63 protein-coding genes and 2 tRNA genes (2 of these 65 only partly in view) are annotated in these 56,490 nt (G+C 45.8%); 10 read left to right on the top strand and 55 right to left on the bottom strand.

Annotation, left to right across the window (positions count from 1 at the left end; all coding sequences use genetic code 11):
• Together odhB and ICW03_RS04470 are read right to left on the bottom strand one after the other, a co-directional pair.
• Positions 1–949 carry the 5' portion of a 2-oxoglutarate dehydrogenase complex dihydrolipoyllysine-residue succinyltransferase gene (gene odhB / locus ICW03_RS04475; RefSeq protein WP_215349488.1) on the bottom strand. The gene continues 266 nt to the left of window position 1, outside the view, so only the first 949 of its 1,215 coding nucleotides appear in the window; it begins with the start codon at positions 947–949; its stop codon lies beyond the left edge, outside the window.
• A gap of 48 nt (positions 950–997) precedes the next feature.
• Positions 998–3,853, bottom strand: a complete 2,856-nt coding sequence (locus tag ICW03_RS04470) for a 2-oxoglutarate dehydrogenase E1 component (RefSeq protein WP_215349485.1) — start codon at positions 3,851–3,853, stop codon at positions 998–1,000.
• 299 nt (positions 3,854–4,152) lie between these two features.
• Here ICW03_RS04470 and ICW03_RS04465 point away from each other — a divergent pair, with 299 nt between their 5' ends.
• Positions 4,153–4,851, top strand: coding sequence for a helix-turn-helix domain-containing protein (locus ICW03_RS04465; protein WP_215349483.1), 699 nt, complete (start codon positions 4,153–4,155; stop codon positions 4,849–4,851).
• Positions 4,852–4,929: 78 nt separating this feature from the next.
• Here ICW03_RS04465 and ICW03_RS04460 read toward each other — a convergent pair whose 3' ends face one another.
• From ICW03_RS04460 to ICW03_RS04385, 16 genes are all read right to left on the bottom strand, one after another.
• Positions 4,930–5,214, bottom strand: a complete 285-nt coding sequence (locus ICW03_RS04460) for an H-NS family nucleoid-associated regulatory protein (RefSeq protein ID WP_215349481.1) — start codon at positions 5,212–5,214, stop codon at positions 4,930–4,932.
• A gap of 182 nt (positions 5,215–5,396) precedes the next feature.
• Entirely contained in the window at positions 5,397–5,810 is a 414-nt protein-coding gene (locus ICW03_RS04455) for a PaaI family thioesterase (RefSeq protein WP_215349478.1), read from the bottom strand.
• Between the two features lie 32 nt (positions 5,811–5,842).
• A tRNA-Pro gene (locus tag ICW03_RS04450) sits at positions 5,843–5,919 on the bottom strand.
• Between the two features lie 25 nt (positions 5,920–5,944).
• A complete protein-coding gene (locus ICW03_RS04445; protein WP_215349475.1) occupies positions 5,945–6,295 on the bottom strand; it encodes a MerR family transcriptional regulator in 351 nt (116 codons plus the stop codon).
• Positions 6,273–6,596, bottom strand: a complete 324-nt coding sequence (locus tag ICW03_RS04440; RefSeq protein ID WP_068321512.1) for an integration host factor subunit alpha — start codon at positions 6,594–6,596, stop codon at positions 6,273–6,275. Before ICW03_RS04440 ends, ICW03_RS04445 begins: the two co-directional genes overlap by 23 nt.
• A 49-nt stretch (positions 6,597–6,645) precedes the next feature.
• Positions 6,646–9,102 carry a phenylalanine--tRNA ligase subunit beta gene (gene pheT, locus ICW03_RS04435; protein WP_215349472.1) on the bottom strand — a complete coding sequence of 819 codons (2,457 nt, stop codon included), beginning with the start codon at positions 9,100–9,102 and terminating at the stop codon, positions 6,646–6,648.
• Between the two features lie 33 nt (positions 9,103–9,135).
• On the bottom strand, positions 9,136–10,182 hold the full coding sequence (gene pheS, locus ICW03_RS04430; protein WP_215349470.1) for a phenylalanine--tRNA ligase subunit alpha: 1,047 nt from the start codon (positions 10,180–10,182) through the stop codon (positions 9,136–9,138).
• A 25-nt stretch (positions 10,183–10,207) separates the two neighbouring features.
• Entirely contained in the window at positions 10,208–10,573 is a 366-nt protein-coding gene (gene rplT, locus ICW03_RS04425) for a 50S ribosomal protein L20 (protein ID WP_011902675.1), read from the bottom strand.
• Between the two features lie 25 nt (positions 10,574–10,598).
• Positions 10,599–10,796, bottom strand: coding sequence for a 50S ribosomal protein L35 (gene rpmI / locus ICW03_RS04420; protein WP_011902674.1), 198 nt, complete (start codon positions 10,794–10,796; stop codon positions 10,599–10,601).
• A gap of 128 nt (positions 10,797–10,924) precedes the next feature.
• Positions 10,925–11,449 carry a translation initiation factor IF-3 gene (gene infC / locus ICW03_RS04415; RefSeq protein WP_205627502.1) on the bottom strand — a complete coding sequence of 175 codons (525 nt, stop codon included), beginning with the start codon at positions 11,447–11,449 and terminating at the stop codon, positions 10,925–10,927.
• Positions 11,450–11,491: 42 nt separating this feature from the next.
• Positions 11,492–13,414 (bottom strand): threonine--tRNA ligase, encoded by a 1,923-nt coding sequence (gene thrS / locus ICW03_RS04410; RefSeq protein WP_215349467.1) that lies wholly within the window; start codon positions 13,412–13,414, stop codon positions 11,492–11,494.
• A gap of 98 nt (positions 13,415–13,512) precedes the next feature.
• A tRNA-Val gene (locus ICW03_RS04405) sits at positions 13,513–13,589 on the bottom strand.
• Between the two features lie 18 nt (positions 13,590–13,607).
• Complete coding sequence (locus ICW03_RS04400; protein ID WP_215349465.1) at positions 13,608–15,641, bottom strand: bifunctional (p)ppGpp synthetase/guanosine-3',5'-bis(diphosphate) 3'-pyrophosphohydrolase; 2,034 nt, start codon at positions 15,639–15,641, stop codon at positions 13,608–13,610.
• A gap of 27 nt (positions 15,642–15,668) precedes the next feature.
• Positions 15,669–17,492: an alpha/beta fold hydrolase gene (locus ICW03_RS11670; protein ID WP_215349463.1), complete on the bottom strand. Its 1,824-nt coding sequence runs from the start codon at positions 17,490–17,492 to the stop codon at positions 15,669–15,671.
• Between the two features lie 81 nt (positions 17,493–17,573).
• The gene (locus ICW03_RS04390; protein ID WP_068321494.1) at positions 17,574–18,224 is read right to left on the bottom strand and encodes a CoA transferase subunit B; all 651 of its coding nucleotides are present in this window, start codon (positions 18,222–18,224) and stop codon (positions 17,574–17,576) included.
• A 42-nt stretch (positions 18,225–18,266) separates the two neighbouring features.
• Entirely contained in the window at positions 18,267–18,968 is a 702-nt protein-coding gene (locus ICW03_RS04385) for a CoA transferase subunit A (protein WP_215349461.1), read from the bottom strand.
• Between the two features lie 157 nt (positions 18,969–19,125).
• On the opposite strand from ICW03_RS04385, the gene ICW03_RS04380 reads away from it, so the two are divergent.
• The 4 genes from ICW03_RS04380 (at position 19,126) to ICW03_RS04365 (ending at position 22,707) form a co-directional block, all read left to right on the top strand.
• Positions 19,126–20,796, top strand: a complete 1,671-nt coding sequence (locus tag ICW03_RS04380) for an electron transfer flavoprotein-ubiquinone oxidoreductase (protein ID WP_215349458.1) — start codon at positions 19,126–19,128, stop codon at positions 20,794–20,796.
• An 83-nt stretch (positions 20,797–20,879) separates the two neighbouring features.
• The gene (gene gloA / locus ICW03_RS04375; protein ID WP_215349455.1) at positions 20,880–21,266 is read left to right on the top strand and encodes a lactoylglutathione lyase; all 387 of its coding nucleotides are present in this window, start codon (positions 20,880–20,882) and stop codon (positions 21,264–21,266) included.
• A gap of 2 nt (positions 21,267–21,268) precedes the next feature.
• The gene (locus ICW03_RS04370) at positions 21,269–22,441 is read left to right on the top strand and encodes a GNAT family N-acetyltransferase (protein ID WP_215349453.1); all 1,173 of its coding nucleotides are present in this window, start codon (positions 21,269–21,271) and stop codon (positions 22,439–22,441) included.
• Positions 22,438–22,707 carry a DUF1289 domain-containing protein gene (locus tag ICW03_RS04365; RefSeq protein ID WP_215349451.1) on the top strand — a complete coding sequence of 90 codons (270 nt, stop codon included), beginning with the start codon at positions 22,438–22,440 and terminating at the stop codon, positions 22,705–22,707. The genes ICW03_RS04370 and ICW03_RS04365 overlap by 4 nt, the downstream gene beginning before the upstream one ends.
• 51 nt (positions 22,708–22,758) lie before the next feature.
• Here ICW03_RS04365 and ICW03_RS04360 read toward each other — a convergent pair whose 3' ends face one another.
• Entirely contained in the window at positions 22,759–24,366 is a 1,608-nt protein-coding gene (locus ICW03_RS04360) for an ABC-F family ATPase (RefSeq protein WP_215349448.1), read from the bottom strand.
• A gap of 103 nt (positions 24,367–24,469) precedes the next feature.
• Positions 24,470–25,180, bottom strand: coding sequence for a queuosine precursor transporter (locus ICW03_RS04355; protein ID WP_215349445.1), 711 nt, complete (start codon positions 25,178–25,180; stop codon positions 24,470–24,472).
• Between the two features lie 105 nt (positions 25,181–25,285).
• Here ICW03_RS04355 and ICW03_RS04350 point away from each other — a divergent pair, with 105 nt between their 5' ends.
• Positions 25,286–26,464, top strand: a complete 1,179-nt coding sequence (locus tag ICW03_RS04350; protein WP_215349442.1) for an acyl-CoA dehydrogenase — start codon at positions 25,286–25,288, stop codon at positions 26,462–26,464.
• Here ICW03_RS04350 and mnmH read toward each other — a convergent pair.
• The 17 genes from mnmH to ICW03_RS04265 all read right to left on the bottom strand — a co-directional run bounded on the left by mnmH (position 26,461) and on the right by ICW03_RS04265 (position 39,285).
• Entirely contained in the window at positions 26,461–27,534 is a 1,074-nt protein-coding gene (gene mnmH, locus ICW03_RS04345; protein ID WP_215349439.1) for a tRNA 2-selenouridine(34) synthase MnmH, read from the bottom strand. The genes ICW03_RS04350 and mnmH overlap by 4 nt on opposite strands.
• 6 nt (positions 27,535–27,540) lie before the next feature.
• Positions 27,541–27,960, bottom strand: coding sequence for a thioesterase family protein (locus tag ICW03_RS04340; RefSeq protein ID WP_215349437.1), 420 nt, complete (start codon positions 27,958–27,960; stop codon positions 27,541–27,543).
• A 21-nt stretch (positions 27,961–27,981) separates the two neighbouring features.
• On the bottom strand, positions 27,982–28,326 hold the full coding sequence (locus ICW03_RS04335; RefSeq protein ID WP_215349434.1) for a TIGR01244 family sulfur transferase: 345 nt from the start codon (positions 28,324–28,326) through the stop codon (positions 27,982–27,984).
• A gap of 56 nt (positions 28,327–28,382) precedes the next feature.
• On the bottom strand, positions 28,383–28,826 hold the full coding sequence (locus ICW03_RS04330) for a YeeE/YedE family protein (protein WP_215349431.1): 444 nt from the start codon (positions 28,824–28,826) through the stop codon (positions 28,383–28,385).
• A gap of 1 nt (position 28,827) precedes the next feature.
• Positions 28,828–29,265 (bottom strand): YeeE/YedE family protein, encoded by a 438-nt coding sequence (locus ICW03_RS04325; RefSeq protein ID WP_215349428.1) that lies wholly within the window; start codon positions 29,263–29,265, stop codon positions 28,828–28,830.
• Between the two features lie 19 nt (positions 29,266–29,284).
• A complete protein-coding gene (locus ICW03_RS04320; RefSeq protein ID WP_215349426.1) occupies positions 29,285–30,406 on the bottom strand; it encodes a YeeE/YedE family protein in 1,122 nt (373 codons plus the stop codon).
• Positions 30,407–30,427: 21 nt separating this feature from the next.
• Positions 30,428–30,739 carry a hypothetical protein gene (locus tag ICW03_RS04315; protein WP_215349423.1) on the bottom strand — a complete coding sequence of 104 codons (312 nt, stop codon included), beginning with the start codon at positions 30,737–30,739 and terminating at the stop codon, positions 30,428–30,430.
• Between the two features lie 77 nt (positions 30,740–30,816).
• Positions 30,817–31,770 (bottom strand): MBL fold metallo-hydrolase, encoded by a 954-nt coding sequence (locus tag ICW03_RS04310; RefSeq protein WP_215349420.1) that lies wholly within the window; start codon positions 31,768–31,770, stop codon positions 30,817–30,819.
• Between the two features lie 10 nt (positions 31,771–31,780).
• Positions 31,781–32,218: a DsrE family protein gene (locus ICW03_RS04305; protein WP_215349418.1), complete on the bottom strand. Its 438-nt coding sequence runs from the start codon at positions 32,216–32,218 to the stop codon at positions 31,781–31,783.
• Positions 32,219–32,239: 21 nt separating this feature from the next.
• Complete coding sequence (soxB, locus tag ICW03_RS04300) at positions 32,240–33,970, bottom strand: thiosulfohydrolase SoxB (RefSeq protein ID WP_215349414.1); 1,731 nt, start codon at positions 33,968–33,970, stop codon at positions 32,240–32,242.
• A 49-nt stretch (positions 33,971–34,019) separates the two neighbouring features.
• A complete protein-coding gene (soxX, locus tag ICW03_RS04295) occupies positions 34,020–34,658 on the bottom strand; it encodes a sulfur oxidation c-type cytochrome SoxX (RefSeq protein ID WP_215349411.1) in 639 nt (212 codons plus the stop codon).
• A 19-nt stretch (positions 34,659–34,677) separates the two neighbouring features.
• Positions 34,678–35,493, bottom strand: a complete 816-nt coding sequence (gene soxA, locus ICW03_RS04290; RefSeq protein ID WP_068321437.1) for a sulfur oxidation c-type cytochrome SoxA — start codon at positions 35,491–35,493, stop codon at positions 34,678–34,680.
• A 52-nt stretch (positions 35,494–35,545) separates the two neighbouring features.
• Positions 35,546–35,854 (bottom strand): thiosulfate oxidation carrier complex protein SoxZ, encoded by a 309-nt coding sequence (gene soxZ, locus ICW03_RS04285; protein ID WP_068321433.1) that lies wholly within the window; start codon positions 35,852–35,854, stop codon positions 35,546–35,548.
• A gap of 54 nt (positions 35,855–35,908) precedes the next feature.
• On the bottom strand, positions 35,909–36,361 hold the full coding sequence (gene soxY / locus ICW03_RS04280; protein WP_215349408.1) for a thiosulfate oxidation carrier protein SoxY: 453 nt from the start codon (positions 36,359–36,361) through the stop codon (positions 35,909–35,911).
• A gap of 67 nt (positions 36,362–36,428) precedes the next feature.
• Positions 36,429–37,517: a c-type cytochrome gene (locus tag ICW03_RS04275; RefSeq protein WP_215349405.1), complete on the bottom strand. Its 1,089-nt coding sequence runs from the start codon at positions 37,515–37,517 to the stop codon at positions 36,429–36,431.
• Entirely contained in the window at positions 37,501–38,901 is a 1,401-nt protein-coding gene (soxC, locus tag ICW03_RS04270) for a sulfite dehydrogenase (protein WP_215349403.1), read from the bottom strand. Before soxC ends, ICW03_RS04275 begins: the two co-directional genes overlap by 17 nt.
• Positions 38,902–38,949: 48 nt before the next feature.
• On the bottom strand, positions 38,950–39,285 hold the full coding sequence (locus ICW03_RS04265) for a metalloregulator ArsR/SmtB family transcription factor (RefSeq protein ID WP_215349400.1): 336 nt from the start codon (positions 39,283–39,285) through the stop codon (positions 38,950–38,952).
• A 113-nt stretch (positions 39,286–39,398) separates the two neighbouring features.
• Here ICW03_RS04265 and modB point away from each other — a divergent pair, with 113 nt between their 5' ends.
• The 3 genes from modB to ICW03_RS04250 are packed head-to-tail and all read left to right on the top strand — an operon-like array spanning position 39,399 to position 42,076.
• A complete protein-coding gene (modB, locus tag ICW03_RS04260) occupies positions 39,399–40,046 on the top strand; it encodes a molybdate ABC transporter permease subunit (protein ID WP_371819911.1) in 648 nt (215 codons plus the stop codon).
• Positions 40,046–41,155 carry an ABC transporter ATP-binding protein gene (locus tag ICW03_RS04255; protein ID WP_215349394.1) on the top strand — a complete coding sequence of 370 codons (1,110 nt, stop codon included), beginning with the start codon at positions 40,046–40,048 and terminating at the stop codon, positions 41,153–41,155. Before modB ends, ICW03_RS04255 begins: the two co-directional genes overlap by 1 nt.
• Before the next feature lie 21 nt (positions 41,156–41,176).
• Positions 41,177–42,076 (top strand): prenyltransferase, encoded by a 900-nt coding sequence (locus tag ICW03_RS04250; protein ID WP_215349391.1) that lies wholly within the window; start codon positions 41,177–41,179, stop codon positions 42,074–42,076.
• A 55-nt stretch (positions 42,077–42,131) separates the two neighbouring features.
• Here ICW03_RS04250 and ICW03_RS04245 read toward each other — a convergent pair whose 3' ends face one another.
• From ICW03_RS04245 to ICW03_RS04210, 8 genes are all read right to left on the bottom strand, one after another.
• Positions 42,132–42,350, bottom strand: coding sequence for a DUF2892 domain-containing protein (locus tag ICW03_RS04245; protein WP_215349389.1), 219 nt, complete (start codon positions 42,348–42,350; stop codon positions 42,132–42,134).
• Positions 42,351–42,367: 17 nt separating this feature from the next.
• Positions 42,368–42,685 carry a metalloregulator ArsR/SmtB family transcription factor gene (locus tag ICW03_RS04240; protein WP_215349386.1) on the bottom strand — a complete coding sequence of 106 codons (318 nt, stop codon included), beginning with the start codon at positions 42,683–42,685 and terminating at the stop codon, positions 42,368–42,370.
• 11 nt (positions 42,686–42,696) lie between these two features.
• Positions 42,697–43,674: a sulfurtransferase gene (locus ICW03_RS04235; RefSeq protein ID WP_215349383.1), complete on the bottom strand. Its 978-nt coding sequence runs from the start codon at positions 43,672–43,674 to the stop codon at positions 42,697–42,699.
• 10 nt (positions 43,675–43,684) lie between these two features.
• A complete protein-coding gene (locus ICW03_RS04230; RefSeq protein ID WP_215349380.1) occupies positions 43,685–44,311 on the bottom strand; it encodes a hypothetical protein in 627 nt (208 codons plus the stop codon).
• A 10-nt stretch (positions 44,312–44,321) separates the two neighbouring features.
• Entirely contained in the window at positions 44,322–44,555 is a 234-nt protein-coding gene (locus ICW03_RS04225; RefSeq protein ID WP_215321932.1) for a hypothetical protein, read from the bottom strand.
• Positions 44,556–44,573: 18 nt separating this feature from the next.
• Positions 44,574–45,140 carry a YeeE/YedE thiosulfate transporter family protein gene (locus ICW03_RS04220; RefSeq protein ID WP_215349378.1) on the bottom strand — a complete coding sequence of 189 codons (567 nt, stop codon included), beginning with the start codon at positions 45,138–45,140 and terminating at the stop codon, positions 44,574–44,576.
• A gap of 1 nt (position 45,141) precedes the next feature.
• Entirely contained in the window at positions 45,142–45,669 is a 528-nt protein-coding gene (locus tag ICW03_RS04215) for a YeeE/YedE thiosulfate transporter family protein (RefSeq protein WP_215349375.1), read from the bottom strand.
• Between the two features lie 185 nt (positions 45,670–45,854).
• A complete protein-coding gene (locus ICW03_RS04210) occupies positions 45,855–46,439 on the bottom strand; it encodes a rhodanese-like domain-containing protein (RefSeq protein WP_215349373.1) in 585 nt (194 codons plus the stop codon).
• Positions 46,440–46,630: 191 nt separating this feature from the next.
• Here ICW03_RS04210 and ICW03_RS04205 point away from each other — a divergent pair, with 191 nt between their 5' ends.
• The gene (locus tag ICW03_RS04205; protein WP_215349370.1) at positions 46,631–46,939 is read left to right on the top strand and encodes a high-potential iron-sulfur protein; all 309 of its coding nucleotides are present in this window, start codon (positions 46,631–46,633) and stop codon (positions 46,937–46,939) included.
• Positions 46,940–47,009: 70 nt separating this feature from the next.
• On the opposite strand, the gene ICW03_RS04200 is transcribed toward ICW03_RS04205, so the two are convergent.
• The 10 genes in view from ICW03_RS04200 to trpB are tightly spaced (at most 60 nt apart) and all read right to left on the bottom strand, a layout consistent with a single transcriptional unit that may run on beyond the window.
• A complete protein-coding gene (locus ICW03_RS04200) occupies positions 47,010–47,726 on the bottom strand; it encodes a Crp/Fnr family transcriptional regulator (RefSeq protein ID WP_215349368.1) in 717 nt (238 codons plus the stop codon).
• A gap of 25 nt (positions 47,727–47,751) precedes the next feature.
• Positions 47,752–48,369, bottom strand: a complete 618-nt coding sequence (locus ICW03_RS04195) for a bifunctional 2-polyprenyl-6-hydroxyphenol methylase/3-demethylubiquinol 3-O-methyltransferase UbiG (RefSeq protein WP_215349365.1) — start codon at positions 48,367–48,369, stop codon at positions 47,752–47,754.
• A gap of 22 nt (positions 48,370–48,391) precedes the next feature.
• Entirely contained in the window at positions 48,392–49,600 is a 1,209-nt protein-coding gene (locus tag ICW03_RS04190; RefSeq protein WP_215349362.1) for an O-succinylhomoserine sulfhydrylase, read from the bottom strand.
• Positions 49,601–49,660: 60 nt separating this feature from the next.
• The gene (gene purF / locus ICW03_RS04185) at positions 49,661–51,199 is read right to left on the bottom strand and encodes an amidophosphoribosyltransferase (protein WP_215349359.1); all 1,539 of its coding nucleotides are present in this window, start codon (positions 51,197–51,199) and stop codon (positions 49,661–49,663) included.
• Positions 51,200–51,203: 4 nt separating this feature from the next.
• Entirely contained in the window at positions 51,204–51,770 is a 567-nt protein-coding gene (locus ICW03_RS04180; protein ID WP_215349356.1) for a CvpA family protein, read from the bottom strand.
• The gene (locus ICW03_RS04175) at positions 51,770–52,597 is read right to left on the bottom strand and encodes an SPOR domain-containing protein (protein ID WP_215349353.1); all 828 of its coding nucleotides are present in this window, start codon (positions 52,595–52,597) and stop codon (positions 51,770–51,772) included. The genes ICW03_RS04180 and ICW03_RS04175 overlap by 1 nt, the downstream gene beginning before the upstream one ends.
• Before the next feature lie 3 nt (positions 52,598–52,600).
• Complete coding sequence (gene folC, locus ICW03_RS04170) at positions 52,601–53,926, bottom strand: bifunctional tetrahydrofolate synthase/dihydrofolate synthase (RefSeq protein WP_215349350.1); 1,326 nt, start codon at positions 53,924–53,926, stop codon at positions 52,601–52,603.
• 4 nt (positions 53,927–53,930) lie between these two features.
• Positions 53,931–54,818, bottom strand: coding sequence for an acetyl-CoA carboxylase, carboxyltransferase subunit beta (gene accD, locus ICW03_RS04165; RefSeq protein ID WP_068321394.1), 888 nt, complete (start codon positions 54,816–54,818; stop codon positions 53,931–53,933).
• A gap of 6 nt (positions 54,819–54,824) precedes the next feature.
• Positions 54,825–55,622, bottom strand: a complete 798-nt coding sequence (gene trpA, locus ICW03_RS04160; RefSeq protein ID WP_215349347.1) for a tryptophan synthase subunit alpha — start codon at positions 55,620–55,622, stop codon at positions 54,825–54,827.
• Positions 55,623–55,656: 34 nt separating this feature from the next.
• Positions 55,657–56,490, bottom strand: the 3' portion of a protein-coding gene (gene trpB / locus ICW03_RS04155; protein WP_068321388.1) for a tryptophan synthase subunit beta. Its footprint extends 360 nt past the window's final position; the window shows 834 of its 1,194 coding nt (coding positions 361–1,194); the start codon falls outside the window, past its right edge — the gene reads right to left on this strand; it ends in the stop codon at positions 55,657–55,659.

Below are 56,490 nucleotides of genomic sequence, written 5' to 3'. Positions count from 1 at the left end.
CAGTCAACTCTTCAATAGACAACTTACCTTCGCGAGCTTTAGTGCCAAACTCAGCAATCTTCTTCTCGATGTCAGCCAAGTTCATTTGGTCGACGTCACGCAGAATTGGAACTACCAAGCCACGTGGTGAGCTCACAGCGATACCGATATCAAAGTAACCGTGGTAAACGATGTCATTGCCATCAACAGAAGCATTCAAGAGTGGGAATTTCTTCAAGGCGTGTGTTGCTGCCTTAACAAAGAAGGACATGAAGCCTAACTTCACACCATGAGTCTTCTCAAACTGATCTTTGTATTTATTGCGCAGTGCAATCACTGGGCCCATGTTGACTTCATTGAATGTAGTCAAGATAGCGTTGTTTGCTTGGGACTCAAGCAAACGCTCAGCAATACGGGCTCGCAAGCGGCTCATTGGAACGCGCTCTTCTGGGCGATCGCCAGTTGGAATTGGTGCGCTTGGCAATGCAGCAGACTTAGCGCCACCTGCAGAAGCATTCAATGCATCACCTTTGGTGATACGGCCATCACGTCCTGAACCAGCAACTTGTCCAGCGTCAACACCCTTCTCCGCCAAAATTTTGGCAGCTGAAGGAGCTGCGGCTGCGCCAGCTTTGGCTGCAGGAGCGGCTGCTTTAGCAGGCGCTGGAGCTGCAGCAGGAGCTGCGGCTGGTGCAGGTGCGGCAGCGGCAGGAGCTGCGGCTGCAACGGCAGTGCTGTCGATCTTCGCGATCAATTGCTCGGCAACAACAGTGCCGCCATCAGCAACAACGATTTCTGTCAAAACACCGGCAGATGGAGCTGGGACTTCGAGAACTACTTTATCTGTTTCGATTTCGATCAAGATCTCGTCTTGACCAACAGCGTCGCCAACCTTCTTTTTCCATTGCAATAAAGTTGCTTCAGCAACTGACTCGGAGAGTTGTGGAACTTTAACTTCGAAAATAGCCATGATTAATCCTGTTTATATGTATGTGTGTATGTTGAGTTATGAAGACGATTATTTCGTAATCACGTAACCTTTTAATTTGGCAAATGCCGCATTTAATAATGACTTCTGCTGTTCTTGGTGGAGGTGGGCATAACCACAAGCTGGTGATGCTGATGCAGGACGGCCTGCATAACCCAACTTCATGCCATCAGACATGTTTTCCAAGATATTGTGTTGCACGAAGAACCAAGCGCCTTGGTTTTGTGGCTCATCTTGACACCACACAACCTCTTCTAGCTTTGGATATTTCTTCAATTCAGCAGTCAATGCTTTATGCGGGAATGGATACATTTGCTCCAAGCGAATGATGGCTACATCACCCAGCTTCTTTTCGGCGCGTTGCTTAACCAAGTCGTAATAGACCTTGCCGGAACACATTACCAAACGAGTCACCTGCTTAGCATCGATAGAATCATCGCGTTCACCGATTACAGTTTGGAAGCCACCCTTCGTAAATTCAGACAATGGGGATGCAGCTTCTTTATTACGGAGCAATGATTTTGGTGTCATCAAGATCAGCGGTTTGCGGAACTGACGAATCATCTGACGACGCAATACGTGGAAGATTTGCGCTGCAGTCGTTGGCTGAATCACCTGCATATTCGTATCAGCGCACAATTGCATGTAACGCTCTAAACGCGCTGATGAATGCTCTGGGCCTTGGCCTTCATAGCCGTGCGGCAACATCATAACCAAGCCATTTGCACGACCCCACTTCACTTCACCAGAGGCGATGAACTGGTCAATCACCACTTGAGCGCCGTTAGCAAAGTCACCAAACTGAGCTTCCCAGATAGTCAAAGTATTTGGCTCAGCGGCAGCATAGCCATACTCAAAACCAAGTACAGCCTCTTCGGAAAGAATGGAGTCAATTACCACAAATGGTGCTTGGTCCTTAGTAACATGCTGAAGCGCGATGTAAGTACCGGTATCCCACTTCTCACGGTTTTGCTCATGCAACACCGCATGACGGTGAGTAAAGGTGCCGCGCCCGCTATCTTCACCAGACAAACGTACAGGGTAGCCACTAGCAACCAGCGATGCGAAAGCCATGTGCTCGCCCATACCCCAGTCAACATTAGCCTCACCACGACCCATTGCAGCGCGGTCGTTATAAACCTTGGCAACCAATGGATGTGCTTTAAAACCTTCAGGAATAGTAGAGATCTTCTCAGCCAAACGCTTCCACTCAGTTAATGGAATTGCCGTATCGGCTTCGTCAGTCCACTTCTTATTCAAGAATGGAGACCAATCTACTGCAAACTTACCCTTGAAGTTACTCAACACTGGGTCAGATGTCTGCCTACCCTCATCCATCGCAGCACGGTATTCTTTAACCATCAAGTCGCCAGTACCAGCAGGCAATACGCCTTGAGTTTCTAGCTTGTCAGCATAGAGCTTGCGTGTGCCAGGGTGCGCAGCAATGATTTTGTACATCAAAGGCTGAGTCATTGCAGGCGTATCTTGCTCGTTGTGACCCAATTTACGGAAGCAGATGATGTCAACCGCAACGTCCTTGTGGAACTTCATGCGGAACTCTACAGCCAACTTAGTCGCCAACACTACTGCTTCAGGATCATCACCGTTTACGTGCAAAACCGGTGCATCTACAATTTTCATGATGTCCGTGCAATACAAGCTTGAACGCAAGTCGCGTGGATCTGAAGTTGTGAAACCAATTTGGTTATTAATTACGATATGCATCGTGCCGCCCGTGGAATAGCCACGTACCTCAGACATTGCCAATGTTTCTTGCATCACGCCCTGACCCGCAATCGCAGCATCACCGTGAACCAAGACCGGCATTACCTGCTCACCCAACATATCGCCACGACGCTCCATACGGGCACGTGCCGAACCTTCAACAACTGGGTTGACGATTTCTAAATGGGATGGGTTAAATGCCAATGACAAGTGAACCGGACCGCCTGGAGTTGAAATATCGCTTGAGAAACCTTGGTGATACTTCACGTCACCTGCTGGCAATGTTTCTGGACCCTTGTGCTCAAACTCAGCAAATAGATCTGTTGGCATTTTGCCCAAAGTATTGACCAGTACATTCAGACGACCGCGGTGGGCCATTCCAATCACAATCTCTTGAATGCCTTTATTGCCAGCATCACGAATCAACTCATCCATACAGGCAATAAAGCTCTCTCCACCCTCTAGGGAGAAGCGCTTTTGACCAACGTACTTAGCCTGGAGATAACGCTCAAGGCCTTCAGCAGCGGTAACGCGGTCCAGGATTTGGCGCTTTTCATCGACATTGAAGCTTGGAGTAGAGCGAATGGATTCGAGCTTTTCCTGCCACCACTTCTTAATCTTTTGGTCGGCAATAAACATGAACTCAACACCAATCGTGCCGCAGTAAGTCTCACGTAATGCTTGCAGCAAATCGCGCAAAGACATTTCGTTCTTGCCGAAGAATGTATTACTAGTATTGAAGACGATATCCATATCGCCATCAGTGAAACCATAGAAAGCGGGGTCTAACTCAGGAATATCCTGGCGCTCTGTCCGCTTTAATGGATCTAAGTTTGCCCAGCGATTGCCAACGTTACGATACGCGGCAATTAACTGCTGAACAGCAACGCGCTTGCGGCCCATTTCTGAGTCAGCCGAATCAGAAATTGTTCTGATAGGACCTTGCTTAGCGCGCTCAGCAAATGAAGCAACAATCGGTCCATGTGCAATGTCAGTTCGAGATGAACCGTCAACCGCTGGAACCTGTTTCACGTTATCGAAATAATCTCGCCAATGATCAGCTACAGAAGCTGGATCGTGCAAGTAGGATTCGTAGAGTTCTTCTACATAGGGTGCGTTTCCGCCGAAGAGATAGGAGTTATCTCTTTGATCCTGCATCATGATGCTCACCTTTCATCGGGTTTCCCGATTAAAAACTGTGGTTAAAACCATCCGCTCTACGGCTATACCGCTTCACGAATTGATCTGTGCAAATACCTTTACTACACCAGTAATTTAACACGAATGACCATTGATACATAAAGGGCTTTCCCTGATTTAAGGGGTTTTGGGGTTATCCCCGTATTTAAGGTCATTAATAAGAAGATTCCTACCTCGCTTTAAAGGATTACCGACAGATTCAAATGATTTTGATTTTTATTCTCTAAATCTTCAAACAATTAAATGAAATTAAGGGAAATATGAAATCACTTACCCCAGAAACGGAATATCTCAGCACCCGCCAAAGCGCCAAGGTTTTACAAGTTTCCTTGGGCACTGTTCAGAAAATGGTGGAATTGGGTGAATTAGTTGCCTGGAAAACTCGGGGAGGACACCGCCGGATATTGGCTAGCTCATTAGAGCAACAGTTACAACGTCGAAAGAGGGCTATGCGCCAAAAGACAACCCAAAACTGCGTTGCTATGGGGATATTTAGAAGATCTGAAAATGGGCAGGAATTAATAGAGGCTATTGCTGATTGGCAGCTCAAAGTGGATATGGAAATGGCGGTCGATAGTCTAGAGGGCCTCATGAAAGCCGTTTCCATAGCCCCAGATTTGATCTTTTTGGACGCACTTATTCCACCGGTAGAACAAGTTCATTTAATCCATTATTTGAGCAAAAACAAGGACACACAGCGTATACCTATACTAGTGGATGAAGGTTTTATTAAGCTGCATCCTGGTGTAGTCACTCTTGCGGATGAAAATTCAGGGGGTAAGCCCTCATTTAGCGAAAGTATCAAAAAGGAGCTCGAAAACGGCTTAATAGACCACAATCCCCTCATCATTGGCTACCCTGCAACCAATCCGGAGACTGAAGGACATTGGACTCATGGCAGCAGGCACGATCTATTGGAACCCCTATTTGTGGAGGCCCTTGCCAGAAAATGCGCCTAGTATTGCCCAGGAACTGGATACTCAATAAAAAAGGCCGCTTTTAGCGGCCTTTTGTACTAAATCTTAAACAACATGGGGTTAGATCAAATATCCGCTACGATCTCTTCCCTCAATCCATTTAGGCGCTTTGCCGCGACCAGTCCAGGTTTCACCTGTAGAGGGATTTCGATACTTTGGAGCAACCTTACCGCCAGCGCTCTTAAGCCCAGCCTTACGACTAAATAAATCTGCAGCCGTTAGGTTGTATTGCTCAATAATTAGCTTTGCCTTGGCAATGCCATCTGCCTTTTCTAGGGCTATTGCTTCTTTAATCTGTTTATCCAACTGTTCGCGTTGGGCTAAAAGCTCTTTATAAGAAGGCATATTTTTTCACTCTCCGAATAATAAGTAGTTATATGCAGTGTAAATAAACTGCATTAGAGAGTAATTATATATAAATTAATCCCCCACGACTATATATATTAATGGATTATTAACCTAAATATATTAGTACTTTATTTATAAAATTAAATAAAAGACATAATTATTATAAATACTATGCTTAATTAAGGCGCACTCGATTTTCTGAGCATAAAAGTACCGCTAGATTTAGCTGTTATCTCACCTGCCTCATTCAAAACAACGGCCTCACAATAATTAATTGTTTTACCCGGCTTGAGGATGGTGCCCTCCACTACGATTTTGCCGGTACTGGGGCGTAGAAAACTGACCGACATATCAATTGTCATGGCACCCAAAGGAATGTCCGTAGTACTTCTTGCTGCTGCACCCATCGCAAAATCCAAGAGGGTCATGATGACACCGCCATGAGCAATACCAAAACTATTCTCATATTCGGGCTTTAAGTCCAAACTAATCCGAGACTTGCCATCTTTTGCAAACTCAGGCACAACGCCTAAATGTGCCAAGAAAGGTATCTTGAGACCAAAATATTCAATAGGTTTTTCAGTGCTTGTCATGGAAGGTGTTTTTGGTGAAAGAAGCAATTAGATGGTCGGGGCGAGAGGATTTGAACCTCCGACCACATGCACCCCATGCATGTACGCTACCAGGCTGCGCTACGCCCCGACGAAAGACGAAATTGTAGCAGTAACTATTTAGAGAGAATCTGCAGAACTGCTTGCAATTCTTCGCGTAAACGTAGGTCTCCGCGAGCTTCTTCTAGGCGATTACGTGCGCCACTAATCGTAAAACCCTCTTCATAGAGAAGTGAGCGAATTTTTCTAATGAGAACTACCTCGTGATGCTGGTAGTAGCGACGGTTACCACGTCGTTTTTGCGGACTTAACTGGGAAAACTCTTGTTCCCAATAGCGTAGAACATGTGAACGGACACCGCAAAGATCGGCCACTTCACCAATAGTGAAATAGCGTTTAGCTGGTATAGGGGGAAGTTGAGAGCTCAGCAGTACTGAGCTAGCATCAAACTCGGTTTTCTCGAGCATGTGACTCCACTACATCTTTAAGCTTTTGACTGGCGTGAAAAGTAACGACACGTCTAGCAGCAATCGGAATCATTTGACCTGTCTTTGGATTTCGGCCAGGACGAGCCGATTTATTGCGCAACTGGAAATTACCAAAACCGGAGATCTTCACTTCCACACCCGTCTCAAGTGATTGGCCAATACGATCAAAGAAAGCATCAATCATGTCTTTCGCTTCACGCTTGTTCAATCCAACCTGATCAAAGAGAGCCTCTGAAAGCTCATTCTTAGTAACGGTATCGTTAGAAATCAATTCGGTCATTGCTAGTCTCTTTGGTAACTAATTATTTGATTTATATCTAATATTAAACCTAGCGCAAACGGGCTGCGCACTTTTTCTCAACGGCACCCAATAAAGCAGCCATTACTGCATCAATTTGGGGATCTTGCAATGTTTCATTAGGGTTTAACAGGGTGACACGGAAAGCCAAACTCTTTTCATCGTCTGCCATACTGCTCGAACCCGCCTTTGGCTTGAACTCATCGAAGAGCTCAATATTGCGAACAAAATTCTGTTTGCTTGCAGCCATTACATCTAATAATGATTGCGCAGAAACACTTTGTTTCACTACCAATGCCAAATCACGTTGTACTGCCGGGAATTTACTTAACTCTTCAGGCACAGGTAAGCCGAGTTCACGAATAGGCTCTAAATCTAATTCAAACAACACTGGTGCTTGCGGTAATTCATAAGCTTGTTGTAGACCAGGATGTAATTCACCAATCCAACCAATGGCAATATTGCTTTTGCCAGCCTTCAAAATCACCTGAGCTGAACGACCAGGATGCAATGCTGGATGCTGCGCAGCTTCAGTGATGAAATGTAGCGGATCTAAAACACGTTCAAGGTCACCCTTCACGTCAAAGAAATCAACTGCACGTGTTGCATTGGCCCATTGCTCAGGAACAAATGATCCATAAGCTAAGCCACCAATTTTTTGAGGCTGATGAAAGCCAGCCACTTTGCCGGCCTCTTCTTGAACGCTAGCGTCACGCTTGAATACACGACCAGCCTCAAACAGGCGCACACGCCCTGCTCCGCGGTTTAAATTGGCCTTGAGGTTGCCCAACAAGCCACCCCAGAGTGTGCTACGCATGACGCCATACTGATTGGCAATCTGATTAAGCACCTTAATCAGATCCTGCTCTTTTGCACCAGCAAGGCGCTGTTCACTTTCAAGATCTGTGAATCCGAAGTTCACTGCCTCTTGATAACCTTGAAGAGCTAAACGCTGGCGCAACAAATGAATACCACGCTTAGCTTCTGCTTTAGCACTCATCTTTAATGACGCTACTGGTGGTTGATCTGGGATATTTTCGAAGCCGTACATGCGTGCGACTTCTTCAATCAAATCTTCTTCGATTTCGATGTCAAAGCGATAGCTTGGAGGTGTAACAACAAAAGCATCCCCTTCTTGCTTGAATTCAAAACCAAGACGCTTAAATACATCAGCAACCACTTCACTAGCAAGTGGAATGCCGATGACTTTTTCAGCTCTAGCCAAGCGCATTTTGACTGGCTTACGCTCTGGAACATTTAATACTTGATCATCTACTGGACCCGCTTGACCACCGCAAACCTCAATAATTAAGGCGCTGAGATACTCCAAGCAATTAACCGTATTTTGTGGATCTACTCCACGCTCAAAACGATGTGCTGCATCTGTACTGAAATTGAAACGACGTGCACGGCCCTGTATGGCTGAAGGCAACCAATATGCAGACTCAACATAGATGTTCTTCGTGTCATCAGATACAGCGCAGTGATTGCCACCCATGATGCCGGCAAGTGCTACTGGACCATTTTGATCCGCCACCACACCTGCATCTTGCAACTTACCTGCAGAATCCGGCCCCTGCAAAATCACTGTTTGACCATTTAATAATTCAAGCGTTTCACCCGCTTTAGCCCAGCGTACATTGATATCACCATTTAACTTGTCTATATCAAATACATGGGTTGGTTGACCCATTTCTAACATCACATAGTTAGATAGATCTACTAATGCAGAAATACTTCTTTGACCAGCGCGGGATAGGCGTTTCACAATCCAATCAGGTGTTTTAGCCTGAGGATTCACGCCACGAATGACGCGACCAGCAAAACGTCCGCAGAGCTCTTTCTTTTCTACTGTGACTTTGCGCTTATCTTCGATTGTTACTGCAGGCGGAGTCCACTTTGGCGTACAAAGTGCAGCACCAGTGATCGCTGAGACTTCTCTTGCCATCCCCATTAATGAGAGGCAATCAGCTTTATTTGGAGTTAACTTAATAACAAAGATTTGATCATCGAGGTCAAGGTATTCGCGGATATCTTTTCCGACTGGTGCATCTGCAGGTAACTCTAAGATGCCTTCATGATCATCACCTAAACCAAGCTCACGACCAGAGCACAACATGCCTTGGCTCTCTACGCCACGCAGCTTGCCAACCTTAATCATGAAGGGCTTGCCGCCTGCTTCTGCTGGAGGCAATTCAGCACCAACCATGGCGCAAGGAATCTTGATACCAGCGCGCGCATTAGGTGCGCCACAAACGATTTGTAACTCTTGACCAGTACCTGCATCTACTTTACAAACACGCAAACGGTCTGCATCAGGATGTTGCTCAGCAGACAAAATTTGTGCAATCACAATCTTGGTAAATGCTGGCGCTACTGAATGCTGCTCTTCAACTTCTAAACCCGCCATAGTCATTGCATGACCAAGCGCATCACTATCAAGTGATGGGTTTACATACTGACGGAGCCAAGATTCAGAAAATTGCATAGCGCGATCTAAGATTTAGTAATGCTGATTTAGTTATGCGGGGAACTGCGCTAAGAAACGCAGATCGTTTTCGAAGAAGAGACGTAAATCGTCAACGCCATAACGTAACATCGTCAAGCGTTCTAAGCCAGATCCAAAAGCAAAGCCGGTATAGCGCTCTGGGTCGATCCCCATATTGCGTAATACATTTGGATGAACCTGTCCCGCTCCAGAGATTTCCAACCAACGGCCAGCAAGCTTGCCGCTTCCAAAAGCCATATCAATCTCAGCCGATGGCTCAGTGAATGGGAAATAAGATGGGCGGAAACGCACTTGCAGCTCATTTGTTTCAAAGAAGGTTCTCAAGAAGTCTGTATAGACGCCTTTGAGATCTGCAAAGGAGACGCTTTCGGCAATCCATAAGCCTTCGACCTGATGGAACATCGGCGAATGCGTTGCATCGCTATCAACGCGATAAGTTCTGCCTGGTGCAATCACTTTGATTGGCGGCATCACATCTGCATTAGCGTATTTCTTAACGTGCTCGCTCGCATAGCGAACCTGAATTGGGCTGGTATGCGTGCGCAATAACAAAGGTTTCTCATTAGAATCTTTGCCATCGATATAAAACGTATCCTGCATTGAGCGCGCAGGATGATTCTCGGGACTATTTAAGGCAGTGAAATTAAACCAATCGGTTTCAATCTCGGGGCCATCTGCTACATCAAAACCAATCGAACGGAAGATCTCTTCAACACGCTCCCAGGTGCGCATCACAGGATGCAAGCTACCTACTGCTTGGCCACGACCAGGCAAGGAAACGTCAATAGACTCCGCAGCGAGACGTTGCATCAACACAGCATCAGCCAAAGCTTGGCGACGCTCTTGTAATGCAGTTTCTACTTGGGTTTTGATTTGATTAATTTGGGCGCCAGCACTCTTGCGCTCCTCAGGCGACATTCCACCAAGCGCTTTTAAACGCTCAGTGAGAACACCTGACTTACCGAGATACTTGGCTTTCGCGTCCTCTAGAGCTGCCGCATCGGCAGCTCCGAGGAAATCACGTTTAGCATCCTCGACAATGTGGTCGAGAGAAACCATTGCAGCTTAGTTTAGAAAACTAAGATTAAGCTGCAGCGTTTACTACGGATTTAATCCGAGTAACCAAAGCAGCGAAAGCCGCTTTGTCAGCAATGGCCATATCAGAAAGTACTTTGCGGTCAAGTTCGATCGCAGCTTTCTTCATACCATTCATGAATACGCTATACGTCATGTCATGCTGGCGAACTGCCGCGTTGATACGAGCAATCCACAAAGCGCGGAATACACGTTTCTTATTGCGACGGTCACGATATGCATATTGACCAGCACGCATAACCGCTTGCTTAGCAATACGGAATACGTTCTTACGACGGCCACGGTAACCTGTAGCAGCATCGGTGATTTTTTTATGACGGGCTCTTGCTGTAACCCCACGTTTGACTCTTGGCATTTAATTCTCCTAATCTAGTCTGAGGTTAAGCGTATGGAAGCATAGAGCGAATTGACTTAACGTCAGCTTTCGCAACTTCTGTGGAACCACGGAGGTGACGCTTATTCTTTGTGGTCTTCTTGGTGAGGATGTGACGTTTGAAAGCCTGACCTCGTTTAATCGTTCCGCCTGCGCGAACCGTGAAGCGCTTTTTAGCGCTACTCTTGCTCTTCATCTTGGGCATAAAGCACCCCTTCAATTACTTGTGCAACATAGGTGGTAACCGACGGTTACTCTTCCTGTACCCAGAAGCACTTCAAACTACCGGCGCCTTTCAGCGCCTCCCTACATAAGAACCAGGTAGAAACCTGATTACTTAGCCTTACGAATGGGGGCCAACACCATCACCATCTGGCGGCCTTCCATCTTTGGAAACTGTTCGACTTGGCCGTATTCAACGAGATCCAACTTCAAACGCTCCAACATTCTGACTCCGATTTCTTGGTGGGCCATTTCACGACCCCGAAACCGCAGCGTAATCTTTGTCTTATCGCCATCTTCCAAAAAGCGGATTAGATTGCGTAGCTTCACACCGTAGTCACCATCATCAGTACCAGGGCGGAATTTAACTTCCTTCACCTGAATTACCTTTTGCTTCAGCTTTGCTTCATGCATCCGCTTGGCTTCTTGGTATTTGAATTTGCCGAAGTCCATAATGCGGACTACAGGTGGAACAGCCGTCGGAGCAATTTCAACCAAATCGGTTTCTTTCTCTTCTGCTGCAGCCAAGGCTTCACTCAACTTAACTACACCGATGGGCTCTCCATCGATTCCAATCAAACGCACTTCAGGAGCAGTAATTTCCCGGTTAATGCGTTGCAATTTTTCAGTAGCGATCTTCTTAATTCCTATAAAAAAACAATAAAGACTGTTCTAACCCTAGCTAGGCTCGGGTCCGACTTTCTGGGATATATCCTGCTGGAGTCGGGCAACGAAAGCATCAAGAGGCATTACACCTAGATCCACTCCGCCACGGGCACGAACGGCCACCGTATTACTTTCAGATTCTTTATCCCCTACAACGAGCAAAAACGGGATCTTCTGTAATGCGTGCTCGCGTATTTTATACGTAATTTTCTCGTTCCGCAAATCAGATTCGACTCTAAACCCTTGTTTTTTCAGCAATTGCTGCACTTTTTGTGCATATGCAGCAGAATTCCCTGAAATATTGAGGACTACAGCCTGGGTCGGAGCAAGCCAAACCGGCATGTTTCCAGCGTGATTTTCGATCAAAATACCGATAAAACGCTCTAAAGAGCCCACTATTGCCCTATGGAGCATGACTGGGGTCTTGCGGCTATTGTCTTCGGCCACGTATTCAGCCCCCAAACGCGCTGGCATGGAGAAGTCCACCTGAATCGTGCCGCACTGCCATGTACGCCCGATTGAGTCTTTGAGGTGATATTCGATCTTTGGACCGTAAAAAGCACCCTCGCCTAGCAATTCTTCCCATTCTTGACCAGAGGCCTTCAAGGCGCCACGCAGTGCATCTTCAGCTTTATCCCAAATGGCGTCATCGCCTACACGTTTAGCTGGACGTAAAGCGAGTTTTACGGCGACCTCAGTAAAGCCAAAATCTTGATAAACAGCACGAACAGCTTTATCAAATGCGGCCACTTCAGTTTGGATTTGATCTTCGGTACAGAAAATATGACCATCGTCTTGTGTGAAACCACGTACGCGCATCAATCCATGTAAGGCGCCTGATGGCTCATTGCGGTGGCATTGACCAAATTCACCAAAACGTAATGGCAACTCACGATAGCTATGCAAGCCAGAGTTATAAATTTGTACGTGACCAGGGCAGTTCATCGGCTTTAATGCATACGCACGATTCTCCGACTCTGTCGTAAACATATTCTCTTTGTAGTTTTCCCAGTGACCCGATTTTTCCCAAAGCCCGCGATCCAAAATTTGCGGTGCTTTGACTTCTTGGTAGCCTTCTTGCTGATACACGCGACGCATGTATTGCTCAACTTCTTGCCAAATTGACCAACCCTTTGGATGCCAGAAAATTAAACCTGGAGCTTCTTCTTGGAAATGAAATAAATCGAGTTGCTTTCCAAGACGGCGATGATCACGCTTCTCAGACTCTTCAAGCATATGCAAGTAAGCATCTTGATCTTCTTTACGTAACCAGGCCGTACCGTAGATACGCTGCAACATCTCATTCTTGCTATCGCCACGCCAGTAAGCACCCGCAAGCTTCATCAGCTTAAATACTTTGAGCTTTCCAGTAGAAGGCACGTGTGGGCCACGGCACAAGTCCGTGAACTTACCTTCGGCGTATAAGGAAACATCCTCACCTTGTGGAATGCTCGCAATCAATTCTGCTTTGTAGTTTTCACCCTGCTTTTTGAAAAACTCAACAGCTTCATCGCGTGGCATGACAGTACGAAGTACTGGCTCGTCTTTTTTAGCGAGCTCAGTCATTTTCTTTTCTAAAGCAACCAAGTCATCCGGTGTAAATGGACGGTGATAAGAGAAGTCATAGTAAAAGCCATTCTCGATCACAGGACCAATAGTCACTTGCGCTTCTGGGAATAATTCTTTGACGGCGTAAGCCAATAAGTGCGCTGTGGAGTGACGAACAATCTCTAAAGCTTCTGGACTCTTGTCGGTAATGATGGCCAGCTGACTATCTTTGTCGATTACAAAACTGGTATCAACCATCTTGCCATCCACGATGCCGCCTAAAGCAGCTTTTGCAAGACCGCTGCCAATACTTTGCGCAACATCTGCGACGCGAACTGGGGCCTCAAACTCACGTTTTGATCCATCGGGTAGAGTAACTACAAGCATGACGACTCCATCTTATTTACTGAACTTCCGTTTTACTTCGATGACCTAAAAATAAAGCGCGGCAGCTTTTGGGCAACCGCGCTTTGGGTCCTATTCGTTGGTAGGCTCGATTGGACTCGAACCAACGACCCCCACCATGTCAAGGTGGTGCTCTAACCAGCTGAGCTACGAGCCTATACAGCCATAGAGTTTATCACCGGCGGCGCACTTGGGTGACCCCTTTGACCTCTTCCAGGCTGTTTTGAACCAGGCGCAAGACCTCAGAATCCTTTACTTCAATCGTTAAAAGGATCTGGGCTAGTCCCTTTTTGGCCGATTTACGTAGGTCGATAACATGCACGCCTTGTCTTGTGAGAATCTCAAAGAGCTCGCGCATGAGTTCAGGGCGATCCAAACCTGTAACGACCAAATCTGCTGGAAAGACCCGTTTTTGGTCTTGATTGACCACTGGATCGACCGCGGAAGCAGTCCAAGCAGTCTGAATCACACGCTCGGGCGCCCTTTCCAGAAGACCTCTAAACGTTTTGCAAGAACGGCGATGAATCGATACGCCTCTGCCTTGCGTCACAAATCCCGCAATGGCGTCTGGAGGTACAGGCCGGCAGCAACGCGCTAATTGCGTCAACAAAGAGTCAACGCCAACTACTAAAACATCACCACCGCGTCCTGTCTTATGGCTACTGCTGCGTAGGATAATTTCAGGCGTAGCTGGCGTTGCTTTTATCTCTGTAGTTGTTTCATTCTTAAGATCAACTGTCTTAGCGGATTGACCAGCCTCTTCATCGTCAAGTGCATTAAACCAAGCGCGCACTCGTTGACGCGCTCTTTGCGAGCGCACGTAATTTTTATCTGGGCTAATCCAGTCTCTTGATGGACCGCCGTGTTTAACAGCAATAATCTCAATCGTTTGACCATTCTTTAATGCAGTCTCGAGCGGAACCATCGCGCCATCAACACGCGCACCCCTACAGCGATGACCTAGATTGGTATGAACGGCATATGCAAAATCAATTGGTGTCGAACCCTTCTCCAAGGAGATCACTTTTCCTAAAGGAGTAAGAACATAAATATGATCATCAATCTCATGATGCTTCAATTGCTCCCAAGCATCTTCTTTCCAGGAAATGAGCTGACGGGCCCAAGCGATCTGCCTCTCATATGCCACCTCAGCACTATGAGTGCCCTGCTGATGATTAACGCTGGGTTTATTGGTTTTAACTGGATTGGGCGGCGTAGCCATGCCCACATAGGCGCCTTCTTTATAGCGCCAGTGAGCGGCTAAACCGTATTCAGCTTGTTGATGCATTTCTTGTGTACGCACCTGAATTTCAAATGCAGTACCGTCATCATTCATGACTACCGTATGCAAGGATTGATAGCCGTTTGGCTTCGGTCTTGCAATGTAATCATCAAACTCACGTGGTACTGGTTGCCATACGTTATGAACAATACCCAGCACGGCATAGCAAGACTTCACATCTTCTACCGAAACTCGAAATGCTCTGACGTCATACAGATTGGCAAAGTCTAGGGATTTACCTTCCATCTTTTTCCAGATGCTATAGATATGCTTTGGTCTACCGAGCACTTCACCTTTGATCTGCGCAGTTTTTAATTCTTCTTGTAATTGCAATACGATTTGATCAATAAAAGATTGGCGCTCTATCCGCTTAGCATCGAGCATCTTAGCAATCTCACGATACGTTTCGGGAGATAGCGTACGAAATGCTAAGTCCTCCATCTCCCACTTCATTTGCCAAATACCCAGACGATTAGCCAATGAGGCATCGATATTCAGAATCTCCTGGGCCCATGCTGCAGGCATTACTATCTTTTCCTGTGTGATCCAGCGAAGTGTTTGTAGGCGGGAGGCAAGATAAATAAGCACTACACGTAGATCATCACCAAATGCCAACAGCATTTTGCGCAGCATCTCTTCTTGACCAGCAACACTTAGACCACCATCGTCACGCACCAACTTTGCTTGCGCTTGACGTAAACCTCTGTAACCGATCAATAGCTTTGCAGACTCCTCGCCAATAAGCTTAACAAGAGCTTCTTTACCATGTGTGCGGGCGACATTACTTGCCGCAGTTAAGGTGGCTTCATCTAGATTGAGGGATTGCAAAACCTGTAATACGCCGGCCGCGTGTAATTCTGCTGGCTCACCATACCAAGCGTCTTGAAATGGCGCTACTTTTTCTGGTTGAGGAGAGGCGTTTGCCATTGGCAACTAGGGGTGATTAAGAAATAATTAACTGAAGAACTCTTTTGCTAAAGCAATTTGCTCAGGCTTCACAAATGCAGGTGCATGACCTACATTCGGAATCTCAATACTGCGCGCATAAGGATTTACTTTGCACATTTCTGCTACCGTTGCTGCAGATAGCAGATCCGAATTACCGCCGCGCACAATCAACATCGGAATATGAATTTGCTTGAAGGCATGCCACATCGCCATTTCACCTGCCTTGGCCATGATTGGATTCACTGAAGCAAAAGGTACCGAGATATCTGGGTCGTAATGCATGATCCATTTGCCTTCCTTCTGAATCAACATAGGTCCGTTATAGATTTCCCACTCTTGCGGAGTATGTTCACCAAAACTAGCGCAGATTTCATTCAAGCGAGAAAGAGCATCTTCACGATTGGCAAACGCAAAGGGCTGGCCTACGTAAGAACCCAAACGTTTGATTGCCTCAGGCTCAATTCTTGGACCTACATCATTAATCAGCATGCGGCGTATTGGCGAATTTGGCATTGCCGCATAAACCATTCCAATGAGACCACCCATAGATGTACCGAACCAGTTCACTTGTGGAACACCGAGCTTTTTAACTAGCGTAGCAATGTCAGAAACATACTGTGGCACGGCATAAAGCATTGGATTACTAAGTCGACCTGAATCACCTCTGCCAACAACATCTGGACAGACAACGTAATAGTCTTTGCACATCGCTAGTGCGAGAGTCTTAAAGTCACTGCCCCGTCTTGTCAGACCATGAACACACATCAACACTGGATTGCTTGGATTACCCCATGCGTGGTATGCCATGCGGTGTTTTTCATCGCCGCTAGAGCAGTCCACATAAAAGATTTCGCCGTCATGAAATACATTTACTGCCTGCGCTTCATTGTGAACTTCATGACTGGCGTGATCATGCTCATGATCCTCACCAATCACCTCAGGCTGCAAGGTCACATGATCAATACCATGCTTATCTAACAGCATTTCATTAATTCTTGCCATGATCTGAGGCCATTCTTGAATATCGGCAATTTCAATATGGCCAATCAATGCTGGAAAGCTAGGGGTCATTTCCCAGACATGAAGATCATGAACAGCCAATACGCCGGGGACATTTTTTAAATCAGTGCCTACCTGCAAGTAATCAATGTGGAGCGGTACGCCCTCCATAAGGAAGTGATATGACTCATGGAGAATGGAGATAGTCGATTTCAGAATCAAGAGTGAAACCAATATAGACAAAATGGCATCGATTGGCATCCAACCCGTTAACTGAATTACAACGCCAGCAATCAATGCGGCGATTGATCCCAGTAAATCGCCCATGACATGAACTAAGGCTGCGCGGGTATTCACACTTTTCTTATCGCGTGATAACACCCATGCAACCACGATGTTCATCAGCAAGCCAATGGCAGCAACAACTGTTACGGTAAGACCGTCTACCTTATGTGGTTCGTAGAATCGGCTGATTGCCTCAACCATAATCCACACGACCAAGGCCAGCATCACAATACTATTAACAAAAGCAGCTAAGGCCTCCGCCCTTCCAAAGCCAAATGAATGTTTTGGAGAGGGTGGACGACGGGAAATAATTTGCGCCAACAAAGCCAATCCGAGAGCTGCCGCATCGGTCACCATGTGACCCGCATCTGAAATCAACGCCAATGAATTAGCGAAGTACGCTGCCGCGCCTTCGACACCTGAAAAGCCTAAAGTAAGTACTAAGGCAATTAACAGTAAATTTTGATTGGAGACTTGCTTGCTATGGGTGTGTTTTGCATCACCCTTTTTATGAGCATGCAGAGAGGGATCAACACCAGAATTCATCTTTGGTGTCGCGGGCTTTGAATGAGGAAAATGGAATCCCGACATAGTGATTCCATTATTTCATTCATCTGGATAAATTGCTCAGAAACCCGTTGTATCAACAGGGGCACCTGTCTTGGCAATAACCTCTTCTTTGGTTACACCAGGTGCGAGCTCAGTCAACTTTAAGCCCTTAGGAGTAATGTCAAGAACACATAGATCTGTAATGATCTGACTAATCACACCCACACCAGTCAAGGGCAATGTGCACTTAGGCAAAATTTTGAGCTCTTCTGTGCCATCTTTTTTCTTAGCAACGTGCTCCATCAGTACAACAACGTGTTTTACGCCTGCCACCAAGTCCATCGCGCCACCCATGCCCTTGACCATTTTTCCTGGAATCATCCAGTTGGCCAAATCGCCGTGTTCGCTTACTTGCATTGCACCCAAAATCGCAATATTGATTTTGCCGCCACGAATCATTCCAAAAGAATCTGCAGAAGAAAAAATGGATGAGCCAGGCAAAGTCGTAATAGTTTGCTTGCCTGCATTTATTAGGTCTGCGTCAATCGTTTCTTCGGTTGGAAACGGTCCAATACCCAATAAGCCGTTTTCAGACTGGAGCCACACTTCCATATCTTTAGGTACATGGTTCGCAACCAATGTAGGCATACCAATACCTAAGTTCACGTAGTAACCGTCTTTTAACTCTTTAGCAGCACGTGCCGCCATCTCATCTCTTGTCCAAGGCATTTCGATCTTCCTAAATATTCTGTTCTATTGCTATTCGTGAAATTACGCTTTTGCAGTCATCGTGCGCTGCTCAATGCGCTTCTCCGGTGTTGTATGGAGCACCAAGCGGTGCACATAGATACCAGGCGTGTGAATCTCATCAGGGTGAAGTTGGCCGTTCTCAACAATCTCTTCCACTTCAGCCACAGTAATCTTGCCAGCCATTGCCACAACTGGATTAAAGTTGCGTGCGGTATAGCGATAAACCAAGTTTCCTGACTTGTCTGCTTTCCAAGCTTTTACAAGAGAGATGTCAGAAACGATTGAACGCTCCATGATGTATTTCTCACCATCAAATGTTTTCTCTTCTTTACCATCCGCAACCAATGTACCAACACCAGTCTTGGTATAGAAAGCAGGAATACCGCAACCACCTGCGCGTAATTTTTCAGCCAAAGTTCCTTGTGGCGTAAATTCCAACTCTAACTCGCCTGCTAAGTATTGACGTTCGAATTCTTTGTTCTCACCCACGTAGGAGGCAACCATCTTTTTTACTTGACGGGAATTGAGCAATAGACCCAAACCAAAACCATCAACGCCAGCATTATTAGCAATAGCAGTTAAATTTTGAGCACCCAAATCCTTCACTGCCTGTATTAAAGCCTCAGGAATGCCACAAAGACCAAAGCCGCCAACAGCCAATTTCTGTCCGTCTTTTAAGATATCCCTCAGGGCATCGACTGCCGATGGGTAGGTTTTATTCATAACTTTGTCCTAATATTGCCAAAAAGGGTAAAAAAGTAATCATAACGCCTCAAGTCCCATGATCCGAGCGGTCTTAGCACTAAATTGGTTTTTGACAGTTGGAACTAAACTATTAGGGCTGAAAAGCCCTATTTTTGAGAAATTTCGGAGAAATTGAATGAATGCTGCTGAACTGGTAGAGCAATTTGGTCCCAGAGACTCCATGGACTATGACTTAGTCATCGTTGGAGGCGGGCCTGCAGGCTTATCAGCCGCTATTAAAGCTAAGCAACTGGCCAATGCTTCTGGCAAAGAAATTAGCGTTTGTGTTCTGGAAAAAGGTTCCGAAATCGGCGCTCACATTCTTTCGGGTGCCGTCATGGACCCAAAAGCACTTACCGAATTATTTCCAGATTGGAAAGAGCTGGGTGCCCCACTAGAAACCGAAGTCACTCAAGATCAGTTCCTGTTCTTAACGAGCGACAACTCCTATCAAGTTCCTAACTGGATGTTGCCGCATTGCTTTAAGAATGAAGGTAACTATATTGTGAGTCTAGCTAACGTGACACGCTGGCTTGGTCAACAAGCAGAAAATCTCGGTGTTGAAATCTTTCCCGGCTTTCCTGCAGCAGAAATTCTCTATAACGAGCAAGGTGCAGTTTGTGGAGTGATTACTGGCTCAATGGGTTTGGATAAAGAAGGCAACCCAACAGATCAATTCCAACTTGGTATGGAATTGCGTGGCAAGTACACCCTCTTTGCTGAAGGTTCACGCGGCCATCTCGGCAAACAGCTCATCTCCAAATTTGCATTAGATAAAGATGCCGATCCACAAAGCTACGGCATTGGCATCAAGGAGCTATGGGAAGTGGAGCCCTCCAAGAGCAAGCCTGGGCTGGTTGTCCACACAGCAGGCTGGCCATTGGAGAGTGATACCTATGGCGGCTCATTCCTTTATCACCTAGGTGATAACAAGGTTGCAGTTGGCTTGGTGGTGGGCCTCTCATATAAGAACCCTTACCTTTCTCCTTTTGAAGAATTCCAACGCTATAAGTTGCACCCAAAAATTCGCGAAACTTTTGAAGGCGGCAAACGCATTGCATACGGTGCACGCGCACTTACTGCTGGTGGTTTAAATAGTCTTCCTAAAACCGTATTCCCAGGTGGCGCACTGATTGGTTGCGATGCTGGTTATTTAAATGCCTCTCGCATCAAAGGAAGCCATGCCGCAATTAAGACCGGCATGCTTGCAGCAGAAGCGGCAGTTGCAGCGATTAATGAAAACCGTTCTGAAGATGTTTTATCTGCTTACCCAACTGCATTCCAAAATAGTTGGTTACATACAGAACTCAATCAAGCGCGTAACTTCAAGCCATGGATGTCAAAAGGTCTCTATCTCGGCACACTCATGGTTGGTTTAGAACAGAAGTTATTGGGCGGCAATATGCCTTGGACTGTCCATCTAAAACATGCTGACCACGAATGCCTAGAGCCCGCTGCTCAACACAAGCCAATTGATTATCCGAAGCCAGATGGGAAGATTACGTTTGATCGCCTCTCATCCGTATTTATTTCCAATACGAATCATGCAGAGAATCAACCCAGTCACTTAACTTTGAAAAATGATTCGGCGCCCGTAGATGTGAATCTCAAAACCTATGCAGGCCCTGAGCAACGCTACTGCCCTGCTGGCGTGTATGAGTACGTAGAAACTGACGGCAAGCCACGCTTGCAAATCAATTCTCAAAACTGCGTACATTGCAAGACTTGCGATATCAAAGATCCAACTCAAAATATCGTCTGGGTTACGCCCGAAGGTGGAGGCGGACCAAACTACGCATCCATGTAAAGATATTCAATACAACAAACCCCGGTTAGATGCCGGGGTTTTTCATCTCAACACGATTAAATAAATAGCGTTATATTTAACCCATGATGATCCTACACACCATGCTTCGCGTCGGCGACTTGAATCGCTCGATTGATTTCTACACCAAAGTATTGGGTATGAATTTACTCCGCACGACAGAGCGTCCTGAGCAGAAATATTCACTGGCTTTTGTGGGATACGGCAAAGGTAATGGCGATGGACAAGCTGAGATTGAGTTGACCTATAACCATGGAGTTTCTAGCTACGAGATGGGAGCAGCATATGGTCATATCGCCATTGGTGTTCCTGATGCATATGCTGCATGCGCCAAGATTAAGGCGGCTGGCGGCAATGTCACTCGTGAAGCTGGACCCGTAGCTGGCGGCGATACCATCATTGCGTTTGTGACCGATCCAGATGGCTACAAAATAGAGCTTATTCAGCGCTAATCGTGGCCCAGCCCGATTCATATCAATTAGAAATACTTGATCGCTTAAGCGATATCACTTGCCAGGACTGGAATGCCCTGCTCCCTTCTGATGCAGGACCTTTTCTGCGCCATGAATTTCTCAGCGCGCTAGAAGAGACTGGTTGCGTTGGTGGCAACACAGGTTGGCAAGTTGCTCACCTAGCCTTGAAAAACGGTGATCAACCCATTGGCGCAATGCCTTTATATCTAAAGCAGCACTCCTATGGAGAGTTTGTCTTCGATTGGTCATGGGCCCAGGCTTATGAGCAACAAGGCATGCAGTATTTTCCAAAAGCACTCTGCGCAATCCCTTTCACGCCAGTTCAAGGCTCAAGGATTTTGAGCGCAGATGGAGCGAATGCGGACTTAGTGAGGCAACAATTAATTGAGGGCTTAAAAACTGTTGTTATACAAAATAATCTGTCATCAGCACATGTCTTATTTCCATATGCCTCAGAAGTAAAGAGTCTTCAGGAGCAAGGCTTCATGCTGCGCGACTCAGTGCAATTTCATTGGCATAACCAGGGCTTTGAGAATTTCGAGCATTTCTTATCTGCGCTAACAATGAAACGACGTAAAAATATACGTCGTGAGCGCGAGCAAGTAGCCAGAGAGTCAATTAACTTTAGACATGTGCCTGGCAGTACATCGACAGATGCGGACTGGGAATTCTTTTATCGCTGTTATGAAAATACCTACCTAGAGCATGGCTCTAGCCCTTACCTCAGCGAGGTATTCTTTAAGTTATGGGCACAACGAATGCCAGAGAATCTTCATTTAATCATTGCTGAACGTGCTGGTAATCCTATTGCCGCATCATTACTAGTAGTAGACCCCCAAACCTCAAAGGCTTATGGCAGATATTGGGGTGCGGTAGAACATATTCCCTGCCTGCACTTTGAAACTGCCTATTACCAAGCCATTGAATACTGTATTTCCAATAAGATACAGACCTTTGAAGGTGGCGCACAAGGTGAACACAAGATGGCGCGCGGCTTCTTACCCACCACGATTCAATCAGCCCATTTCATTGCCGATCCCCGCTTTGCTAAAGCAGTGCAGCACTTCTTAGATCGTGAGCATCAAGGGATTGGGGCTTATGTCGATGAGCTTGCCGAGCACAGTCCATTGAAATCGTCTAAAGTACAGCCATGAATTCTGGAAGCAACGACACCAAATCAGCCTCGCAAGATGGCTCTCATTCCCTATCGACTGGGGATAATGAGTCCGACTCCCCTTGCATTGGTGTGTGCACCACTCTTTACGATGAAATCTGCCAAGGATGCGGTCGCACTCTCGGAGAAGTAAGTAATTGGGTGTTCTTTTCTCAGGAAGAAAAAGATTCGGTGTGGAAGCGCATCCGAGCAGAAGGTACTGCGACCCGCTTTCAACGACAAGCAAAAGAAAATAAGCCCGCTTAGGGGCTTATTCAGTGACTTACTTTTACCAACAGGTTTACTGTTGAACTTAAATTAGCCAGCTAATGCTTGGCTACGCAAATACTCTTCGTAAGTTCCGGAGTAATCCACTACAGTGCCATCCATCTTCACTTCTAAGATGCGATTAGCCAAAGCAGATACAAACTCACGGTCGTGAGAAACAAATATCAAAGTACCGTCAAATTTCTCAAGTGCAATTTGCAAGCTCTCAATGGATTCCATATCCATATGGTTCGTAGGTTCATCCATTGCTAGCACGTTATATTTTTGGAGCATCAATTTACCCCAAATCATTCTGCCCTTTTCACCACCAGAGAGCACCTTAACGGACTTGCCAATATCGTCACCAGAGAACAAGAGGCGGCCTAATGTGCCACGAATCACTTGATCATCGTCACCAGTATTGCGCCACCAATTCATCCAATCCATGAGTAATTCATCTTTTGCGAACATCTCAGTATTGTCTTGAGGCATCACACCAACGTTAGCGTTCTCAGCCCACTTCACATCACCGCTATCAGCAGCAATACCTTCAAAGCGCTTGCTTAGAATAGTCTTGAGTAGTGTCGTCTTACCTGCGCCGTTTTGTCCAATGATGGCAATCTTCTCGCCAGCACGAACACCTAATTTGAAGTTCTTGAAGATAACGCGATCATAAGCCTTAGTTAGCGCATTGCACTCTACCGCCATGTTATGCAACTTCTTCTCAGTATCAAAACGAATAAATGGGTTTTGACGTGAAGATGGTTTTACTTCAACAATCTCGATTTTCTCTAACTGTCTCTGACGTGAAGTCGCTTGGCGTGCTTTAGATGCGTTTGCTGAGAAGCGCGCTACGAAAGCTGCCAATTCAGCGATTTTTTCTTTGGCTTTAACGTTATTGCTCAGTTGTTGTGTACGTGCCTGTACAGATGCCAGCATGTAGGAGTCGTAGTTTCCTGGGTAGACCTTGAGCGTTCCATAGTCCATGTCGGCCATGTGCGTGCAGACTTCATTGAGGAAGTGACGATCATGGGAAATGATGACGATGGTGCTCTTAATTTGATTGAGGATGTCCTCAAGCCAATGAATGGAGTGAATATCCAAGTTATTGGTTGGCTCATCAAGCAAAAGAACGTCTGGATCAGAGAACAATGCTTGCGCTAGCAATACACGCAATTTCCAACCTGGCGCAACATTGCTCATTGGGCCGTTGTGTTGCTCAATAGGAATACCAATTCCTAACAACAACTCGCCTGCCTTTGCTTCAGCAGTATATCCACCGTACTCAGCGTACTTACCTTCAAGCTCAGCAGCCTTCATGTAATCTTCATCAGTAGCATCAGGATTAGCATAGATCGCGTCGCGTTCTGCAGCAGCCTTCCACATCTCTTCGTGACCCATCATCACTACATCAAGAACGCGCACATCTTCATATGCAAATTGATCTTGACGCAATTTACCCAAACGAATACCGGGATCTAAGCTCACGTTACCGCTAGTTGGCTCAAGCTCGCCACCTAAAATTTTCATAAAAGTTGACTTGCCGCAACCATTCGCGCCAATAAGGCCGTAACGATTACCACCGCCAAACTTCACGGAAATGTTTTCAAACAGAGGCTTTGCCCCAAACTGCATGGTGATATTAGATGCTGACAGCACGGATTTTTTCTAGCTTTCTGAAATTCAATAGTTACCCCGGAGGGGCAAAGACCGTTATTTTAACGGCTTAGACGTCTTTGTTGGCAGGAAGCCGTGGTCTTGCTTAGACTTTGACCCTAAATGGGGTGAAATTCGTATGAATATCGTAGAAATCCTCGTTTTCCTTGCGCTTGAGGAAGTTCACAACCCAATAGGTCATGGGGGTAGCTAGGATTTCCCAGGAGGTTTTTAGGACGTACTGCGCCAAGGCCACCTGAATGATTTCATGGGTTGGCCAGATACCATAAAACGCCAACATATAGAAAAAGGAGGAATCGACCATCTCACCTACTGCTGTCGAGCCGATAGTGCGCATCCATAGAAAACGGCCTTGGGTCCAAACCTTCATTTTTGCTAAGACATAACTGTTGACCAGACTACCGCACCAAAAAGAAAACATAGAAGCCAATGCAATACGCCAAGAATTTCCAAATACCGTTTCCAGTCCATGTTGGTAATTGGCCATATAGTCGCCTGGAGCAACTGGCAAGGCAATCACAATCTGCGCCATGATCGCGGCAAATGCGAGAGCTGCAAAGCCGGCCCAAACAGCCCTGCGATCGTAAGCGTACCCATAGACTTCCGTCAGAATGTCGCCAAAGAAATAGGCAATCGGGAAAAATAGAATCCCCGCACCAAAAGGCACGCCCCCAAAATATGGAAGGTCAACCACTGCCGCCTTACCAGCGCCAATAAAATTTGAGCACAACAAAACGACCACAAAGGCAGCCAGAATGAGGTCGTAATAGCGATGGTGGCGTCTTAGCGAGTCCATAAGCCCAGAAAAATGGATAATAGAAATAAGAATATCTGCATTCCTGAAAATTCGCAGGGCGCAGGCCAAAAGTAACAATAAAACCGCTTAGAGGATGACAAGGCAATGAGTAAAGTAAGTTTTAACTGGGCAGACCCCCTACTTCTTGATACCCAGCTGACTGAAGAAGAGCGTATGGTTCGCGATGCTGCCGCTGAATATGCTCAAGGCCGTTTAATGCCGCGCATTCATGATGCCTATCGTAATGAAACCACTGATCCTGCTATCTTCCGCGAAATGGGTGAGCTTGGTCTTTTAGGAATCACCATTCCTGAGCAATATGGCGGAGCGAATCTGAACTATGTCTCCTACGGTTTAATAGCCCGTGAAATCGAACGTGTAGATTCTGGTTATCGCTCCATGATGAGTGTTCAGTCATCTTTAGTGATGGTTCCGATTAATGAATTTGGTAGCGAAGCGCAGAAGCAAAAATACCTTCCAAAATTAGCAAGCGGCGAATGGATTGGCTGCTTTGGATTAACAGAACCTAACTATGGCTCTGATGCTGGCGGCATGATTACTCGAGCCAAAAAAGTTCCTGGTGGATTTTCTTTAACTGGCTCCAAGATGTGGATCTCCAACTCACCGATCGCCGATGTGTTTGTAGTCTGGGCAAAGAATGATGAAGGCATCATTCGTGGCTACATTCTTGAAAAAGGCATGAAGGGCTTAAGTGCACCAAAGATTAGCGGCAAGATGGGTCTACGCGCCTCAATCACTGGTGAAATCGTGATGGACGAAGTGTTCGTACCAGCTGAAAATGAATTCCCGGAAATTGAAGGTCTCAAAGGCCCCTTCACCTGCTTAAACTCAGCACGTTATGGCATCGCCTGGGGAGCCCTTGGCGCAGCTGAGTGGTGCTGGCATGCCGCTCGCCAATACACCATGGATCGCAAGCAATTCGGCAAGCCTCTGGCTGCCAATCAATTGATTCAAAAGAAATTGGCAGACATGCAAACTGAAATTACTCTTGGCCTCCAAGGTTGCTTGCGCTTGGGTCGCATGAAAGATGAAGGTATCGCTGCTCCAGAAATCACTTCCATCATGAAACGCAACTCTTGCGGCAAGTCTTTAGATATTGCGCGCATGGCACGCGATATGCATGGTGGTAACGGTATTTCAGATGAGTATGGCGTTGTGCGTCACATGCTGAACTTGGAAGTCGTTAACACCTACGAAGGTACTCACGATATTCACGCCCTCATTCTGGGCCGTGCGCAAACAGGCATTCAGGCTTTTAGTTAGGCACCTAGCTTACTGACGATGGCCTTTGCTGCTCTGGCAAAGGCCTCATCACTATCATCATCTAGCTGTACAAAATTCTCGATTCTGTATTGAGGAAAGTTGCGGACAATAGATGATTGGTAGGATGGGTCGTAATGCTTTACTAGCAACTCTTCAACGAGCTCCGGAAAACTACCGGCATCAATTGCATCATTCCATTTGGCAATCTGTACTTTTCCATAATGAGCCGTTAGTAACGCTAACTTACGCTTGAAATTATCGGTATCAGTTAAGAAGTGATGGTACTCACGAATCAACCAAGAAACTCGAGTCTGTGTGCTTGAACGCAATTCGATACAGGTACCGTTGCGAATCTTTTCCATTAAGGCATCGGGAACGTGTAGACCACCAACCTTCTTGCTCTCGGACTCCACATACACGGTTTTAGAAGGATCAAGTGAGCGCAATGCGTTCCACAAAGCGGTCTCAAAGCCTTTTTGCGATGGCTGGTCCTCATTGGGTTCATTACCAAGCACCGAACCCCGATGAACAGCCAAACCCTCTAGATCGAGTATCTGAGCACCTAGAGCGCCAATCTCCTGAAGCACTCTAGTCTTGCCGCTGCCCGTCATTCCACAAATGACCTGAAATGAAAATTGACCAGCCGCCTGGTCTAGACCATCAATCACCGTTCGACGAAAGCCTTGGTAGCCGCCTTCTAGCTGCTTAGCTTTCCAACCAATCCGATTGAGAATGTGAGTAAAGGCGCCGCTGCGCTCACCACCACGCCAGCAATAAATTAAGGGACGCCACTCACGGGGTAATTCTAGGAAGTGCTTTTCAAGATGAGCGGCAATGTTTTTTGATACCAAGGCTGCGCCCAGTTTTTTGGCTGCAAATGGAGACTCTTGTTTATAAAGCGTTCCTATTTTTGCGCGCTCTTCATTATCAAGAACGGGGTAATTAACTGCGCCAGGAATATGATCTAAAGCAAACTCAGCTGGAGATCTCACATCAATCACGAGATCAAACTGATCTAGCTCAGATAAAAATTGATCAACTCTTAAGATGTGTGGATTGCTGGGTTGCACGATAGACTAGCGCAACTTTTGCAAAATATGCTCAGGCCAAGGCGCAGATTTATTAGTGGTGAGATCTACCCAAACCATGGTGGCGCCGCCAATAGCCGCCTCTACTTCAGGCGAGGTAGTTAAGGCCATGCTGGTATAGACATCCAAACTGGTTCTGCCAATGGCACCTATAGAGGTCTTTAATATCAACTCACCCGGGAACGAGAGTTGTTGATAAAAATTACAGAAGCCATTGAGCATCAACATGGATTCACGGCCGGGAGCAACTTCGTAACCCATGGCAGTGATCCACTCACAGCGCGCTTGCTCCATATATCTAAAGTAAACAGTATTGTTTACATGCCCATAGGCGTCCATATCACCCCAACGAATCGGCATGATCATTTCATGAACAAGCTTTCGTTCTTCGGGAATGGTAATACGCATGGTTTCCGAGTGCTCTTTAGATTAACCAAGTTGTAAAGCAAGTTGGTACAAATTAGTAGAGCGTGCGCCAGAGCGACAAAACGCTAAAACGGGTCCAGGCAAAGTTTTTAAGAGGCGCGCCATTTCTTGTACTTGAGCTTGAGTAAATGCGCCTGGTACTACTGGTAAGTAAACATAGTTCAAGCCCAGCTTTTCTGCTTCCGCCTGAATAGATGCATTGGTAGGTTGATCCGGACCGCCCTCACCATCTGGACGATTATTAATGACACTTTTGTAGCCCTGGGCCGCGATCTCGGCTAAGTGACCTGGCTCAATTTGGCCAAGAGTACCGAACTGGTCGGTATGGCAAGAAATAGGAAGACTCATGAAACCCTCTACATTCAATAAATTTGCAATAGGGTTGATTTTAAATCAGGGTTGACTCAGAGGTTTGGCTTGCTCTTATGGGCTGTAAAGAAGCGCTCGCAGATCTCCATGCCAGCTAGCATGGCAACCACAAACACCAAGGCCTTCAGGTGGCCTGCACCAAGAGCAACTAGGGCTGGACCAGGACAAAAACCAGCGATACCCCAGCCGGCTCCAAAAATTAAGCTACCAATAATCAATGGCTTGGTAATGTCTCTACGCGCAGGAATATGGAGTGCCCCACCAAAGAAAGCTTCAGTTCTTTTGCTAACGACGTAGAACCCCGCTAGACCAACAATCACGGCACCCACCATGACAAACATTAATGAAGGGTCCCAGTTACCAGCTAAATCCAAAAATCCCAATATCTTCTGTGGATTACTCATGCCGGAGATGATCAAGCCCCAACCAAATAGCACGCCAATTGCATACTGACCAAAGAGACTGAAATGTTTTCTCATCTCAAACCCCAATCAAGTGACGCAAAAAGTATACAGTGATAAAGCCTGCACCCATGAAAGAAAGCGTAGCCACTAATGAACGTGGTGATAAGCGTGAAAGACCACAAATACCATGACCACTAGTACAGCCTGAACCATATTGAGCACCAAAGCCAACTAAAAGGCCGGCAATCACAATAGCAATCCAATCTGCCTCAATTTCTACCACTGGAAATATGCCAAAAAATAACGACGCTAGAAACGGTGCGGTTATCAAACCCAACACAAGAGCAACACGCCATGCTGAATCAGTCAATTTAGGATGCAGCAAACCAGAAACAATTCCGCTAATACCCAAAATGCGACCATGCAATAAAACATATAAGGCCGCCGCAACACCAAGAATCATTCCGCCCAATAAGGAAGGAATGGGAGTAAAAGACATCCAATCAATTTGCATTATTCAGCCGTATTTGAAGTTAACTGCAAGGGTTAGGAGCAAGGCGTATTTGTAAATAACGTAGACCTATATAAGCCCCAAAGATAAATCCAGGCAAAGCCAACAATGAACCAATCGCAAGAGTGGAGATGCCGCTCAAGCCCTGCCCTACTGTACAACCTAAGGCAGTCACACCACCAAAGCCCATCAGTGCAGCGCCAACTAAATGGTTAGCGGTATCTTCAGTATTACGGAAGGATTCCCAGCGAAATGATTTGGTTGCGATGGAGACCGCAGTGGAGCCCAAAATCATTCCTACAACAGCCGCAATACCCACTGTGACCACTTTGGATGTATCGCTATACATCATCAACCAATCTAAAGAGTAAGCGTATGGAGCAACAAACGATAGACTTTCCATACGACCTGAATTTGTTACCAAAAATACTTCCTCTAAAGTATTTGGATCCTCGGCAACATATCCTAGATTGCCTGATACCCACCACACCGCACAGATTGCCAATCCTACGGCAATGCCAGCAAATAAATTTTCAGCAGTCCAAAATGCTTTACTAGCTAAGGCATAAGCAATGAATGCTGCGCCAATGATCAAGCCTAGAGCCAGATGAAGTTGAGGACGCGCAATGCCAAGAGGTGAACTCAAAAGACTAGGTAAATCTTGTGGGGTATTAAAGGCGATAAAAAAAGTATCCAAAGTATTGATGCGTACTACGCCCAAGAAACCGCGCATTGTCATATAGGCCGTCAATCCGAGGACCATAAATACCACGACGGACTTTAGATTACCGCCGCCAATACGGATCAAGGTTTTGCTACCGCACCCTGAAGCTAATACCATCCCTAGACCAAATAAAACGCTTCCAACGATTGTGGAGAGCCATAAAAATTTATTACCGGTATAAAAACTTTTGAGTGGATCAATCAAGCCAGCATAAGACATCAAGGTGAAACCAATAATGGCAATACCAATAGCCAAAAACCATTGCTTTAAACGGTCCCAGCTGGACATGATGAAAATGTCAGAAACTGCGCCCATGCTGCAAAACCCAGTTTTCTGCATAACGGCACCCAGAAAAAAGGTGATGGCAAAAGTTGCCCAAAGAACAGACTTACTTAAAGAACTAATATCTACAACATCCATAGCGATCAAATCTTGAAAAAATTAAGGTTTAAATTTGTAAAACTGTTTATTAAGAAAAGCGGTGACATCCGCTTCATCCTCAGGGAACAGATCAAGCCGTAGTTCGGTATTGCATAGACCAACCATCTTTTTTAAGTCAGCCAGTGATTTCACCTTGCTATCAGAGCGGGTGTAAATCATGTCGCCATTACCAAAGCCGGTTTTCTTGGCATGACAGGCGTAGCACTTTTGCTGGTCTATGGTCTTGCCATTAGCCAAATCTGGAGCGGCAAGCGCTGGAGTGCTAATAAGCGCACAAAATGCGATTGCTGAGATAGATTGTAGAAAAGTCATTTTCATTACAAATCAAGGATTTAGCATTAATCTTCTATTTTAAAGCCCAATGGCTGAATTTGCCTTACTTGCCTATCTCACTCAGCCTGGATCGACAGATAGACGTTATAGGCATTCATGCGGTTGGCGGCCCTAAATAGCGGCATTCCCTCATATTCGGACCAATCGGCCTGTTTGTAGGCATCCTCAAAAGGATCTAGGTTAATAGCCGCCTGAGACATGGATGCACGCAGATATCTGAGGTATTCCCTCGTAAAGACGATGTCTTCAACCGGTTTAACCGAGTAATTACCATGCCCTGGAATCACGATATTAGGGTTAAGCTTTTCAATCTCATCCAAGGCGATTAACCAACCTTTGCTATCGGCATTTCCAACAAATGGAATTCGACCCCTAAATACCAAGTCTCCTGCAAACAGCACCTTTTCAGACGGCACATACACCATCAGATCTTCAGGGGCATGCGCAGGTCCAACTCTACTTACGAAGAAATCCACTCCGCCAAAAGTTAACTTTATTTTTTGATCCACCCATACATCCGCAGAGATTAATTTGGTATTTGCATTAACCCACGGAGCGAAATCGATTCTTGAAGCTATCAAGCGTTGCCTAGCGGTTTCAGAAGAGAGGTAATTTCTACCCTCACCCTGCGCATAGATTTTGGCACCAATTTTTTTAAACTCTTGCAAGCCATAAACATGGTCAGCATGGTAATGACTCACGATGAGAGCCACTATCTTTTGCGAAGTAATTTTTCTGATTTCGGCAATGAGCTTTTGTGCAAGAATCGGCGAACCCAATGCGTCGACTACGACGACCCCACCAGGAGTTACGACAAAGCCAGCGTTTGAAATAAAGTTTTGATTAGCGCTGCTTCCCATTTCTGGAAAGCCTTGTACAAAATAGCTATGGGGCGCTACCTGTATTGGCTTTAGCTGAATCGTATCGCTAGACTTGACCTGACCAAAAGCCGAACCCAAAAAGATAAGGGATCCCATCAGGATCCCCGCAAGACTTTTGAAGCAATTCATATAAGACAGCTTATGGCTTGATGTAAGCAAAACCATCTTTATATTGAAGATCAGCAACACGAACTACGCCCGATGGGGTGAAATCAGCATCTAATGTGAATTGATCTTTTTTCAAGTTACGATTCTTGAGAGTAATCTCGCAAACCTCAAACTTCACACCGCGAGATTTCAAAGCGCCAACTAATGGTGCGTACTCCACATTATTCTTTTTATCTTTCGCCCCCTCCATCATGATGTCGACACCATTTGCATGGGTCACCACAATAATGGTGGTTTGTGGTGCTACATCTAAATGATTGCGGATATTACGCAGACCTTTAAGGCCTTGCGTTTCAGCATCATCAATGTGGTAAACCACTTTTGTATTGCCGGTGGATTGGGCTGAGGCAAAAGACCCAAAGCCAAGAGCCAAAGTCAGTATGGCAAGAATCGAGAGTAATTTTTTCATGCGTATATCCTCGGTAATAAATTAGATTGGGGCCATGCCAGGGTTATTTGAAACACCCTTAATAATTGGCTCATTGAGCTTAACTGCTTTAACCACCTTTACATCGCGCAAGTGACGTTCCATCACGTCCCAGATTGCCTCGCCGCCCGCGTTCTTTGCCTCTTCGCTAACCGGTGCCCAGCCTGCCACTTTATAAGTCTTACCAGCCTCAATTGGCTTACCGTTTAAACGCATATCCGTAATACGCTTACCGGCTGTTAGCGCAGGATCAATGGTGTATTGCATGCCGCCAACGCGAACCATGTCACCACCCTGCTGATAATACGGATCTGGATTAAACAAATTATCTGCCACGTCCTCAAGAATGGTCTTGATGGTTTCACCACTCATATTAGTAACCGTGGTGTACGGATAAGTAATCGCCGTTTGATCCATCAGGTTCTCGCGAGTGATTGCTTGACCTGGCAACAGGCTAGTTCCCCAGCGGAAGCCTGGTGAGAAAGCAATCTCCGCATTCTTCTGCGCCATCAGGCCATCTAAGATAAGCTGATCAAAGCTACCATTGAAGTTGCCACGACGATACAAGAGGCCTTCAGTAGTGGCTAATTTTTCATTTAGCTTAGCCTCGAATGGCGCTCTAATTTTGGTGATCAACTTGCTCATTGTTGGATCAGCAGGAATCATATTAGAGAAGATTGGCAGCAACTTATATCTAAAGTCGACTGGCTTGCCGCCCTTCACATCAAAATCGAGAACGCCCAGGAACTTACTATTAGATCCCGCATTGGTAACAAGCGTTACACCACCAGCATTCTTTACCTTAACTGGAATAGGCACACCATCATGAGTATGACCGCCTAGAATTGCATCTAGACCACGCACGCGCGATGCCATCTTTAGGTCAACATCCATACCGTTATGCGACAGAAGCACTACTACCTTGGCCCCTTTAGATCTAACTTCATCAATGGTCTTTTGCATATTCTCTTCTTGAATACCAAAGGTCCAGTCTGGGGTGAAGTATCTTGGATTTGCAATCGGGGTGTACGGGAAAGCCTGGCCAATAATGGCAACCTGAATACCGTTCTGCACTTTCATGACGTATGGGTTAAACACCATATCGCCAAAGTCAGATGTCTTAATGTTTTGAGCAATAAAGGAAACCTTACCTTTGAAATCGCCATTCACGATTTCCATGACGCGCTTCTCGCCTAAGGTCATTTCCCAATGCGGCGTCATGACATCAACACCTAAAGCAAGAGCGGCATCAACCATATCCTGGCCGTTGGTCCAAAGGGATGTACCAGAACCCTGCCAAGTATCGCCACCATCCAATAAGAGTGAGCCAGGACGATTTGCCTTGATTTGCTTAATCAATGTAGCCATATGGGCGAACCCACCCATCTTGCCGTAGTTCTGAGCTGCAGCAACGTAGTCCAAGTAAGTAAATGCATGGGCATCGCGTGTACCTGGCGCAATACCATTAGCCTTTAGGAAATACTCGCCAACTAAGTGCGGAGTCTTGCCCTCTTGCGCGCCAATACCAAGGTTTACATTAGGCTCGCGGAAGTAAATCGGCAATAGTTGCGCATGACAGTCCGTGAAATGCAGGAAGTGGACATTACCGAATTTGGGCAAGTCATAGAATTTCTGTGCGGTGGTTTGAGCATTCACGAAATTGGACTGCAAACTCAATCCGCCTGCTGATGCAATAGCCAAAGCCTGCAGAAAGTCGCGACGATTTAATGACATATAAGTATTCCCTTAAGAAAACAGGCCTGTCGGCCTGTTCTTTGATTCGTTATTGATTAACTGGAGAGGCAGGATCAAGCAGTAAAGCCATGACATCCTGAATCTGCTGCTCATTTAAGAGCTTGAAGTGTGCAAATCGTGGCATATTGCTACACGCGTTATACGCCTTGGAATTATTAATTCGATTCCAGGTGTAAGTAACAACCTCTTGCGAATAACCACGTAGTTTTCCGTAACCAGTCAATGATGGCCCGATATTTCCATAAGAGATCTCTTTAGCATCAATCTGGTGACAGTTATAGCAACCCCCGCCCACTACAGTGTCAGCCTTGTCAGTCCAGGTTGCACCGCGACCACTTTGAGCAATTGCCTCGCCCTTCTTCCAATCACCAATATATTTGCCATCCGATGGTTGCTTGATGGAAGCCATATTGATTTTCTGAATCTTGTCGCGCATCTTTTCGCCCTGCTTGCTATTGGCAAATACAGGGTCGGAACAGAACTTTTGCGTTTCGTCTTGCTGAATACGATCTAAGCCTGCGATACCATCAGCCCTAAAGCTATCCGTCATCATCTTATTAAACTTTGGATCGTTCTTTTGTTGAGCCACTGCAACGTTTTGTAGCAAGCTAGAAGCAACAATAAATCCAGCAATGGTTAAGAGCTTTTTGATATTTGTATTTTTCATGATCTTTATCTCTTATCTCTTAACGCTTTAATCCAGGGGTTTCAACTGTTCCGCCATTGGCGGTCTTTGCCATATACATAGACAAAGCAATCGTCACATCTGAACCATAAATTGGGAATGGGAAACGCTGCTGACGATAGCAATCGTTCAGGCGTTGCTGCATAGTCCAGAACTGACCGCTAGAAACACGATATGCCGGCCAGTAACCCCAACCCATAGCGGCGCCTTTTTGCTCCGTTAAGTTAGGCAAATCTTGCAAACGAATACGTTTACCGTTTTCAGCATGGCAAGATGCACATGAGAAATCCATTGGGCCACCCTGGAAGAAGAATGCGCGTTTACCGAGCTCATACATTTCTTTTTCTTTTGGATGATTAGTGCTGACTTTAATTTTGTCACCTTTAGATGCGGTGACTACGTAAGCAACAATCGCCTCCATATCCTTTTTAGGACCTTTTTGGAATGGAGCATCAATCATTTCTTGTGGATCGCGACCTTGCAGCACTTGCATACAAGTCATTAAGCGTGACTCGAGGTCTTGCACTTTATTGGTATCTTTAAAGTAGCGCGGTAACTGGGCTGCTGCGCCCTTCACAACACCAGCCCCCAGACCTAAATCACACTTCTCAAGAGTGGCGTTTTTAGGACCTGCTGGTTTTTTCCATAGATCTTCACCGGCTGCTTCATAGAGCTCTGAAGGGTTGCCATCAGCGATCATCTCGCGATATTTAGCGATATCGTCTGTTGCACTCTTTTGCGCAGAGACTGAAGATGACACTGCTAATAAGGTAGCCAACAATCCAGAGGCTAACCCTAAAGTTAATTTACGCTGCATTTGCAACCCTTTCAAAACTCAGGTGATAGTAAAAATCTATAGAGACAAGCAATTAAGAAGCGGTTGCTTCGTCGGTGCGCTTGTCACCCTTGCTATCTACCCAGCTTACAACAATCTTGTCGCCCTTAGCACCCTTGTATTTGAAGTTCAAGAATGGATCCTTAGAAACCGCTGGACCAAATTGACCATTCAATACATCTTTGCCATTGGCTTTGACATTAATTGTGCTGATAAACCATGCTGGAATGGTCTTGCCAGAAGCGTCTTTACGCTGGCCAGATTCCATATCGTGTTTCATCAAAATTTTTACATCCACAATTCCACCGTTCTCAGCAGCTCTAACGCGCATTGGATCAGCCATGTTTTCCTCTTGTAATCTAGTAATTAATTAATGGTATTCAGATAGATTGGGGGATTAACCGCCGCAACCACCTAAAGTAACTTTCACTTCCTTAACAGCCATACTCCACTTGCCATCAGCTTTTACCAAGGCGTATACATTGGAGGTCTGGCCCATCTTGATACGTGTGGTAACAAATGGCTCAGTGCCGGCAGGAATGAAGAATTGAGCAGCTAAGGCGCTTGGGTTTTTCTCAACCAGGATTGCCATTTGCTCTGCTTTAAGGGAAGTTGTAATGCCCACCGGCACAACTGCACCATTTTCAGCAATATCAGGCGCATTCAAAGTCACTGCACCAGACTTATCTGGGCTGCCTGCACCCAAGATCTTAAATACATCATCAAGGCTCTTGCCTTCAAAAGCGGCTTTATTCCACTCTTGAGCTTGGGCTACGCTAATAAGACCCGCAGAAGCCATTAAGCCAAAAACGGCTGAATATTTCAATAAACTGCGTCGCTGCTGATTCATAAAAACTCCTTAATTAATCTACTCTTAGTATCAAATATAGCGGTATTTCAAAAAACCTTCTGTAAACCTATTGCCCAGTGAGCACCCAGCGGACGAGCGTAGCCCTATCTTCATCGGATAACTGCGCCTGTGGCGGCATTGGAATGGCTCCCCAAACCCCTGAGCCACCATTTTTGACCTTAGCCATGAGCTTTTCTTGAGCCCCACTCTGCCCCTTATATTTAGATGCAATATCTGCAATAGACGGTCCTACCAACTTCGCATTAGGAGCATGACATGCAGAGCAGTTCTCATTTTTAAATAATGCCGCAGGGCCCTTCGTAGTTGCCGCATGTGTGTCCGCAGCGTGGGCTAAGCCCTCGCCGCTAGATCCGGGTAACTTATCAATTGGCGGCTTAGTCGAATCTGAGCCACGATACGGTCCATACAAACGATTTTGCTCTGCGATATTGCCATGGGCATTTCTAGCAAAGTCCGGCAAGGTTGAGCCAATCTGCACAAACTTCACGCAATTAGTCATACAAGAGGAACCATTAACGTCTGGTTTACCGTTAACACTCCAGAAACCGTGATTACGAGTCATGCCGTTGCGATTTGGCATCTTCTTTTGCACATCAGCAATATTGGCATCACTCAAGACAAAATCATCCGGAACAATTTCTCCTAAGCTCAAAATAAATGCAACGAGCGCATATGTATCGTCCGGCGTTAATGACCTAGGCGCATTCCAAGGCATAGCGCGATAGATGTAATCCCACAAAGTAGAAACCGTAGGCACCTTCATCAAAGTAGTTCGCTGAGGTTGTTTGCGATCGGCCAGAGATGCAACCCTTCCGGTCTTAATGTCATCAGTCGTTGTTCCGCCGGCTATCGGCGTAAAAATTTCATTCGATTCACCGAATACGCCGTGACAACTCGCGCATTTAGCCTCCCAAATGACTTGGCCCTGCTCTACTGAGCCGGATCCTTTTGGCAAACCTTTGAAGTCTGGACGCACATCAATATCCCAAGCCATCACTTCGGCGGGCGTAGCATTACGACCAATGCCTGGGAACTTTACAGATCCTTGTGTATTTTGTGCATAAGCAAATTGAATTGATAAGGCAGCTAAGCCTGCAACAGTTACGCGAGCAAATAATTTATCCAACTTGTACATTGCTCACCTCGCCGTTTGAATCCAATTTCCAGGACTGAATTGCATTGTTGTGATAAATCGAACGATTACCGCGCAAATCACGCAACACCTTAATAGATGGCTGAATATAGCCAGTGTCATCCACTGCTCTTGACTGCAGTATTGCCGGCGAACCATCCCACACCCAATCGATATTGAAACGGGTAATTGACTTAGTAAGCACCGGAGTCTCCAGACGCGCTTGACGCCAGTTATTGCCGCCATCAAATGAGACGTCTACACGCCTAATCTTGCCGCGACCAGACCAAGCCATACCGCTCACATTGTAGAAACCTTTGTCCAGTAGCTGCTGCCCACCAGAAGGTGTAGTAATTACCGATTTGCATTCTTGAATCGATGCGTATTGGCGGTGCATACCATCTGGCATGAGTTCAATGTAGTGAACCGCCTCGTCCTTGGCATTCCAAGGCATATCGCCAACTTCTAGACGGCGCAACCACTTCACCCAGCTAACACCCTGGACGCCTGGAACTACTAGGCGCAATGGGAAACCATTTTCTGGACGCAACATTTCACCATTCATACTCCAAGCAACTATGGTGTCCTCTAAACAGCTTTCCAGATTGATGGTGCGAGTCATACCAGAACCGTCGCCACCCTCAGCAAGCAAGAACTTGCCTTTTTTCAGATCAGCACCGCACTCTTCAAGCAATACCTTGAGTGGAACGCCTGTAAATTCGCAACAAGAGAGCATGCCGTGGGTATATTGAACAGTTGGTACTGCAACGTTGCCCCACTCCAATCCAGTATTGGCACCACACTCAATAAAGTGCGTGCGAGAAACTGAGGGCAATCTCATCAAATCATTCATCGTAAATACACGGGCATTCTTGACCATGCCATTCACCATTAAGCGATGAGTTTCAGGGTTGAGGTTGTACCAACCTTGGTGATGACGCTCAAAGTGCAAACCGTTTGGAGTGATGGTTCCAAACAATCCCTGCAACGGAGTAAACGCAACTGATGCTGCAGAAACGCGCGTTAAACCTGGCGATTCACGGCGTATTAAATTAGCTTCATAGATTGATGGCACACCATATGGCATGGTGGCAACGTTTTTACCTAAAGTAGTTTGCCATTCTTGCTTTTCCAGAATGGCGGGATCACCTTCTCCAGCAGCAAAAGCCATTGGAGAAGCCAAGCCAGCAGCCGCACCACCAATAGCTGATAAAAAACCTTTACGCAAGAAACCACGGCGCGTTTCATCCAGACCATTTGAATTGATATCAGCAATTAACTCTTGTGAGATAAAGTGCTCCGGCGCTTTCACCAAGCGAGCTCTGTTGGCCGGCTTCTCTACCGCCGAGATATCCTCGGCACATAATTCAATTTGCTTCTTAGTCATTTGACCTCTACTTGAAAAGTGATTTACTGCAAAACTTATTAACTACTCTTAGTGAATGCCTTCAGCAATCTTTGCGCAGACTGTCTGACACATCTCTACGGTTGCGTTATCCGCAATCGAGTAATAAACCGTAACGCCCTCTTTTCGCCTCATTAAAATTCCAGCTTTATGAAGCGCCAATAAATGTCTAGAAACATTGGCCTGGCTCGAGCCACACATCTCTACAACCTCAGAGACGGATTTTTCACCGCTGCAGACCGCATACATGATGCGTAAACGTGCCGGCTCAGAAAGTACATTGAAATAAGCAGCTACATGTGCAAAGACCTTCTCCATCTGTTTTGGAGATAAGTTTTTTGTTGCTTTTTGTACCTTAGCTTTCAATTCCACCAGCCTTTAAATATATGCATATATACGCATATATTTGACCCTCTAAGTAGATAAATCGGTATAGTGAGATACCCTATATTGCTTAGCAATACAATCAAACAATGGACATGGATGCAATCCTTCTCTCGCTTAAGCTAGCGCTTTGGACCCTGGTCCTCATCCTTCCATTTGGAGTTTGGGTTGCCCATAGCCTCTTAGGACTCAATAGAAGCAAACCCTGGGTTGAAGCTGCCCTAGCCTTGCCGCTCGTTTTACCCCCTACGGTTTTGGGTTACTACCTTTTGATTGGCTTAGGCGGCAAGACTTTTTTAGGTATTCCGCTGGTGTTTTCCTTTGCCGGAATCCTTATTGCCTCCCTCATAGTCAACCTGCCTTTTGCAATACAGCCGATTCAGCGTGCATTTGAAGCCATTAACCCAGAAATTATTGAGGCTGCCCAAGTAAGCGGTCTATCCAATTGGCAAATTTTTCGCTTGATTGAGCTTCCACTGGCATGGAGAGGCATTACCAGTGCCGCAGTACTAACTTTTGCTCACACCCTAGGTGAATTTGGGGTCATTCTCATGGTTGGGGGTGCGATCCCCGGGGAAACCAAAACGGTATCGATTGCGATCTACGACAAAGTGCAAAGCTTTGATACCTCAGGCGCTGGTGCGCTGGCTTCATTGCTGCTCGGCATATCCCTGATTGCAATTGCCCTTTCATATGGTGTTTTTGGCAAAAGCGTCTTCCAACAGCGCCATCGGAGAGGCTGATGCTTAAACTCAAAATAAGCCAAGCCCTCCCCAACCCTCTGCAGATCACACTGGAATGTGCAGCCGGTCAATTACATGCGCTTGTAGGGCCATCTGGTAGCGGCAAAACCAGCACTTTGAGAACGATTGCCGGACTAAGCCAAGCGAAGACTGGAAAAATAGAATGTGATGGTGAAACCTGGTTTGAGGCTAACGAACTTGCAGGAGTAATACAAAACCTGTCTCCCGCACAACGTTCTTGCGGATTTTTATTTCAGCAATACGCCCTTTTCCCCCATCTATCTGCGCTTGAGAATGTCCTCATCCCTTTGCAGAATTCTGTGCATAAGGTGGCTGAACGTAAAGCCATTGCTCAGGACTGGCTTGGTCGCATGGGGATTGCTGAACTTGCCCATCGTTTTCCACACCAACTCTCAGGCGGACAACAGCAACGCGTAGCACTCGCTCGCGCATTGGCACGACAGCCAAAGATCTTGTTGTTAGACGAACCATTTTCCGCTGTCGATGCGCCAACGCGACAAGGTCTATATAAAACTCTTGCCGATTTACGCAAGGATTTAAACATTCCGATTGTGTTGGTTACACATGATTTACGTGAAGCCGACTTACTTGCCGACCGCATTACCGTGATTGATAACGGCATCAGCTTGCAAACGGCTGCACCCCAAGTGCTATTTCAAAGACCCAGAAACTCCCGTGTAGCCGAGTTGGTTGGCATCAGCAATTTATTTCATGGAATATTTAATGCAGGCAATCTCACTTGGGATGGCTGCGATAAAACCTTTGCCGTGGCCGATAAAGGCAAAATTCCTCCAAATGCGCAAGTGGCTTGGGTGATTCCGCAAGATGGTTTAAGTGTCCATAACGCACCAACCCCGACCAGCACTCCTGCCATTGCCGCAGAGATTAGTGTCTTGGGTCAAATTGCGGTGATCCAACTACAAATTCAAAATAGCGCACATAAAATTGAATGGGTGGCATCGGCATCTGAAGTGAAAAGACTAAATATGGAAGTTGGCAGTCAAATGCATATTGAATTAGATGGCAATCAAATTCACATCATGCCGTTACGACCAATCAATGATCCTAGGCGATTTGTTGGTCACTAATCTGCATAGCTCTACATCGCCATGAGTACGGTCCTCAAGTTATTTCTAGCAACTCGGCCCGCATTTCTCACAATTACCCTTTTAGGCTGCCTTATTGGACTTTCGATTCCAGACTCTAGAAAAGAGTCTATGGCAATCAACCTGCTTGCTGTGACTTTAGCCCTCTGCATACATGCTGGAGCGAATTTAATAAATGATTACTTTGATCACCTCAATGGTAGCGATGAAAATAATCGCAATCGAATTTCACCGTTTACTGGCGGCAGCCGCTTTATACAAAACCATTTAATAAAGCCAAGCGAAATATATCAGCTTGGTTTTGCGCTAATCACACTTAGCGTCTTCATTGGCTTATATATTTGCTCGCAAACTACATGGCTCTTGATACCGCTGGGGTTCATTGGAGTGACCGCCGCATGGACATACTCCGCACCACCACTGCAGCTGATGTCTAGGGGGGCTCTCGGCGAGTTATCTATAGCTATTGCATGGTCGCTTGTAGTTATCGGATTCGCCTTTATGCAAACAACCAATATTACATACCAAATAATCCCGATTGGACTCGCATATGGATTAATGGCCTCCAATATCCTACTAATAAATCAGATCCCAGATATTGAGGCAGATCGGCTTGCGCAAAAGTTAACTCTTGCTGCAAAGAGTAGCCCCCATGAATTGCGTGCCTGGTATACGGGCATATCAATTGCAGCTTATACCCTTCAAATAATTGGAATTTATTTTTATGGGATTCCAATTCAAACGTTGATTACCTTGTCTGTACTTCCTGTATTTATAATTTGCGCCAATCAAATATCAGGGGTAATGGTTCGAAAAGATGCAATGAAGAAACTTATTTTGAACAATTTAGTGGCGATACATCTGTATTCCCTTTTATTACTCATAGGACTATTGTGGCGGTAATTATATTTGGGTTTAAAAAAGGGCAACCTCAGTTGCCCTTTTTTATATAGTCAACTTATTTACAGCAACCGCCGCCGCCACATGAAGAATCAGTACCGCAAGTATTGATTCCTAGGAGTGGGTACGCTGGGCAAAATCTAAATAGGCCTGTTGCGAGAGGTACAACACCAATCCAACCCCATACACCAACAGTTCCGGTTACGGCTAGGCCAATTAACACTAAGCCAACCACCATACGTAACATACGATCAACACCACCGACATTGCATTTCATATTAAGACCCCTTTTGGTTATTTACTGCAGTAATTTTGATAAAGCACATTCATCACTTCCAAAGCAATCCGATTAGAAAGTGAATAATAGATTTGCTTACCATCTCTTCTAGTTTCGACCAGCTCTTCATTTCTCAGAACGGTGAGTTGCTGGGATAAGGTAGGCTGATGAATATCAAGACATTCCTCGAGCTCACCAACACACATCTCCCCCTGACTTATCTGGCATAGCAACAGCATACGATCTCTATTTGAGAGTACCTTCATCAAACGACAAGCGTCGTCTGCTGATGACTGCATCTTTTTTAAATTAATACTGGCTTTAAGAACTGGCATGATTTGAGCTCTTAGTTCAGTGGAACACCGACCAATGGGCGACCCTCAAGCGTCCAAAGATACAAAGAGCCATCGTATAACTTAGTAGATTTATTGCCCACAAGCTCTGACATAACAAACCAACCACCAGCCGCTAAGTGGCCAGTATTGCAATAGGCAATTGTTGGCCCTTTCACACTTAAACCATTGGCTGCCATTAATGCGTCATAAGTATTTTTCTGCCAGAAATACAATGCGCCATTGCTTGGCTTTGCTAACAATTCAGGCGCCAACTCTTTTGAGCCCGCAATATGGCCGAAGGTCAATACATCCGGACGTTTTGCAAGGCCCAAGTATTGGGCAGGCTGACGCGCATCCAATAATTGCGGCTTACCAGCTTTAGACGCAGCAGCCACATCATCTGAACTGGCGATTAATTCTTTGCGATATGCTTTTGCAGACCAATTACCAGTTGCCTTTTGAGCATTGGTAGTTACGTATTCACGTCCCTCACCAAGCCAACCAGCAATTCCACCATCTAATACAGCTACTTGATCTTCGCCATACACCTTGAATGACCAATAGGTTCTTAAAGCCTCGTCGATATCTGACATATCCTGCCCAATAGGCACGAGCACAATCGGCTTATCAGAGTTGATGCCTAAAGATTGAACTAACCTCTCAAAATCTGCTTTTTCAGGAATCAGAAACTTAATCTTTTTTCCATCAACCAGACGCTCTACACGCACCTTCTTAAAATCCAAGAGAGTGGAGTTAGTAATATGGCCACCAACTTCTACCAGGAACTTCTTTCCAGTCTTTTTGTCGGTATCAAATTCAGGGTTTCTGAGGTAGCTTGCCAAATCTGTTCTGACTTCAATTACCTGCACATCAGATAGATTATTGGACAACCAATCAGAACTGACTACAGGACCAGGCAAAGTGATTGCCTGAACTAGGCTCACCAGGCCGGTTAGGGCAAATGCTAAAAGCCATTGAATTTTTTTCATCTCTACTCCCTTATGAATTTACAACTAACAAATTGTCTGAAAGACGGCCCATCAAATCAATCTTGCATTCCGTTAAAACATGATGCTTTTTTGAGTTCAATACCAGCTCACGATTGCCCTGCTCTTCCACTAGTCGAGCAATCTTTTGATCTCGCTCCAAAAGCAAACCCTCAATCTCTGCAGCAAATAATTGAATTAAAGCGCTAATCCAATTGCTTACTGGAGCCATACGACCTTTTGTGGTCACTTGAAACTCTTTAGTGAGTTTGATGACAATGTCCGAATTAGCCATCTCTTCGCCGGTAACCCACTGGTTAGTGGTAAATAAGCGAACTGGCAAACCCTTCTGGTCTAAAGAAATGCCAATAAGATGATGGAAGATATTTGCATCACGTTTAATTACATGAAAATGGCCATGCTCACCATTAGGCATTTCATTTGCAGAATGCGCATGGTAGTAGAACTCATAACCACTATGCTCATCCACAAGATCATTACTTGGATAGTGCTGCCACTCAATAAAATCCTTGGCGCCACATAAAGCAGCTTCATTCAAGGTGCGCCCGGTTTCGGCATAACGCATCTGAATATTTGCTAGCGCTTGTGCGGCCAACCAGAGATTAGATTGAGTAAGCATATATATTTAATTACTCTGCAGCTTTACGCTTTTTAGGGCCGCAAGGATTTGCAGGGCCACATGGGTTAGCTGCTTTTTTCTTTGCAGGGCCGCATGGATTTGCCGACTCTTTTTTAGGACCGCAGGGGTTCTTCTGCTCTGCGCCTGATGGATTAGCAGGGGCATCTGCTGAATGTGCCAATGGTGCAGCCGCCAAACCAGCTAAAGCCATTGCCAAAGCAGCTACTGTTGATTTTTTAGACATATCTTTCCTTTTAAATAATTAAACTTGGGAACTAACCGGGCCTTTGGACTTCTTCTCCATCCAAGAACCCAAGATAAATACTCCGACGGCCGCAATAATCAAGCCAACATCGATTGATAAACCCGATATGTGGAAAGCATCAGGCAATGAATCTGCTTTTGCATATTCACCCAAAGTCGTCAAGAACTCGATGCTTGGATAGATGCCAGCAAACAATACGGTCCCTAACAACAAGCCAAGCAAAAATATGGCCGCATCAATGCGTCCAGACATCAAACCGACGACTGAGGTTCCAGGGCAATATCCACCAATTGCAAAGCCTGCACCAACAAATGCTCCACCAAGAGCGGCAGCGCCTAAAAATGCAGGTGGTACAAATAAATTACCAGCATCTACAAAGCCCACCCACTCCAACACTAAGAGGCCAACGGCAGCAAACACAATGGCGGTGAACATCACCTTAAACACAGACCAATCTGTTAAGCGAAATTGGCCAGTCAGCTTATTAGGATTACCGAATCCGGCGCGTTCCAAGACATAGCCAAAAGCGCCACCCAATAAAAGCCCAGAGAGAATTTCACTCATCTTATTTCTCCTCTTTTAAGAAACGGCTTACCAACAAACCTACGGCAAAAAATGTTCCGAGGAAGGTAAAACCGGCCAAACTCAGAACAGCCGCACCGGATAAACCGAGGCCACTAGTACAGCCAGCCGCAATCCTTGCACCAAAACCTGCAAGCACACCACCAAAAAGAGCTGTCCAAGGACGCTTAGATCCACCTAAAAACTTTGCTCCATCCATCTTGAATTGAATTCTGTGCGCAAAAAATGCTGAAGTAAACGCTCCAAGAGCTACGCCAATGACTTGCCAAGTAATCCATGCGTTTAGTGGCTTACCTTCATCAATCATTCCACCCAAGTAATCATTTGCATTGGTTGCCACAGGTGCAACATACATTCCAACCCAGGCTGTTAAGCGTGTCGTAAAGCCTGTAGCTCCCAGCCCATGACCAGTAATCACAAAAGTGGCTAACAAAACCATTCCGAGAAGGATTCCCGCTAACAGAGGGTTCATATACGGCGCTGGCTCAACCTGCTCTAACTTGTTAACCATATTTTCTCATTTCATTTAACTATTTAATAATATATATATTTGTATATTATATAATTTAAATACAAAGTCAAGATATTGAATCCAAATGCTGAGAAATATTTGATCTACATCATGAAATTCAGCTTGAGGGAAATAAAAAAGGGAGCCTAAGCTCCCTTTTCGCATCAATATCAGTAAAGCCTAGTTTAAAACTCACCCTTAATGGTGGTTAGACCCAATGCATCCCAATCAAGCATGCCGCCACGGTAGTAATAAATCTTAGTAGCAGGAAAACCATCACGCGTCATAGCAGCCATCGCCATAGGGCTTTGTGGGCAAACAGGACCGTTACAGAAGGCATAAACCTTCTTCGCCTTAGAGCAGTCCCATTTAGTGGAGCCAGTCGCTGGCTTTTTGCAACCTAATTCATCCATGCGCATAGCCACTTCAGTGTAAGGAATACCGATAGAGCCTGGGATAGTGCCTTTAACGCGATCATCGACCACTCGCATATCAACTACTAGCGAATCCTTGTCATTTAATGCGTTAAGAACATCAATTTCATCAACCGGCACAACACCCTTAATTGGAATTAAAGGCTGTAGCCAACCTTTATTTTTCGCACAAGGTGTCATTACGCGTGTGATCTCAACTGGACCTTTGACTGTTTTAACCACGAAGTTGGTGGACTTATCAATAATTTGTAGCAACTCTGGATTGGCTGGCGCACTGGTTTGCGCTGCGGCGAGACCTGAAAACAACATCAGGCCAAGAGAAAGAAACTTTTTCATAAAACCCCTTAATTTGGATAAACACCTGTTTTAAATGCTTCTATACGCATTTATGCATATTTGCGTAGTGTGAGCCCAAGTCTGGCTAAACTTAATACTGAGAAACCCCTATTGATGGTGGAGCTATCCCCTTTAATATGCCGTATAGCTAGTTATTTAGATTTTTTATTTACCCAAACACTGGAACTCTTATGAAAAATAGTCGTCGCCAATTTATGATTTTGTCTGCTGCTGGTGCCTGCACCCTTGCATTGAACGGTAAAGTTCAAGCTCAAGCTATGGTTGCAGAAACTGATCCACAAGCTGCTGCATTGGGTTACAAGGCTAACGCAACAACCGTTGATAAAGCAAAGTATGCAAAATACGCTGCCGGCCAAGAGTGCGATAACTGTGCATTGTTCCAAGGCAAAGCAGGCGATGCAACTGGTGGCTGTTCATTATTTGGAACAAAGAAGGTTGCAGGTAAAGGTTGGTGCTCTGCTTACGCCAAGAAAGCTTAAGTTAGCAATTTAGTTTTAGTCGAATCATTTCGATAACTAAAAAAGACTGCCAAGGCAGTCTTTTTTATTTTTAAGCGCCAGCTTGAGAAAAGCTTTCAAGCTTTTTTATACTCGGAATTTGAATACTTAACTTTCCGATATTGGAAATTAAGCCCTGTTCCGCCATAGAAGCAAGGGCTCTACTGATAGTTTCAAACTTGACGTCCATCATTAAGCCCATATCCTCTCTTTTAAAGAGTGGTGCAACTGCCATATCGCCAGAAACTTTGGCTATACGTAAGAAAAATCTAGCTAAGCGAATTTCAATTCTGCCAGTATTGATTTCAGAGAACCAGGACTCTGATTGAGCTAAAGCCTCACCCCATTTCTTGACGATTTGCCTATGCAAGCGTGGCGACTCTTCCCCCAAGCTGGAGATAATTGCTTTAGGAATACGGCAGAGATGCACATTAGATAAAGCAGCAGCTGAATGGGAGTAAGTCTGACCGAGCAAAGCCTCCATACCAAATAAATCACCAGGCATTACCAAGCGTACTATTCTATTTGAGCCGTCAGAATTGATATGTAACAGCTTGATGTACCCTTCACGCAGGGTATACAGATATTCCGCTTCATCGCCTTGAGTATAAAGACTGGCATTAGCCTCAAACCTCATATCATCAATGGGCGAATGAATCTTAGAAAAATCCTCCTCATTCAATTCAGCGAAGAGCGCCGAACTTCGAATGGAGCATGCGTTGCAGTCGCTATTACCCTGCCATGCATTTTTAATTTCTATTATCTTCACAACACTAGAGTATCAGTATATTGATTTATTTGCGCGCAACCAAACCTAGAATAGCCGACATACCAGTATGTCTTGGACCCTCCGAGAGCTCTTTCTCGTAGCTAACGAGTTCCAGGATCTGAAACTCTTTAGATAAATCTCTAATCAACTCTTCTGTGTACAGATGCTCTATTAGGCTTGGACCACCAGTTTTGTATTCGAGCTGCTTTGGGGTGTATCCCTGCAAAATGAAGAGTCCGCCCGGCTTAGTCGCCTTATACGCTTGCTGGAATATTCTGGCGCGCATAGCTGGATCAGCGAACTGTATGAAGATGCCAATCACGGCATTATAAGTATTTTCAGGCCATGCATAGCTATCAGTGTCCGAGAATGAGTATTCGACCTCAACTTGATTATCTTTCGCAAACTGCTTTGCTTTGGCTAGCGCGATATCAGATGCATCAAATCCAACTACTTGCATGCCTTGCTTAGCAAGCCATACGCCATTGCGCCCTTCGCCGTCAGCAATACATAAAACCTTGTCTTTGGGCTTTAGGTATTGCTTTGCTTTCTCAACCAGGTACTCATTTGGCTCTTTACCGAAAATGAACTCTTCTTTATTAAAGCGTTCGTTCCAGAACTGTGTAGCGTCTGAGAACCCCATAGGTCTATCCAGATGCACCTGGTTATTTTTTGAGTCCGCCAACGAGGTCACTCTTTAAATCATTGATATTTTCTAGGCCAACTGCAATACGCACCAAGCCATCTGTAATGCCAGCAGCTTTTCTGGCTTCAGGTGGCACACGGCAGTGCGTCGTAGTTGCTGGATGGGTAATAGTTGTTCGTGTATCTCCCAAGTTTGCAGTAATCGAGCAAAGCTTAGTTTGATTAATGAGCTTGAAGGCCGCCTTCTTGCCGCCCTTTAGAGTGAATGACAGAATCGCTCCTCCCTCTTTTTGCTGGCGCTTTGCCAAAGCGTGCTGCGGATGAGATTTGAGTCCTGGATGGTAAACACGTTCTACACCAGGCTGCTTCTCTAGCCATTGAGCTAAGGCGAGCGCATTCTGGCTTTGTTGCTTCATACGAAGCTCTAAAGTCTCTAGGCCCTTTAGGAATACCCAAGCATTAAATGCAGACAGTGTTGGACCTGCGGTACGCACATAAGGAAATACTTTTCCCATGATGAAGTCTTTGCTACCCACGATGGCACCACCAACTACCCTACCTTGACCATCCAAGTACTTAGTAGCCGAATGAATCACGACATCCGCACCAAGTGCTAATGGTTTTTGCAAGGCTGGCGTACAGAAGCAGTTATCTACAGCAAATAGTGCTTTTGCTTTCTTGGCAATCTTTGAAATGGCTTTGATATCAGCAATCTCAGTCAGCGGATTAGAAGGCGTCTCTAGATAAAAGAGTTTGGTATTCGGTTGGACAGCAGCTTGCCATGACTTGGTATCAGCCAAATCAACATAGGTTGTTGTAATGCCAAAGCGGCCCATGATATTGGTGAACAACTGAATCGTTGCACCAAACACTGAGCGTGAACATACAACATGGTCACCCGCCTGTAAGTGCGCCATCGCCATTGTCATGATGGCAGCCATTCCAGATGATGTAGCAATACAAGCCTCGCCACCTTCTAGAGCGGCCAAGCGATCTTGAAACATACTCACAGTAGGATTGGTAAAGCGGGAATAGATAAATCCTTGATCAGCGTGAGCAAAACCATCTGCTGCTAATTCAGCGCTATCAAAGCAAAAGCTTGAAGTGAGGAACATTGCCTCGGAGTGTTCTTGATACTCAGCAGTACGACGTGTGCCAGCGCGGACAGCTAGAGTCTCTAGGGCCAACTTAGAAAAATCCGGTTTTTTGCGTGTGGTTTTGCTCTTCATGATGCTATTTTGACACCGAATTGAGGAAATGCCTCATGTGAGGCAATATCCTGTCGCTTTTTAGTCTTCGGTAGCCAAATGAAGATGGAGCTGGGAGCGGGCAAAGTCGCTTGAATCCTTCTGACGATCCGCTTTTGCGGCGGAGGTATTTCTGGCTGCTTCTAAAGCATCCAAATAGGACTCGGTAATGTCGCCCGTGACATAGAAACCATCAAAGCATGAGGCTTCGAAGTTCTGAATATTCGGGTTGATATCTCTGACTGCCTGCTTCATGTCTTCTACGCTCTGATAGATCAACTGATCTGCACCGATCATCTTGTTGATTTCTTCATCGGTACGGCCATAAGCTACCAATTCACTACGTGTAGGCATATCAATGCCATAGACATTCGGGAAGCGTACTGGTGGTGCAGCAGATGCAAAGATCACTTTCTTAGCGCCAGATTCACGCGCCATCTGTACGATCTCGAAAGAAGTAGTACCGCGCACGATAGAGTCGTCCACGATTAAGACAGTCTTATCTTTAAACTCGATACGCATCGCATTGAGTTTTTGACGAACTGACTTCTTACGAACAGCCTGCCCCGGCATGATGAAGGTGCGACCGATGTAACGGTTCTTAAAGAAGCCTTCGCGATAATCCACACCCAAGTTCTTTGCGACCTGCATTGCTGCTGGACGGCTTGAGTCCGGAATTGGCATCACCACATCGATCTCGTCAACATTGGTTTCTTTGCGAATCTTCTCGGCCAAGTAATCGCCCATACGCATACGTACGTTATAGACAGTGACGCCATCAATGGTTGAATCTGGACGAGCCATGTAAACATACTCAAAGATGCAAGGAGTAAGCACTGCATTAGGTACGCACTGACGTGAATAGAAATTGCCATCTAAATCGATATAGATTGCTTCGCCTGGATTGACGTCACGCACAAATGTGAAGCCCAAACCTTCGAGAGCAACAGACTCGGATGCAATCATCCACTCAGGGCCTTGAGGCGTATCAATACGTCCGATACAAAGAGGACGAATACCGTACTGATCGCGGAAGGCTAATAGACCATAGCCAGCAATTAAAGATACGACTGCATATGAACCTTTAACGCGACTGGTTACACCAGTAACTGCATTAAACATCGCGCCCTCATCGAGGGCTGCACTATTGGTTTCTTTTTGTAGTTCGTCAGCTAATACGTTCAGCAATACTTCAGTATCAGAACTCGTATTGATGTGACGGCGATCACGATAAGCCATCTCAACACGCAGACTTGGAGCATTTGTTAGATTGCCGTTATGCGCCAAGATGATGCCGTATGGTGCGCTTACGTAAAAAGGTTGCGCCTCTTCTTCGCTGCTTGCTGAGCCAGCGGTTGGGTAACGCACCTGACCAATACCCGCATTGCCCACTAGGCTGCGCATATTGCGTGTTCTGAAAACATCTCGTACTAAGCCGTTGGCTTTATGCATCGTGAACGAATTACCATTCATCGTTGCAATACCTGCGGCATCCTGACCACGATGCTGCAAAAGCAACAAGGCATCATAGAGAAGTTGATTTACTGGTGAGTGGGAAACAGTTCCGACGACGCCGCACATATCTCTAGATTCCTATTGTTAATTTAGGAGTAATGGTAGGGGTAACTTTAGGCATAGCATCACCCAATTGCTTTGCCCAGTCAGCGGGAAGCCAACCTTTAATTAAACCGGTTGCCATATCAATTGCTGGTCTGGTAATGGCGTTCTTCCAGGCCATACTTTGCGGAATAGGAGTGAGAGCAGCCAAGGTAGCAAGCACGACGACAATCAAGCCGCCACGCATCACACCAAAAATCAAACCCAAGAAACGGTCAGTCAAACTAAGACCTACTGACAAGATAATTTTTTGCACTACCCCGCCAAATAAACCAAAAATGATGAGCGTTAGTACAAACAAAATAATAAAACTCACACCTAAACTAAGAAGCTCATCCAGATGAAAAGTAGATAGCCACTCTGTTGAGAGGTAATTACTGTAGTGATAAGCGACCCAAGCAGCAGCAAACCATGATGCTAAAGCAAGAACCTCTTTAAACAAACCGCGGGAAATGCCGACTAATGCGGATACCAGGAGCACAACTAGGGTGAAGTAATCCACCGATGTTAACTTGAGGGTGGATAAATATTCCATTACTGTTTACCGGAATCGACAAGTCTTGGTGTAAGACCCATCGCCTTAATTTTCTTTTCAGCTGCTTCTGCAACATCTTTATCGGTAAAGGGACCTGCACGCACAAGGAAAATCTTGCCACCATCAGTGCCTGCCTTACTCAAGGTATAACTAGGAATATTTTGATTTTTGAGTCTTGCGGATAAGGCTTTTACATTGGCCTCAGATGCAAAAGCACCAATCTGAATAACGTACTTACCTGAACCGTTTGTTGCGGCAGGTTTAGTTGCGTCTTCCACTTTAGGTTTGTCTGCTTTGGTAGAGCTGGAGGCAACCACCTCTTCACCGGATGCCAGGCCCAGTGCGCCAGATTTATTTACTGCAGGCGCTGCTGGCTTAGCGTCAGCTTTCGTCTCTTGCTTAGTTTCAGCCTTGGATTCAGTTTTTACTTCCGCTGCTGGCACAGGTGCTACAGCAACTTTAGATACTTCTTTAGCATTCTCAACAGGCACTTCTGCTTTTGGCTTTTCTTCAGGCTTGGTTTCAGTACCAGGAATAGGTAAGCTAGTCACGATATTTACAGCGATATCGTTTGGAGCTAACTTGGGCTTGCTATCCAAAATGCGAGGGAGTCCAACTACAGCAATTAAGACCAATACAGCTGCGCCTATCAGACGATGACGCGCTCTTTGTTGTTCAGGATCTTCTGTCAGGGCCAACTCTTCAGCTTCTGCTGCACGCTGAAAACTACGTGGCGCCGCTCTTTTGGCGGTGCGACCACCCCTTGAATTAAATTCAAGGTCATCTGACTGGGTTTTTCGCTTAAAAAAGCTTGGTAAACGAATCATGGATCAGTGGGCCTGGTTGTTTCGGTAAGTCATTACGCCTGCAACGGTATAGAAGGATCCGAAGATGACAATTCTATCACCCTCACCAGCCTGAGATAGCGCTTTTTGATACGCTAAAGCGGGATTTTCAAAGATTTCGATGCCACCATCTGACCCATTTTTAGGCTTTACACCCATGCTTTCAAGCTTCTGAGCTAGGAACTGACCTGAAGCTGCCCTAGCAGTCGGCAAATCCGTGCAAAACCAGAAATCCACGATATTCAAAAGGGGTTTGATGACGCCTTCGATATCTTTGTCGGCCATTGCCCCAAAAATGGCATAGGTATAGGGGTGATAACCCATCTTATCCAGGCCTTGAGCCAAAGTAGCCGCGGCATGGGGGTTGTGTGCCACATCCAAAACGACCGTAGGCTGCCCAGGCAGAACCTGAAAGCGCCCCGGCAACTCAACCAAGGCAAAGCCATTGCGAATATCTTGGGCGCTAACTGGTAGGCGCTGGTGTAGAGCCATCAGGGCAGCTATCACTGCTGAGGCATTCAGAATCTGGTTGGCACCACGCAATGCTGGGTAGCCAAGGCCACTAAAGCGTTTATTGCGCCCTGCCCAACCCCACTGCTGTTTATCGCCCTGGAAGTTGTAATCACGTCCCTGCAACCAAAGATCACAACCCAGCTTTTCAGCATAGTCGATAAGTGTTTGTGGTGGAACAGGGTCACCGCAAACCGCAATATGGCCAGGACGAAATATGCCTGCCTTCTCCAAACCAATCGCTTCGCGTGTACCACCTAAGAAGTCGGCATGATCAATATCGATACTAGTCACGATGGCGCAATCGGCATCCACAATATTGACTGCATCTAAACGTCCACCCATACCGACTTCTAATACAACAGCATCTAGATTTGATTGAGAAAACAGATGCATGATGGCTAAAGTCGTGAACTCAAAATAAGTCAGAGTTGGAGCGTCAACCAAACTAACGCGCGCATTTTCTACAGCAGCGAAATGCTCAAGCAAGATATTGTCTTTAACATCTTCGCCATTGATACGAGCACGCTCATTAAATTGCAGTAGGTGCGGTGAAGTGTGGCAACCAACGCGGTAACCGGATGCGAGGAGAATGCTTTCTAAAAAGGCGCAAGTGGATCCTTTGCCATTGGTGCCAGCAACCGTAATTACCGGACAATCAAAATGCAAATTTAATGCAGCCTTCACACGATTAATACGCTCAAGCCCCATATCAATACCAACAGGGTGAGCAGTCTCGAGGTGGCTAAGCCAGGCCTCTAGGCTGGAAAATAAAATGGGGGCTTGGTGTGCTGAGCTCAAGCGCTTAAACGGCTGCGCTACCCGCTATCGCAGGCTCGGGAAGTTTTTGCAGCAAAGCTAGCAAACGGGCAATTTCACCACGCATCTGACGACGATCAACAATCATGTCAATGCCGCCCTTTTGCATCAAGAATTCTGAACGCTGGAAACCTTCTGGCAACTTCTCACGTACAGTTTGTTCAATCACGCGAGGACCGGCAAAACCAATCAAAGCTTTAGGCTCAGCCATTACAACGTCACCCATGAAGGCAAAGCTCGCGGAGATACCACCCATCGTTGGATCCGTAAGTACGCTGATATATGGCAATCCTTTTTTAGCTAACAAGGTCAACATCGAGTTGGTCTTGGCCATCTGAAACAGAGATAACAAACTCTCTTGCATCCTTGCACCGCCAGTAGCGGTTACGCAAATAAATGCACACTTCTTATTAATCGCTTCTTGAACACCGCGGGCAAAACGCTCACCGACAACAGAGCCCATCGAGCCACCCATGTATTGGAACTCAAAACATGCAGCAACCACAGGAATCGTTTCAATCTTGCCGCCCATCACAATCAGGGCCTCAGACTCACCAGAAGCATCATTTGCTTCTTTAATCCGATCTGGGTATTTTTTGGAATCTTTGAACTTCAGTGGATCGGTTGGATAAATGTCTGCACCAATTTCGTAGCGACCTTTTTCATCTAACAGACTATCTAAGCGTAAACGTGCGCCAATACGCATATGATGGCTGCACTTTGGGCAAACTGATAAATTTGCTTCGATGTCAGTGCTGTAAAGAACGGTTTCACAACCAGGGCACTTAACCCACAATCCTTCAGGTACTGATTTGCGATTTGCAGGATCAGTATGTTGAATTTGGGGTGGGAGTAATTTATCTATCCAGCTCATTAGTTTTTAACTATCCAATGCGTCGCGAATCTCGCGAATGAAGGTTTCCAGTGATTGTACCGCCTGCCCAGGGGGCGCATCCTCTAAAAGACGAATAATTCTGCTACCAATCACTACAGCATCAGCACTGGCCGATACCGCCTTGGCGCTAGCAGCATCGCTAATTCCGAAGCCTACAGCGATTGGGATATCGGTTTCTTCGCGAATTTTAGGAATGATGCTGGCCACATCTTGAGTATTGAGATGAGAGGCTCCAGTAACGCCACGCATCGAAACGTAGTAGATATAACCAGAAGCTATTTTGGCAGCTTCTTTAATGCGTTCATGTGATGAAGTTGGCGCTAACAAGAAGATTGGATCAATTCCAGCGGCGCGCATACGAGCAGCAAAATCAACACACTCTTCTGGAGGATAGTCCACTACCAACACACCATCAACACCGGCAGCCTTTGCTTCTGTTGCAAAACGCTCTGCTCCCATTTGTTCCACAGGATTTGCGTAACCCATCAATACCACTGGTGTATTGGAATCCTTCTTACGAAACTCTTTCACCATTTCTAAGCAACTGTGCAAAGTAACGCCATGCGTTAACGCGCGCTCTGATGATCTTTGAATCACTGGACCATCTGCCATTGGATCTGAAAACGGTACACCTAATTCAATCACGCTTGAACCACCACGAACTAATGCATGCATGAGTTCAACAGTTTGTTTTGGATCTGGATCGCCAGCAGTAATGAAAGGAATTAATCCTTTTTTACCTGTTGCCTTTAGCTCCTTAAAGAGCGCAGTAATTTTTGACATAGCTATTTTATTTTTCTATTTTTGTTTTTTCTTTTTAGCCTTCAGACCCCGTTGCTTGAGCAACGGTATGCATATCTTTATCACCACGACCAGAAAGGTTCACCAAGATCGTTTTGTCTTTTGGCAATGTCTTAGCCAGCTTGCAGGCATAGGCAATAGCGTGAGAAGACTCAAGCGCAGGAATAATACCCTCAATACGGCAACAGTCATGGAATGCTTGCAATGCTTCTTCGTCTGTAATTGCTACATAGTCTGCACGGCCAGAATCTTTTAACCAAGCGTGTTCAGGACCTACTCCTGGGTAGTCCATACCAGCAGAAACGGAATGGGTTTCAGAGATCTGACCATTCTCATCTTGTAATAAGTAAGTGCGGTTGCCATGCAATACACCAGGCTTACCTACGCACAAAGCTGCAGAATGTAGACCACTGCCTAAACCATGACCAGCTGCCTCAACACCAACAAGTTTTACCTCTGGGTAATCAATGTACGGGTAGAAAATGCCCATCGCATTTGAACCGCCGCCTACGCAAGCAAGAACGAAGTCAGGTTGGCGCCCAGTCATCTCTGGCATTTGCACTTTGCACTCTTCACCAATCACGCTTTGAAAATCTCTCACCATCATTGGATAAGGATGCGGTCCTGCAACAGTGCCAATAATGTAGAAAGTATTGTCAACGTTTGTAACCCAATCGCGCATCGCTTCATTGAGCGCGTCTTTCAAAGTCTTGGTGCCTGACTCCACTGGAACGACTTTGGCGCCTAACAACTTCATACGGAATACATTCTGCGCTTGACGTGCTACGTCAACAGAACCTTGATATACCGTGCAGTCCAAGCCAAAACGTGCACAGATGGTGGCTGTAGC

Origin of the sequence: Polynucleobacter sp. MWH-Aus1W21 (assembly GCF_018687275.1) — a bacterium.
In the GTDB taxonomy this organism is placed as follows: Bacteria; Pseudomonadota; Gammaproteobacteria; order Burkholderiales; family Burkholderiaceae; genus Polynucleobacter.
The sequence above is the reverse complement of the archived record's forward strand: the minus strand, read 5'-3'. Positions and strand labels throughout refer to the sequence as shown.

Excerpts from the sequence above, each read along its gene's own strand:
- trpA (WP_215349347.1), bottom strand. The coding sequence starts at position 55,622 with ATGTCAAAAATTACTGCGCTCTTTAAGGAGCTAAAGGCAACAGGTAAA.
- ICW03_RS04315 (WP_215349423.1), bottom strand. The coding sequence starts at position 30,739 with ATGACTTTTCTACAATCTATCTCAGCAATCGCATTTTGTGCGCTTATT.
- soxZ (WP_068321433.1), bottom strand. The coding sequence starts at position 35,854 with ATGGCTGATCCAATGCGCGTTAGAGCTGCTGAGAACGGTGGAATTGTG.
- ICW03_RS04240 (WP_215349386.1), bottom strand. The coding sequence starts at position 42,685 with ATGCCAGTTCTTAAAGCCAGTATTAATTTAAAAAAGATGCAGTCATCA.
- pheT (WP_215349472.1), bottom strand. The coding sequence starts at position 9,102 with ATGCAATTTTCTGAATCTTGGCTCCGTCAGTATGTAAACCCATCACTT.
- ICW03_RS04335 (WP_215349434.1), bottom strand. The coding sequence starts at position 28,326 with ATGAGTCTTCCTATTTCTTGCCATACCGACCAGTTCGGTACTCTTGGC.
- soxC (WP_215349403.1), bottom strand. The coding sequence starts at position 38,901 with ATGACTAAGAAGCAAATTGAATTATGTGCCGAGGATATCTCGGCGGTA.
- ICW03_RS04445 (WP_215349475.1), bottom strand. The coding sequence starts at position 6,295 with ATGCTCGAGAAAACCGAGTTTGATGCTAGCTCAGTACTGCTGAGCTCT.
- ICW03_RS04355 (WP_215349445.1), bottom strand. The coding sequence starts at position 25,180 with ATGGACTCGCTAAGACGCCACCATCGCTATTACGACCTCATTCTGGCT.
- purF (WP_215349359.1), bottom strand. The coding sequence starts at position 51,199 with ATGTGCGGCGTCGTCGGAACTGTTTCCCACTCACCAGTAAATCAACTT.
- ICW03_RS04180 (WP_215349356.1), bottom strand. The coding sequence starts at position 51,770 with ATGGAATATTTATCCACCCTCAAGTTAACATCGGTGGATTACTTCACC.
- ICW03_RS04350 (WP_215349442.1), top strand. The coding sequence starts at position 25,286 with ATGAGTAAAGTAAGTTTTAACTGGGCAGACCCCCTACTTCTTGATACC.
- ICW03_RS04455 (WP_215349478.1), bottom strand. The coding sequence starts at position 5,810 with ATGACAAGCACTGAAAAACCTATTGAATATTTTGGTCTCAAGATACCT.
- ICW03_RS04190 (WP_215349362.1), bottom strand. The coding sequence starts at position 49,600 with ATGAAGAGCAAAACCACACGCAAAAAACCGGATTTTTCTAAGTTGGCC.
- rplT (WP_011902675.1), bottom strand. The coding sequence starts at position 10,573 with ATGCCAAGAGTCAAACGTGGGGTTACAGCAAGAGCCCGTCATAAAAAA.
- ICW03_RS04390 (WP_068321494.1), bottom strand. The coding sequence starts at position 18,224 with ATGCCTTGGACAAGAGATGAGATGGCGGCACGTGCTGCTAAAGAGTTA.
- ICW03_RS04230 (WP_215349380.1), bottom strand. The coding sequence starts at position 44,311 with ATGCTTACTCAATCTAATCTCTGGTTGGCCGCACAAGCGCTAGCAAAT.
- ICW03_RS04235 (WP_215349383.1), bottom strand. The coding sequence starts at position 43,674 with ATGAAAAAAATTCAATGGCTTTTAGCATTTGCCCTAACCGGCCTGGTG.
- soxX (WP_215349411.1), bottom strand. The coding sequence starts at position 34,658 with ATGAAAAATACAAATATCAAAAAGCTCTTAACCATTGCTGGATTTATT.
- ICW03_RS04275 (WP_215349405.1), bottom strand. The coding sequence starts at position 37,517 with ATGTACAAGTTGGATAAATTATTTGCTCGCGTAACTGTTGCAGGCTTA.
- ICW03_RS04330 (WP_215349431.1), bottom strand. The coding sequence starts at position 28,826 with ATGAGAAAACATTTCAGTCTCTTTGGTCAGTATGCAATTGGCGTGCTA.
- ICW03_RS04310 (WP_215349420.1), bottom strand. The coding sequence starts at position 31,770 with ATGAATTGCTTCAAAAGTCTTGCGGGGATCCTGATGGGATCCCTTATC.
- ICW03_RS04460 (WP_215349481.1), bottom strand. The coding sequence starts at position 5,214 with ATGCCTTCTTATAAAGAGCTTTTAGCCCAACGCGAACAGTTGGATAAA.
- rpmI (WP_011902674.1), bottom strand. The coding sequence starts at position 10,796 with ATGCCCAAGATGAAGAGCAAGAGTAGCGCTAAAAAGCGCTTCACGGTT.
- ICW03_RS04440 (WP_068321512.1), bottom strand. The coding sequence starts at position 6,596 with ATGACCGAATTGATTTCTAACGATACCGTTACTAAGAATGAGCTTTCA.
- soxB (WP_215349414.1), bottom strand. The coding sequence starts at position 33,970 with ATGTCATTAAATCGTCGCGACTTTCTGCAGGCTTTGGCTATTGCATCA.
- ICW03_RS04380 (WP_215349458.1), top strand. The coding sequence starts at position 19,126 with ATGAATGCTGCTGAACTGGTAGAGCAATTTGGTCCCAGAGACTCCATG.
- ICW03_RS04210 (WP_215349373.1), bottom strand. The coding sequence starts at position 46,439 with ATGAAAAAGTTTCTTTCTCTTGGCCTGATGTTGTTTTCAGGTCTCGCC.
- ICW03_RS04325 (WP_215349428.1), bottom strand. The coding sequence starts at position 29,265 with ATGCAAATTGATTGGATGTCTTTTACTCCCATTCCTTCCTTATTGGGC.
- ICW03_RS04320 (WP_215349426.1), bottom strand. The coding sequence starts at position 30,406 with ATGGATGTTGTAGATATTAGTTCTTTAAGTAAGTCTGTTCTTTGGGCA.
- ICW03_RS04470 (WP_215349485.1), bottom strand. The coding sequence starts at position 3,853 with ATGATGCAGGATCAAAGAGATAACTCCTATCTCTTCGGCGGAAACGCA.
- ICW03_RS04365 (WP_215349451.1), top strand. The coding sequence starts at position 22,438 with ATGAATTCTGGAAGCAACGACACCAAATCAGCCTCGCAAGATGGCTCT.
- gloA (WP_215349455.1), top strand. The coding sequence starts at position 20,880 with ATGATGATCCTACACACCATGCTTCGCGTCGGCGACTTGAATCGCTCG.
- pheS (WP_215349470.1), bottom strand. The coding sequence starts at position 10,182 with ATGGTTTCTCTCGACCACATTGTCGAGGATGCTAAACGTGATTTCCTC.
- ICW03_RS04195 (WP_215349365.1), bottom strand. The coding sequence starts at position 48,369 with ATGGGGTTCTCAGACGCTACACAGTTCTGGAACGAACGCTTTAATAAA.
- ICW03_RS04340 (WP_215349437.1), bottom strand. The coding sequence starts at position 27,960 with ATGCGTATTACCATTCCCGAAGAACGAAAGCTTGTTCATGAAATGATC.
- accD (WP_068321394.1), bottom strand. The coding sequence starts at position 54,818 with ATGAGCTGGATAGATAAATTACTCCCACCCCAAATTCAACATACTGAT.
- ICW03_RS04250 (WP_215349391.1), top strand. The coding sequence starts at position 41,177 with ATGAGTACGGTCCTCAAGTTATTTCTAGCAACTCGGCCCGCATTTCTC.
- ICW03_RS04385 (WP_215349461.1), bottom strand. The coding sequence starts at position 18,968 with ATGAATAAAACCTACCCATCGGCAGTCGATGCCCTGAGGGATATCTTA.
- soxY (WP_215349408.1), bottom strand. The coding sequence starts at position 36,361 with ATGAATCAGCAGCGACGCAGTTTATTGAAATATTCAGCCGTTTTTGGC.
- ICW03_RS04215 (WP_215349375.1), bottom strand. The coding sequence starts at position 45,669 with ATGGTTAACAAGTTAGAGCAGGTTGAGCCAGCGCCGTATATGAACCCT.
- ICW03_RS04255 (WP_215349394.1), top strand. The coding sequence starts at position 40,046 with ATGCTTAAACTCAAAATAAGCCAAGCCCTCCCCAACCCTCTGCAGATC.
- ICW03_RS04205 (WP_215349370.1), top strand. The coding sequence starts at position 46,631 with ATGAAAAATAGTCGTCGCCAATTTATGATTTTGTCTGCTGCTGGTGCC.
- thrS (WP_215349467.1), bottom strand. The coding sequence starts at position 13,414 with ATGCTTGTAGTTACTCTACCCGATGGATCAAAACGTGAGTTTGAGGCC.
- ICW03_RS04400 (WP_215349465.1), bottom strand. The coding sequence starts at position 15,641 with ATGGCAAACGCCTCTCCTCAACCAGAAAAAGTAGCGCCATTTCAAGAC.
- ICW03_RS04305 (WP_215349418.1), bottom strand. The coding sequence starts at position 32,218 with ATGAAAAAATTACTCTCGATTCTTGCCATACTGACTTTGGCTCTTGGC.
- ICW03_RS04175 (WP_215349353.1), bottom strand. The coding sequence starts at position 52,597 with ATGATTCGTTTACCAAGCTTTTTTAAGCGAAAAACCCAGTCAGATGAC.
- ICW03_RS04225 (WP_215321932.1), bottom strand. The coding sequence starts at position 44,555 with ATGTCTAAAAAATCAACAGTAGCTGCTTTGGCAATGGCTTTAGCTGGT.
- ICW03_RS04245 (WP_215349389.1), bottom strand. The coding sequence starts at position 42,350 with ATGAAATGCAATGTCGGTGGTGTTGATCGTATGTTACGTATGGTGGTT.
- modB (WP_371819911.1), top strand. The coding sequence starts at position 39,399 with ATGGATGCAATCCTTCTCTCGCTTAAGCTAGCGCTTTGGACCCTGGTC.
- soxA (WP_068321437.1), bottom strand. The coding sequence starts at position 35,493 with ATGCAGCGTAAATTAACTTTAGGGTTAGCCTCTGGATTGTTGGCTACC.
- ICW03_RS04220 (WP_215349378.1), bottom strand. The coding sequence starts at position 45,140 with ATGAGTGAAATTCTCTCTGGGCTTTTATTGGGTGGCGCTTTTGGCTAT.
- ICW03_RS04465 (WP_215349483.1), top strand. The coding sequence starts at position 4,153 with ATGAAATCACTTACCCCAGAAACGGAATATCTCAGCACCCGCCAAAGC.
- ICW03_RS11670 (WP_215349463.1), bottom strand. The coding sequence starts at position 17,492 with ATGAATTCTGGTGTTGATCCCTCTCTGCATGCTCATAAAAAGGGTGAT.